Genomic DNA, 56,756 nt, shown 5'->3' with positions numbered 1-56,756 from the left:
CGGCGGTGACGCCCTGCGCATCGTTGTAGGCCGCCTCGATCAACGCCGGGTCCTTGTGCAGGTCGATGCCGACCAGGGCCAGGCCATCATGCCCCATGGTCTGGCGCATCGCGTGCAGCAGCGCGACCGCGTCCTCGCCTTCAAAGTTGCCCAGCGTGGAACCCGGGAAGAACAGCAGCCGTCGCGCGGGTTCGCGTTCGGGCATGGGTACGGCGACGGGACGGGTAAAGTCGGCACAGACCGGCAGCATCTCCACCTCGGGCAGCGCCGGGGCCAGATGGTCGATGCTGGACAGCAGCGCGGCACGTGAGATTTCAATCGGCGTGTAGGCCACCGGGTCGTGCAGGGCGGCCAGCAGCAACGCGGTCTTGCGGCCACTGCCGCTGCCCAGTTCCACCACGTGCAGGTGCGGCCCGACGCTTCGGGCGATGTCCGGCAGTACCCGTGAAAGCAGGGCCAGCTCGGTGCGCGTGGGGTAGTACTCGGGCGTATGCGTGATCTGCTCGAACAGGCGCGAGCCGCGTGCATCGTAGAAGTACTTGGACGGCAGCTGGCGGGGCGTGCGCAACAGCCCGGCCACCACGTCGGCAAGGATCTGCTGGCGGCCGGGAGTGAGATCGGTCAGCGCCTGCAGCGCGTCCTGCACCGTACTCATGCGAAATCCCTGGCCAGGCGCAGCCCGGAGAACTGCCAACGCGCCGGGGGCATGAAGAAGTTGCGGTAGCTGGCACGCACGTGGCCACGCGGCGTGGCGCAGCTGCCACCGCGCAGCACCCATTGCCCGCACATGAACTTGCCGTTGTATTCACCGAGGTTGCCGGCGAAAGGGCGAAAGCCCGGATAGGCGCCATACGCGCTGTGGGTCCATTCCCATACATCGCCGAACAGCTGCCGCAGCCCACTGCCCTGCCCCGCCCGAGGGTGCAGCTGATCGTCGTCGGCAAAATGGCCACGCAGGGGCTGCGACGCAGCGGCGGCTTCCCACTCGAACTCGCTGGGCAGGCGCGCACCAGCCCAGCGCGCGCAGGCATCGGCCTCGTAATAGCTGAGGTGGCAGACCGGCGCATGCGGGTCCAGCTCTCGCCAACCGCCGAGGGTGTACTCGCGCTGCAGGGCATCGTCCCAGTACAGCGGGTGCTGCCAGCCCTCGGTTTCGCGCAACGCCCAGCCTTCGCTGAGCCACCAGCGCGGCTCGCGGTAGCCGCCAGCCTCGATGAAGGCGAGGTACTCGCCATTGCTGACGGGACGCTCTGCCAGTGCGTGTGCGGGGAGCAGCACGCGATGCGCCGGCGATTCGTTGTCGTAGGCAAAGGCGGCGTGCTGCGGCCAGGCAGCGGCGCCAATGGTGACGATGCGTTCGGGTGATTCGGTCCAGCCCTGCGCACTGGCAGCGCTGGTGGCAGGCTGCAGGTCCTCGCGGTAGGCCGGCTGCAACGGATTGCACCAGAACGCATGCTTGATGTCGGTCAACAGCAGTTCCTGGTGCTGCTGTTCGTGCTGCAGGCCCAACTGCAGGTGGTGCAGCGCCTGCGCGTCGAGGTCACCCGCCGCCAGTCGCGATTGCACCTGTGCATCGACCTGCTGGCGGTAGTCGCGCACCTGCTGCAGCGAGGGCCGCGACAACAGGCCGCGTTGCGGCCGCGCGTGCGCTGGACCGATGCTTTTGTAGTAGCTGTTGAAAAGATAGTCCCAGGCTGGATCACGCGCAGGCGCACTGGCGAATCCCGCCAGCACGAAGCGTTCGAAGAACCAGGTGGTATGGGCCAGGTGCCACTTGCTGGGACTGGCGTCGGCCATGCTCTGCAGCATGGCGTCCTCTGCACTGAGCGGTGCGGCCAACTGCAGGCTGCGGGCACGCACATGTGCGAAGTGGTGGGCGAGGTCGTGCTGCGGGGCAGCGACGGCGGTGGGTACGCTGTCCATGCCTACAGCATCGGCGCAGTGCGGTGAGTGCGACGTCATGGCGGCACACTGCCCCATTCACATGGTTGCGGGCATACCTTTTCAAAAAGCGCGTGTTCAAGAAGCGGGTGAGGACGCCGCTAACGGCAGTGTTGCGGCCGCATCGTCACCGCACTGGACTTCCTGCGTGCCCCTGCATCCACTCCGCCAGCCTGCGCATTACCTGTTCGTGCTGCCCGCCGTGCTGGTCGTCCTGGTGCTGTGGATGGCACTGGGCACCGAGGATGTGGCCAGCCCGGCCCAACGCATCCTGCCCTGGCTGCTGGCCTGCCTCGGCGCGGGCCTGGCCCTGCTCTACCACCAGATACGCACGTTGTGCCTGCTGCTGGTCGTGGCGGTGGTGTTCGCCCTGCTGCACCGGGACGTCGGGGGCTACCTGCGCAGCGGCCATGTCGGCGCCTTGACTCCGTTGCGCTTCCACGCAATCTCGGCCTGGGTGCCGCTGCTGTTTGCCGGGCTGGCACTGTGGCCGGAACGCGGACGCCGACGCCAGGACCTGCTGCTGCGCAGCGTGGTCTGCGGCGCGGCCCTGGTGATCTTCCTGCTGCTTGCGGCACAACAGCCGCAGGGCATGCACGATCTGCTGTCGAGCCGTCACTGGGCCTGGATTCCCGCCGACTGGAACGCGCTGGCGCAGCTGCCGGCGCTGCTGTTCCTGCTGGCGACCGCAGCGCTGGGCTGGCAGGCGTGGCGGCATCCGCGGCCACTGCACACGGCGATGCTGCTGGCCCTGCTATGCCTGTGGTGGATGCTGCCGCGGATCTTCCTGCAGCCGGTACTGCTGCCGGCGCTGAGCAGCGCCGCCCTGCTGCTGATGCTGGGCGCGATGCTGCAGGAATCCTTCCACATGGCCTTCCGCGATGAGCTGACCGGCCTGCCCGGGCGACGGGCGTTCAACGAGACCCTGCAGCGGGCGCGCGGCACCTACAGCATCGCGATGGTGGACGTGGACCACTTCAAGTCGTTCAACGACACCCACGGCCACGATACCGGCGACGACGTGCTGCGCCTGGTGGGGTCGCGGCTGGCGCGTGTCGGCGACGGTGGCCGAGCGTTCCGCTATGGCGGCGAGGAATTCGCAGTGGTGTTCCTCGACCGCCCAGCGGCGGCCTGCATTGAGGCCGTCGAAGCACTGCGGCAGAGCATCGAGGACACCCGCATGCAGCTGCGCGACCGCAGCACCCGCAGCCGTGACGACGAAGCCGGCCGTCAGCAGCGCGGACGCGGCGGCACCGGCCAGGTGGTGCAGGTGACGGTGAGTATCGGGCTGGCCGACAGCCGCGTGGATCCGCGACCGACGGCAGTGGTCAAGGCCGCCGACCAGGCGCTGTACATGGCCAAGGACGGAGGTCGCAACCAGGTCCGCGCGCACGGCGGCCAGCGCCTGCTGGCTGCATCCAGTGCGTAGGGCTCAGACCGCGTCGAGGTAATACCAGCGGCCGTCGATGCGCCGGAATCGGCTGTGCTCGGTCATTCTCACCGCGCTGCCGCCGCCGATGCGGTAGCGCGCGGTGAAGCGCACTTCAGCACTGTCTGCGCCGGTGACCGTGTGGTCGTGCACGGTCAGGCCCAGCCAATGGGTGCGCTGGCCTGGCGCGTCGTCCAGCGACAGCTCGGCCGGACGTGTGTCCGGGTGCCAGGTGTGGCGCAGGTAGCCGGCCAGGCCCCTCACATAGGCGCTGTAGCGCGAACGCATCAGGCGCTCGGCATCGGGCGCGGCCCCGCCGGCATGGAAACGGCCACAGCAGGCGGGATAATCGGCGGGAAGGCCACAGGGGCAGGGATCGGCGGATTTTCGGCTCATGCCGGCATTGTCGCCGGGTTGCAGGAATTGATGCACGCGCGGCGGCAGTCGCCCGGATCAGGACAGGCGTATGCTGTCGCGCCCCCACATTGATTGATCGCCGTGCTGGAACTGGTTCCCCCTGAGTTGTGGTGGCTGGTGGTGATCGCCTTCATCGCCGGTCTTGTGGATGCTGCCGTGGGCGGCGGCGGCCTGGTACAGCTGCCCGGCCTGTTCACGGTGCTGCCACAGCAGACACCGGCGATGCTGTTTGGTACCAACAAGTTCAGTTCGATGTTCGGTACCGGTGCGGCTGCCTGGCGCTATGCGCGCAATGTGCGCTTCCCGTGGAAGCCGGTGCTGTTCGCGGCCGGCACCGCTTTCATCTTTTCCTTTGCCGGGGCCACGGCGGTCAGCCTGTTGCCGAAGGATGCTGTACGGCCGCTGGTGCTGGTGCTGCTGGTCGCGATGCTGGCCTACACGCTGTGGAAGAAGGACTTCGGTGCGTTGCACCGGCCGCAGGAGATCGGCCGCCGCGAACTGGTGATCGCGCTGGCGATCGGTGCGGCGATCGGCTTCTACGACGGCTTCTTCGGGCCAGGCACCGGCAGTTTCCTGATCTTCCTGTTCGTGCGCTTCTTCGGGCTGGATTTCCTGCGCGCGTCAGCGGCGTCGAAGGTCGTGAACCTGGCGACCAACGTGGCAGCGATCTCGTTCTTCGTGCCGACCGGCAACATCCTGTGGCTGTTCGCGCTGCCAATGGCCGCAGCCAACATCATCGGTTCGGTGGTGGGCACGCGCCTGGCGCTGAAGGGCGGCACGCCGTTCATCCGCAAGCTGTTCGTGGGGCTGGTGGTGGTGCTGATCGCGCGGATGGCGTGGGATACGTTCCGCGGTTCGTGAGGGACGTTATGAAATGGTAGGTGCCAACCTTGGTTGGCACGCCGTTTCCGGTCGCGAAGAGCAGCCGAGCATGGCTCGGCTCTACAGGTGGATTGCCCGAGGCGCTCAGGCCTCGGCTTCTTCCGGTTCGTTGGCCTGCTGGCGGCTGCGCTCGGGCAGCTTCAGGCGCTTGCCCTCTTCGTCGTACTCGATCAGCAGCACGCCGGAGTCGTGGCGGCCGCTGATTTCGACGAAGCAGGCGCCACCGATGAACGGCTCCAGCGTCATCACCGACTTCAGCGGGGTGGCGACCACCATCTGGAAGCCGAAGTTGTCGAAGATGTTCATCGCCAGCGCGGTGAACTCGTTGTCGGCCTTGTCGAAGGCCTCGTCGAGCACGACCGCCGCGTAGCTGGGCAGCTGGCTGTCAGCGCCGCCAAGCTGGTAGCGCAGCGCGGCCGCCAGGCAGGTGGTGGCCAGCTTCTGGCGCTGGCCACCGGACTTGCCGGCGCCGCTGCGGTAGATCTCGACCTGCTGGCGCGTTTCCGCATCCAGCTCGACGCCGATGAACTCCACGTGCATGCGCACGTCCAGCACCAGCTCGCGCCAGCGCTTGTCCTCGCCTTCCTGCGAGCCGAGGCGGTTGACCAGCTGGCGCAGCACAGTGAACTGCGATTCGGCCAGCTCGCGCTGCTCGGTCTGCTGCTGCGACAGCACCTCGCGCAGCTGCAGGTGGAACTCAGCGACCTCCGGCAGGCGGCGGTCGCTCAGTTCGATGGTCAGCAGCGTGCCACGGTTGAACGGCACCTGCTCCAGGCTGGCGTTCACCTCGTCCAGGCGCTGGCCGATCGACTTGCGGGCCTCTGCGCTGTGGCGCTGCAGGGCCAGCAGGTTGTTCTTGCTCTGGTTCTGCAGCAGGTCGAAGAAGCGCTCTTCGTGCTGTGGCAGGCCGTCGCGTTCCAGCCGTTCGAGGCGTGCGAGGAAGTCCTCGGCCGAGGCCACCGACACGGTGAAGTCGCCCGACTCCTCCGGCCACTGCTGGATGAAGCGACGGAAGCAGCCGATCAGCTGGTTCTCGATGCGGTTGAGGTCCTGCTGCGAGGACGACAACTGCTCGTTCAGCGCGTTGCTGACCTGGCGCATGTGCGCTTCGAGCGTTTCCAGGCTGAGCGGACCCTGTTCCTGCAGGCGCTCGGCGAGGCCGGCTTCCTGCTCCTGGGCCAGGCTCGGCAGCACCAGTGCACGGCTCTGCTGGCGTGCGCGGTCCAGGCGATCACGTTCCTTGACCAGCTGGCCGCGCTCGACGCGGACGTCTTCATAGGTGCGGCGGGACTGCTCGATGTCGGCGCGCACGGCGTCGATCTGCTTGGCCAGCTTGGCGAGATCGGCGTTGCCTTCGCGCAGGTCGCGCAGGGTGGCTTCGATATCGCTCAGGCGCTGCTGCGGAGCGGCGATGTCGATCTCGTTCCAGCTGATGCTGACCAGCTCGTGGCAGGCCAGGCGGCGTTCGTTGTCGCGGTCACGCTGCCCGCGCAGGCGCGCGATGTCGGTCTCGCAGCTGGCGATGCGCTTGGCCAGCTCCTGTGCTTCGCGCTCGAAGGCGCCCACCTTGTCGTGGTTGTTGAAGCCGAGGATCCAGCGACGGCGGTCGCCCACCGCACTGCGGTCGTCCTTCTCGAAACGGTCGCCGGGATGCTTGACCTGGCCTTCGCGGGTGATGCCGCGGTCGACGTTACGCAGCTGCTTGGCATCCACGCATTCGTAGTCGAAGCGCTTGCCCAGCTCGCGGCGCAGCCAGCTTTCGAACACATGCTCGCGCAGTTCAAGCTTGTGCAGCAGCGACTTCGCCGACGGCTCACGGGCGAATGCATCATCGTTGCGGCGCACGCGGTAGTAGGTGAAGCGCATGCCAAGATGGGTACGGTTCACCCATTCGGCGACGTCGTTGTAATGCTTGTCATCGACCAGCAGCGACAGCGCGAAACCACCCAGCACGCGCTCGATGGCACCCTGCCAGCCCTGCTCTTCCGAGCGGACCTGGATCAGTTCGCCGACGAAGGGCAGTGCCGCCTCGGCGATGCCGGTTTCCTCGGCCAGGCGCGCGCGCAGCTTCTGCATCGGCGCCGGGATGTTGGAGGGCGTGCGCTGCATCGCTTCGAGTTCGGCACGGACCTCGCCGAAGCGGCGCTCGTCATCGCGCTTGCCGCCCAGGCGGTCACTGATCGCGTCGTCCAGTGCCGAGGAGGCACGCTGGCGGTCCTGCAGCTCGTTCTGTGCGCGCTCGACCAGTTCGGCGAAGCCATGGGCGTCGTCCGGCAGTTCGGCCCCCAGTTGCTGCGCCGCCTGGCGTGCCTGCTCGCGCTTGGCCTGGCGGCGGTCACGCTCAGCTTCGGCACGGCCCTGCTCGCGTTCCAGTTCCTCGATGCGCTCACCGCCCTGCTGGCGGCGCTGCAGCTCCAGCTCGGCCAGGCGCTCGGTGTGATTGTCCAGTGCGGCACGGCGCTGGGCTTCTTCGCCGAGCAGGCCGCGGTCACGCACGTCCATCTCGCGCAGGCGCGCTTCGATCAGCGCCTGGCGCCGGCTTTCGCGGAAGCTGTCGACACCCAGCTTCAGTGCTTCGTCGTCGCCACGACGGCGGTGCATTTCCTTCAGGTCGTTGTAGTAGGCGCGCGCCGGCAACAGGGTTTCCACCTGGCGGCGGGCAGTGACCACCGCCTGGTGCGCGCCATCAAGCTCGGCGAAATCGCTGACCAGGCGCTCGGCGGCGTCGAAGGTCTTCGGCGTGTCGAGCATGAAGTCGCGCAGGAAGACGTTGAGGTCGCCCAGGTTCTTCGCCGACTGCGTCTTGTGCAGCAGGCGCAGCGCCATCTCGTTGTCGATGCCGAGCAGGTCGCGGAAGCGCTCGGCGTAGCCGGAGAAGGTGTCGAAGTGGTGCAGGTCGGGCAGCTTCTGCTTCAGCTTGCGCAGGTCCAGGTCGAAGCCGCCAAGATCCTTGGCGATGTCGAACGGACGCTCGGCGATCATGTAGTGCTTGCGCACGTCACCGGCCGAGGTTCCGTTGCCGGAGATCCACAGCAGGCGCACCAGGCTGACCACGCGGCCATCGCCGGCGCGGTATTCCAGCACCAGCGCGGTCCAGGTCGCGCCCTTGCGCAGGTACTGGGTGGCGATTTCGCCGGTGCCGCTGTCCTGCTGGTCGGCCCACGCGCCGCGCACGTAGGACACCAGGTTGCGGTCGCGGCCACTGCGCTCGGCTTCACGCGCAGCGGCGTTGAAGTCGACGATGGCCGGTGGCGTCAGCAGCGCGGACATGGCATCGAGCAGGGTCGACTTGCCCGAGCCGGAGCGGCCGACGAACAGGAAGCCGCGCTCGGCGATCGGTACTTCGGTCAGGCCGTTGAAGGTGCCCCAGTTATGCACCTGCAGGCGGCGCATGCGGAACTGCTGCAGGCGCGGGTCCGGCAGGCCTTCGTTGAACAGGGCGGGAGTGTGCTTGGAGATAGCCATGCGATGGTCGGGTCTCTCAGGCCTCGGCGGCCGGGGTTTCACGCAGCTGGCGGTAGACCGCCGAAAGCTGGGACACGTCTTCGGCGGAGAACAGCAGCTTCAGCGCCGGCGAGACTTCGTGGCGGTCTTCCTGGCCGCTGAGGCGGGTCAGGATGTGGTTGTCCTTCATCTTCTGCACCGCCGATGCGACGCGACGGTTGAAGCCGGCGCGGTCGGTGGACAGGTTCTTTTCGTAGATGGCCAGCGCTTCGGCCATCTCGGCGTCGGCGACCACTGCGCGGTTGCCGCGCGCATCGGCCTCGGCCAGCTGCTGGCGCAGGTACAGCAGCAGCACCGAGTCGATGAAGGTCAGCGGCGAGGTGCGCAGCAGCACCGGCGCATCAACGTCTTCGGTATCGGCCTGGCGGGTGAACGCCACGCCGCTGTCGCGGTCGAGCACCAGTTCCAGGAACAGGTCCGCCAGCGACGAGCGGATGGCCGCCTCGCTGCGGATCAGCGCCGGCCACAGCTTGGCGTGGCGCAGCTGGTCGATGCTGGGGCCGATCAGCAGCTGGCACAGCGCACGGCGCGCATCCAGCGGCAGGCGCCCGGTATCGCCGAGGTAGTACACGTCGTTGCCACGGCGGGGCTGCGCCACGGCCGCCACCGGCTCGGCCTCGTAGGCGTCTTCCGCCACGTCGGCCTGCGGTGCGTCGATGGGATCTTCATGCCAGCTCATGGCGTCTCTCCTGGGTGAACCAAACCAGCGGGATGCGGGCGCGACGGATCTGGCCGTCGCCACCACGCCATTGCGCAAGCTCCTGCTCGCCGACGACCACGTTGCCGAAGCGCGTGCCCAGCGACAGGTAGCCGATGACGCTGCCAAGACCCTGCGGCGCTTCGCGCTGCGACAGGGCCTGGGCGATGCTGAGACGCGGCTGTGCATCGAGCAGGTCGTGCAGGTCGCGGCGCAGGGTGCGGAAGTCGATTTCGGACGAAGCGACCAGATCGCCAACGCTTTCCAGGCTGATCGCGGCTGCGTCGTTGTATTCGACGTTGCCATCGACCTGGGCGCTGCGCGGATCGTGCAGTTTCCATTGCGACCACGAGCGCAGGCGGCTGGTGGTCAGCTGCAGGTCGCGGCCGATGCCGCGTTGTGCGGGGAACTCGTCGCGCAGAGCGAGCGCTTCGGACTGCGCCTGCTTGAGCAGCTGGTTGAGGCGACGCTGTTCCAGGTAGCCACGGCTCTGCACGAAGCCGCGCAGGCTGCGCGCGAAGTTCTGCAGCACATCGTGCACCTGGCCACCGCGCTCGAGCATGGTGCTGGTGAAACCGCGCAGGAAGTTGCGTTCGTTGCGGTCCAGGCGGCGGGCGAAGCCACGCGCCAGCACCGCTTCCAGCGCGGCATCGAGCTGGGCGCTCTGCTCGGCGTCGTTGAGCAGGCGCCAGAAGGCCTGGAAGCTGCGCCCGGCATCACTTTCGCCGATCACGTCCACGCCTTCGAACAGCTGCGACAGCACATCGCCGCGCTCGCCCTCGTCGTCGATGATGCGTTCGCGGAACTCGCGGTTGAGCTGCTCGAAGTCGTCGCGCACGCGGCGGAAGTCCTCGGTCAGCTCATCGGCCAGGCCGATGATCTGGCGCGCACGTTCCAGCGCGCGCTTGCCGTCCAGCGCGATCACACGGCCGGCGCCGACACGGGCAATCTCGGCGTCGATCCGGTCGCGCTCGTCGCGCAGCGCCGACAGGCGGGCGTCCGGATCGGATTCGGTCTGCGCGGCCAGCTGCGAGAGCTGTTCGATGACCAGCGCCAGGCGGCTTTCGGTGGCGGCCACACGGGCCTGCTCGAGGCCGTCGGCGAATCGGATCGCCTGCAGTGCCGCGGTCGACAGCTCGTACTGCTCCTGGTCGGCGCCCTCGGGCAGGCGGCGTTCCAGCCAGCCCTGGGCCAGCCAGTGCGCGATGTAGGCCTGCGCGGTACGCGGCAGCTCGCGCGACAGTTCGTCGCCGTTGAGCTGGTCCAGCGCACGCTGCAGGCGCTCGTTGAGCACCGACGAAGGCAGCGTGCGCTCGCCGTCCATCAGCAGCCCCTGCAGCAGGCCGATGATTTCCGGGGCGTGGTCGGCGGCAAGCAGCTTCCACTGGGGCTGTTCGCGCAGATGGCGGTAACGGGAGATGCGTTCGCGGTGCTTCATGCAGCGAAAGGAGTCATGAGGGCTGGCGGGGACGAGCAGCCGCCCGCGGCGGCCGCGCGGGCAGCCGTGGGCATGCCGGCCCGCAGAGGCCGGCGGAGTGCGGTCAAGCGGCTCAGCGCTTGCCGCCCACTTCGATGAAGCGCAGGAACTCGGCGCGGGTACGCGCGTCGTCGCGGAAGCTGCCCAGCATCTTGGAGGTGACCATGCTGACGCCGCGCTTGTGGATGCCGCGGGTGGTCATGCATTCATGGGCGCCCTCGACGACCACGCCGACGCCGATCGGCTGCAGCACATCCTGGATGCACTGGGCGATCTGCGCGGTCATCTTCTCCTGCACCTGGAAACGGCGGGCGTAGGCTTCGACGACGCGGGCCAGCTTGCTGATGCCCACCACCTTGCCGGCCGGCAGGTAGCCGACATGCACGCGGCCGATGATCGGCGCCATGTGGTGTTCGCAGTGGCTTTCATACTCGATGTCGCGCAGGACGATGAGTTCGTCATAGCCGGCCACTTCCTCGAAGGTGCGCTCCATGTAGGCGCGCGGGTCGTCGCGGTAACCGCTGAACCAGTCGCCATAGGCTTCGGCGACACGGCGGGGGGTATCCAGCAGGCCTTCGCGGGACGGGTCCTCACCGGCCCAGCGCAGCAGGGTGCGCACGGCATCCTCGGCCTGGTCCTGGGTCACGTCGCCCTGCGGGGCGGCCTTTTCGTTGTTCTTGCTCATTGCGTACAGCGTCCCGAACGGGGGGCGAGCATCGTACCCGACCGGGGGGTGGGTCGTCCTGTGGGGACGGTTCATCGGGGGGTCTGGCGGCGCCTGCCTGTTACGGGTCTGGATGGGGAAGGGCGGCAGGGCAGGACACGCCGTAAACCCATCCATGGGGCTCGGTCGGCGCATCCATGCGCCTCACGGTCCTGCCCTGCCGCCCTTCCCCATCCCTGACAGTTTCCTGCGGGCGCGGCCGGACCGCCCGAAAGCGGGGGCAAAGGCGGGGGTTCATGGCTTCGGAAGCAGCGCGCCGCTGCTGTGGTGTCTTCTGCTTTGGTGGGTGCGGACCGTTGGTCCGCACTGCTTCTGCTCTTGCTTCCAAGAGCCAACCCACCGCGCTCGCGGGGTGATGGGAAGGCAGCGGGGGCCGGGCGGGGCAGGACCGTCCGCGGCATGGATGCCGCGGCCGAGCCTACAGGGACGTACTTGCGGCGTGTCCTGCCCCGTCCGGCCCCCGCCGCCCCACCCGACACCAGGCAGGCGCAACGCTTTCCTCAACACACCCACCCATTCATAAAAACCCATTGATAGGAATGAAATTAGTAGTATCCTATCTATCTCTTATGGACCGACCCCTCGACGAGCGCACCGTGCTGCAGATGCAGCTCAGCTCCGGCCTGCTTTATGCAGGGCGGCAGTGGCAGCGCCTGGCCGACAGCCGGCTCGGCAGCTATGGCATCTCCACCGCCTGCACCATGCCGTTGCTGATGATCGGCCGGTCCGGCGGTGGCATCCGCCAGGTGGCGCTGGCCCAGCAGCTGGGCATGGAGGGTCCTTCCCTGGTGCGCCTGCTGGACAAGCTGTGCGCCAGCGACCTGGTCCGCCGCGAGAGCGACGCCAGCGACCGCCGCGCCAACCTGCTGTGGCTGACCGACGCGGGCCATGCGCTGGTCAGCGAGCTGGAAGACCAGTTGATCGGCCTGCGCCAGGACGTGTTCGGCGAGCTTTCCATGGATGAACTGCACGCCGTGCTGAAGGCCTGGCGCCTGCTGGCCGAGGCCGCCGACCGCATCACGTAAGAGCGCTGCCCCCGAACGCCGCCGCTGCCGTGCACACGCCAGCGGCTTTTGCCCGTTGCTGTTGTTTCGGTGTCCCTCCCCTCCCCCACCTCGTCCCCGCCCCTACCGATGCCCGGTGAATTCAGTCTCCACGGAGTGTTAGTCCCGACCCTGCTTGGGTTGATGGTGTTGGCCTATCTGGTCAACAGCGGCCTGCACGCGCTGCTGCAGCGTGCCGGCGCCTACCGCCATGTATGGCACCCGGCGCTGTTCAACCTGGCGCTGTACGGGATCGTGCTGGGCCTGCTGTTCCACCTCCTGCGTTGGATGCAATCGTGAACAAGATCGTGAAGAAGACCCTGCCGGTGCTGCTCACCAGCGCAGCCGTGATCATCGCCCTGCTGGTGCTGCGCCAGCTGTGGGTCTATTACATGGATGAGCCGTGGACCCGCGATGCCCACGTCGGCGCCGACGTGGTGCAGGTGGCGCCGGACGTGTCCGGGCTGGTGGAAACGGTGAACGTGGCCGACAACCAGGCGGTGAAGAAGGGCGACCTGCTGTTCGTCGTCGATCGCGCCCGCTACCGCATCGCGCTGGAGCAGGCCAAGGCCAGCCTGGCCGAGCGCCAGGCCTCGGTGGCACAGCTGCGCCGCGAGATCGGCCGCGACCGCAGCCTGCAGGACCTGGTCGCCGCCGAGGACGCCGAAGTACGCCGCGCCAAGCTGCAGGCCGCACAGGCGGCGCTGGCCACCGCACAGGCTGCGGTCGACCTGGCCGAGCTCAACCTCGGCCGTACCGAGGTGCGCGCCCCGGCCGATGGCCGGGTCAGTGACCGCACGATGCGCGTGGGCGACTACGTGGTGGCCGGCAAGCCGGTGCTGGCGCTGCTGGATACCGGCTCGTTCCGCATCGATGGCTACTTCGAGGAGACCCGGCTGCGCGGCGTGGCGCCGGGGCAGACGGTGGACATCCGGCTGATGGGTGAATCGACGCCGCTGCGCGGCCACGTGGAAAGCATTGCCGCCGGTATCGAGGACCGCTACCGCAGCAACGGCAGCACCCTGCTGCCGAACGTGACCCCGGCCTTCGACTGGGTGCGGCTGGCTCAGCGCATCCCGGTGCGCATCGCCATCGACGAAGTGCCCAAGGGCGTGGAACTGATCGCCGGGCGCACCGCCACGGTGACCGTGGACACCGGCCGCCATCCGCACAACGACAAGGCCGGCGCTTCGCCGACACAGGCGGGCCTGTGAACGCCGCCCTGCCCCGTCTCGGCCTGATCGTCGCACTGGCCAGCCTGGCCGCGTGCAGAACCGTCGGCCCGGACTATGCACTGCCGGAAGGCTCGGCGTTCAAGCGCCCGCAGGCCAATGCGGCCTTCATCGATACGCAGAACCCGCAGGTGGCTGCCAACCAGGCGCTGCCCGACCGCTGGTGGTCGCTGTACAACGACCCGGTGCTGGACGGGCTGATCACCCAGGCACTGCGTGACAACGTGGAACTGAAGGCCGCCGATGCGCACCTGCGCCGTGCGGCCGCCGTGTACGAACAGGCGCTGGACGCGGGCGGATTCGAGTACGAGGCCGAGGCCGGCGTCAGCCGCGCGCAGTTGTCGGCCGAATCGTTCCTGCAGGAGCACGAGCTGCCGGTGATCAACCTGGCCGATGGCAAGTTCGCGGTCAGCTACCAGTTCGACCTGTTCGGCAAGCTCAAGCGCGGCGCCGAGGCAGCGCGTGCCGACGAGCAGTCGGTCGCTGCGGCGCGCGACCTGGCCCAGGTCAGCGTGGTCGCGCAGGTCGCCGACAGCTATCTGGAAATCTGCCACGCCAACCACGAACTGCACGTGGCCGAGCATTCGCTGCAGCTGCAGCAGCGCAGCCGCAGTGTCACCGAGCGCCTGATCGCGGCCGGCCGCGGCACGCCGCCGGAACTGGCCCGCGCCAATGCGCAGGTGGCACTGCTGGAGGCGGCACTGCCGCCGCTGCGCGCGCAGCGTTCGGCCGCGGCCTATTCGCTGGCCGCACTGCTGGGCCAGACCCCAGGCCAGTTGCCGGCCGGCGTGATCGACTGCGCGCACGCGCCCGGCTTGGCGCAGCCGCTGCCGGTCGGTGATGGCCGGGCCCTGCTGCAGCGCCGCCCCGACGTGCGCCAGGCCGAACGCAAGCTGGCCTCGGCCACCGCGCGGATCGGCGTGGCCACCGCCGAGCTGTACCCGGACATCCGCCTCGGCGCTTCGGTCGGTGCCGCCGGCCTGCTGGAAGACTTCGGCACGCCGATGACCCAGCAGTGGTCGATCGGCCCGCTGATCTCGTGGACACTGCCCTCCTCGGGCACGCATGCCCGCATCCACGCCGCCGAAGCCGGTGCCGACGCCGCGCTGGCCGAGTTCGACCACACCGTGCTGCAGGCACTGCGCGAGACCCAGACTGCGCTGGACCGCTATGCGCAGGACCTGCGCCGACTGCAGTCGCTGCGCGTGGCGCAGGAGCAGGCCGCGCTGGCCGCCGAGCAGAACCGCCGGCTGTACCAGGGCGGCCGCACACCCTACCTGTCCAGCCTGGATGCCGACCGCAGCCTGGCCACCAGCGACGCCACCCTGGCCGCCGCCGAAGCGCAGGTCTCGCGCGACCAGATCCATCTGTTCCTGGTGCTGGGTGGCGGCTGGCAGGCAACGGTTGCCCCGGCGGCGCCGGCCACCGCACAGGCCTCGGCGAAGTAAGCCATGAACGCGCTGACCGACCGCCAGGCGTGGCTGTTCTCGATCAAGACCTACCTGGCCGCGGTGGCCGCGCTGTACATCGCCATGGCCGGCAACCTGTCGCGCCCCTACTGGGCGATGGGCACGGTGTACATCGTCAGCCAGCCGCTGCTGGGCCCGACCCGCGCCAAGGGCGTGTACCGCATCGTCGGCACACTGGTGGCCGGGCTGGCCACGCTGCTGGTACTGCCGGCGCTGGTGGAAACCCCGTTGGTGCTGAGTGCGGCGATGTCGATCTGGCTGGCCGGTTGCCTGTTCATGGCCCTGCTCAACCGCGGCCCTCGCGGCTACGCGTTCCTGTTGGCCGGCTACACCACCGCCTTCATCGGCTTCCCGGCAGTCACCTCGCCGGAGACCATCTTCGACACCGTGGTGGCGCGCAGCGAGGAGATCATCCTCGGCACGGTGGTGGCCGTGCTGTTTGCCTCGCTGCTGTTCCCGGCGTCGGTACGCCCGATGCTGCGCGCCCGCATCGGCAACTGGATGGAGGACGCCGCGCAGTGGTGCCGGCAGATCCTTGAGCGTGGCCGCGCACACGCGCCGCGCAACCGGCTGGCTGCCGACCTGGTGCAGTTCGAGGCGCTGATCGAATTCCTGCGCCGCGATGATCCACGCCATGCCGGTTCGGCAGTGTCGATGGAGCGCCTGCGCGAGCGCATGCTGTTGCTGTTGCCGGTGTTGTCGTCAATCGCCGATCGCCTGAGTGCGCTGCGCAGCGATGGCCAGGCCCTGCCGGATGGGCTGCCGGCGCTGGTCGACGACATCCGCGATTGGCTGGATGGCCCGACCAACGCCAGCGAGTACGCCCGCCTGCGCGCGCGCATCAGCGCGCTGAAGCCGCAGGTGGACCGCGACCTGCAGCACCTGCAGCTGGCCAGCCTGCTGCTGCGCCTGGAGGAACTGGTGGACCTGTGGCAGGACTGCCGCACCCTGCAGCACGCGATCGATCAGGGCACCGCGCCGTTGGATCGCGCGCACTACCGCATCCGCACCGAACGGGTGGCCGCCGACAGGCACGTCGACTACGGCATGGCACTGTTCTCCGCGCTCAGTGCCGGCGTGGCGCTGATGAGTTACTGCGTGCTGTGGATCGCGCTGGGCTGGGAAGGCGGCGGCAACGGCGCGATGATGGCGGCGGTGACGGCCGCATTTTTTGCCGCACAGGACGATCCGGCTCCCAGCATGGTGCAGTTCCTGGTGTGGGCGATGGTCGCCTCGGTAGTGGCGGGCGTGTACCTGTTCGGCGTGTTCCCGGCCGTGCACGACTTTGGCCTGCTGGCACTGGTGCTGGCGGTGGCGTTCCTGCCCTTGGGGCTGATGCTGCACCACCCCAAGAGCGCGTTGTTCGCGCTGCCGCTGACAGTGAACCTGGCCGCGCTGCTGAGCCTGCAGAACACCTACAGCGCCAACATCCAGACCTTCCTCAACTCGTCCATCGCAATGTTCATCGGCATTGGCTTTGCGGTGGTGATGACCCGCCTGTTCCGTTCGGTAGGTGCCGAGTGGACCGCGCGCCGGCTGGTGCGGCAGGGCTGGACCACGCTGGCCGAAGCCGCCGAAGGACGCGGCCAGCAGGATCGGCAGCGCTTCGCCGCACGCATGCTCGACCTGCTGGGCCTGCTCGCCCCGCGCCTGGCGGCGACGCCCGAGGGCAGTGACATCGCTTCGGTGGACATGCTCAATGAGGCGCGCATCGGCCTGAATATCCTGCAGCTGCGCCGTGCACGGCTGGAACTGCCCGAGCGCAGCCGTGAGGCGGTCGAGCATATTCTTGAAGAGATCGCCGTGCATTACCGCCGTCAGATCGCCGCGCGCAAACCCATTGTGGCGGCCGAGGCGCTGCGTGAGCGGCTGGATACCTCGCTGGGCCGGGTCGGCAGCGTGGGCGCCTGCAAGGCCCGCGACGAGGCGCTGATGGGCCTGATCGGGCTGCGCTTTGCGTTGTTCCCGGAGGCGAAGGCGTTGGCGCCGGGATGGGTAGGCGCCGAATCGCCGTCCGTGTAATGCGATCCGCCAGGCGCGGCCCGGCGCTACCATCGTGGCCCGGTAGCGCCGGGCCGTGCCCGGCGGCCACTCGCGATCCCCACAGGACGGTTCAATGAGTTACGACATGATGGTGTTCGAGGCCAGCGCGGCCCCGCGCGAAGCGGCGGCCTTCATCGCCTGGTTCGAGAAGCAGACGCAGTGGAACGAGCGCCACGAGTACGACGACCCGGCGGTCAGCAGCCTGGCGCTGCAGGCGTGGTTCGCGGAGATGGCGCAGGAGTTCCCGCCCCTGGACGGCCCGTTGAGCAACGACGGTGATGATCGCGCTGAGGTGACCGAGTACAGCATCGGCCGGCAGGTGATCTACGGCGCGTTCGCGCACTCGGTGGCCGAGCGCGCGCACGGGCGGGTGCAGGATCTGGCCGAGAAGCACGGCGTGGGCTTCTTCGACGTGAGTGCGGATGAAGCGGCGATCGTGTTTCCGGATGGGTTGGTGTTGATTGCTGAATGACGGGGGCGGCAGGGCTGCGCCCTGCACCTGCCGGATCAACGTCAACGTCAAAAGCGGGCTATCCGTGGGATGGCGGGGTGGGTCCGGTTGCGGGGGACGCTACAAGTACGTCCCTGTAAGCTCGGTCGCCGCATCCATGCGGCTCACGCCCCCGCAACCGGACCCACCCCGCCTTCGACAGTTTTCCGGTGGCCGGTAGATCCACGCCATGCGTGGATGAGCGTGGAAATGATCGAAGTACGCTTTTGTAGAGTCGAGCGATGCTCGACTGCTTCTGCTAGCGATTCCGGAACAGCTCCATCATCTCATCCACTTCCTCAGGTGCAATCTGACTCAGCATCCGCGCTGCACCGAAGTTTCCATGTTCCAAGGCGAGTATTGTCAACAGGCACGAGCTCATACGTTCATCATGCCTTCCCGTGACAATGCTCGCAGCAAATCGCGCGAGCTTCTGTAAAGCCTCCGAATACTCTGGCTCCACGACATCGAGAAGCGGAATGATGGCTTCCCGCCTCTGCATTTCAATCGAGATTGGCAGTCCAACGAAGTGAAACGTTAGCAACTCTGGCCATGTCAGAAGTGTTCTTACAATATGCGGCACAGCCGCAAACGAAGCGCTGTAGACGTCCCCTTGATGGCACAGGCTGTTCCACAACTCGTGCCAGGTGTCCTCGATCGGATCGTCTTCGGATCTTTCGTTTTTCGGGATACTGAGATTGGCCAGCAGCTCCGGAATGTCATCCGCAGCGCCATAGGCATGCTGCAGTTCGGCCCATCGTGGGTCATCCAGAGCGATAAGGGCCATGTGCCGGTTCCTGTGTCGTGGAATAGCAACGCAGGATAGGTAGCGCCAACGGCGTCATCAAACGGCAAATGCGACATCGGGGCGATGGGGTCAGAGCCCTTTCCCGATGGGAACGGGATCCGACCCCGATTCAGAACAAGGTGCCCTGCACCGTGGGCTGTTCGACACGCGTTGGTGCTTCAACCACGTCTTCCGCACCCAACCGCCAGGCCAGGCCGCCCAAGCGGCTGGCGTGCCGCTTCAGTGCGGCCTGCAGCACGTCGGCGCTGCAGGCCACATGCAGTACCTGGCGGGCGCGGGTCAGGCCGGTGTAGACCAGTTCGCGTGACAGCACGCGGCTGTCCTGGCGTGGCAGCTGCAACCACACTTCATCGAACTCCGAGCCCTGTGCCTTGTGCACGGTCATCGCAAAGGCGCTTTCGTGCGCGGGCAGTGCTGCGGGGTGGAAGGCGCGCGGCTGGTCGACGCTGTCGCCGGGGAACCAGGCCACCATCGCGCCGCTGCCATCGCGCAGGCAGATGCCGATATCGCCGTTGAACAGGCGGTGCCGGTAGCTGTTCTCGGTGACCAGCAGCAGGCGGCCCTGGAAGTAGCCCGGGGTGTTGCCTGCCAGCAGCTGTTCGATACGGCTGTTGAGCCCGCGCGCGCCCTGCGGGCCTTCGCGCAATGCGGTCAGCACGCGCAGGCGCCCGGCCTGCTGCAGGGCACTTACCGGATCAGCGGCCTCGGCCAGCGCGCGCCAGTGGCCGAGCAGATGCTCGCGTTGGCCACGCAATGGATCGGCTTCGCCTTCATGGAAATGCACGCCAGCCAGTGAACCGCCACGCAGCAGCTGCAGCGCGGTGCCGCTGTCGCCTTCACGCACGGCATGCGCCAGCGGTGCCAGGTCCAGCGCATCACTCTGCCGGTAGCCGCGTTGCAGCTGTACGCGACGGCCGGCGAAGGCGCGTGGTGCGGCCTGCGGCTGCAAGGTGGCCGGTGCCAGCAGGCCATGCAGCGCCAGCGCATCGTCGGCGCGGGTGCCGATGCCATCACCGCTGGCGCGCAGGATCGCGCTGAGCACATCACCGGCTTCGACCGACGGCAACTGATCGGGATCGCCGAGCAGGATCAGGCGGGTGCCGCTGGCAATCGCATCGACCAGCTTGGCCATCATCGGCAGATCGATCATCGACGCTTCGTCGACCACCACCACATCCACCGGCAGTGGATTATCAGCGTGGTGGCGGAAGCGCGGTGAATCGGGAATCACGCCGAGCAGGCGATGGAGGGTGGTGCCGGTACTGGGCAATGCCGCGCACAGCGTCGCATCCACTCCTTGTTCCTGCAGACGTTGCACGGCTACGCGAAGGCTCTCGGCCATGCGCTCGGCAGCGCGACCGGTCGGCGCGGCCAACGCCACCTCGGGCAGCGGCTGGCCGGCGTGCCGGGCCTGCGCGGCCAGCAGCAGCAACAGGCGTGCGATGGTGGTGGTCTTGCCTGTGCCGGGGCCGCCGGTGACCAGCGCCAGCGGATGGCGCAGCGTCACGCCGGCTGCGCGTGCCTGGTGATCTTCACCGCGCGATGCGTGCGCGAACAGCTGCGCGAACAACGGCGCCAACGCTGCCATGTCCGGCGCCGGCAGCGGATGCCGGCCGATGCGCTGCAGACCGGTGGCCAACTGGCGCTCGTACTCGCGGTAGCGGCGCAGGTAGAGCAGGCCGTTCTCCAGCACCAAGGGGGCATCCCCGGCGATGGCGTCAGCCTGCTCCGGCGTCGCCACCCAGGGCGATGCGCGCAGCTGCGCCAGCCAGGCCTGCGCGGCGGGCCACTCGGGCACGCCTTCCAGCAACCGCTGCGGTTGTGCCGGATCGAACGCGGCGTGGCCCTGCGACACCGCCAGCGAAGCCAGCGCCGCCGCCAGTGCCACACTGTCGGGCGTGTCGTCGCGCAGCCGCTGCAGGCTGGTCGCCAATGCATGGTCGAGGGTGCGCAGCAGGCCCTTCTGGTGCAGTTCCTTCAGCAGGTTCATGCGCTGGCTCCTCGGGCACGCGCGGCGAGCTGGGCCTGGGCCTGCTCGCCGCCGGCGAACAGCGCGTCGAGTGCATCCACCAGCGCGAACGGGAAACGATCCACGTGCACGCCATTGCCCGTGCCATCCAGGCCGCGGCAGAACAGGTAACGGATGCCGCCCATGTCGCGCTCGTAGTCGTAGGCGGCGCCCAGGCGGAAGCGCAGCCAGCGATGCAGGGCCACGGTGTAGATCAGCGCCTGCAGATCGTATTCGCTGTGGCGCATGGCAATGGCCAGCAGGTCCGGGCTGTAGCCGGGCAGGCGGTTGGACTTGTAGTCGAGCACGTACCACCGGCCATCACGCACGTAGGTCAGGTCGATCATGCCGGTCATCAGCCCCTCCAGGCGGCGGCGCTGGCCGAAGCCGCGGCGGCCACTGGAAACACCGTGCGCATGCAGCACCTGCAGCAGCGCCGGCACGGTGGTCGCCTCGATGGCGAAATGGAAGTCGATTTCGGCGCGGCGCTCGCCTTCACCGAGGCTGTACAGCGCACCGCCTTCGGGCAGCGGTACGGTCAGCGTGTGGCCCACCAGCGGCACCAGCACCGCTACGCCATCGTCCAGATCGACGTCGGCATAGCCCTCATCGTGCAGCGCCTTGCGCAGCACCTCGACCTGGCCCTCGGGAGCTTCCCGGCCTGGTTGCCAGTCAGCCCATGCGGCGAAGTCGACGTTTTCCATTGCCTCGTGCAGCACGTTGCCGAAGCGGCTGCCCATGAAACGCGAGTCGAGCGGCGCGCTGTCCTCGGCCACCGCGGCGGCTTCCGGCAGTGCCGGTTCCAGCGGCAGCTCCGGGCCGGTGGGTTCGTCGGCTGCCGGCGCCGGCAGCGCGGTGGCAGCGGCTTCGATGTCACTGCCCGCGCCGGCATCGGCGTGGGCCAGCTGGGTGAAGCTGTACACCCACCAGTCGTGCGGAACGCGCCGGGTCAGTGCACGCACCGCCGGAAGATCCCCTTCCACTTCGGCCGCCAGCTGCGGCAGCGCAGCCGGTACCTCACTGTCATCGATGCACACATCGGCATGCGCGCGCAGCGCCTGCAGGTCACCCAGCAGCGGTGCCAGCCGCGTCCTGCCGAGCCCGGCCAGATCACCCACGGCGATCCACAGCGCGTGCTCGGCGCGGGTCAGGCCGACATACAGCAGGCGCGCATCCTCGGCACGCTGCTCGCGCTCGCGCTGCGCAGTGGCCGCTTCCCAGGCCTCGTCCTTGCCCAGCTTCCAGTGCAGCTGGCGCTGGCCGCCCACATGCACCGTGCAGTGCGAGGCGGTGTTGGGCGCACCGCCGTCGATGCCCACGAAGGGCAGGAACACCAGCGGGTACTCCAGGCCCTTGCTCTTGTGCAGGGTGATGATCTGCACGCGGCGCGCATCCGATTCCAGGCGCAGCAGCTGCTGCTCGTCATCCTGGTCGGCGCTGGCCATCTGGCCCTGCAGCCAGTCCAGCAGGCCGTGCATGCCCAGCGCCTGCGCCGAGGCCTCCTGCAGCAGTTCGCCCAGCTGCAGGTAGTTGGTCAGGCGGCGCTCGCCATCGATCAGGGCCAGCAGGCGTTCGCCCTGCGCGGCGCAGACGTCGGCGATCACCGCGAACGGGCCGCCGCGCTGCCAGCGCTCGCGCCAATGCAGGAGCTGCGCCTGGAACCCGCGTTGCAGGTCGCCCTCGTGCTCCATCGCCGCGATCGCACTGGCGCGCTGGCCGAGCAGCACCGTGGCCAGCGCCGCGCGCAGGCGGCCCTCGTCAGCCGGCTGCAGCAGCGCCAGCAGCAGTGCACGCAGATCACGCGCTTCGCTGGTGGCGAACAGACTCTGCTTGCCCGCTGCCACGGCAGGAATGCCGACCGCGGCCAGCGCGCGCTGCACCAGCGTGGCCTCACGATGCGAGCGCACCAGCACCGCGATGTCACCCGGCTGTACCGGGCGCCCACGCAGCACCGCATTGCCGGCGCGCGCCGCGACCAGGATCTGGTGGATCGCCGCCACACAGGCCTGGGTCGCTGCTTCGCGCGAGGCATCGGCACTCATCGCCTTGTCACCGCCACTTCGCAGCACGCGCAGGGTGAGTGCCGGGGCGGCATGGCCGTCGCGCTGGTAGTCCGCATCGCTGCGCACGCCACCGGGCCGCACCGGCTCGAACTGGATGTCACGCTCGAGGAAGGCGTCTTCGCCACCGTTGTCGTACAGCGCCTGCAGCGCGCGCAGCACGGCCGGTCGCGAGCGGAAGTTCTGGTCAAGCACCGGCGCCTGTTGCGCCGCCCGCTTGGCCTTCAGGTAAGTGTGGATATCACCGCCACGGAAACCGTAGATCGCCTGCTTGGGATCGCCGATCAGGAACAGCGCCGGTGCCAGGCCGAGCTCGCGCACTTCCGGTGAATCGCCGAACACGGTGTGGAAAATGCCCCACTGACGGTCGTCGGTATCCTGGAACTCATCGACCAGCGCGATGCGGTACTGCGCGCGCAGCTGCTTGACCAATGCCAGCCGCTGCGGGCCTTCCAGGGCCAGTGCCACGCCATCGATCAGATCGTCGTAGGTCTGCACCCGGCGGGTGCGCTTCAGCGCCTGCAGGCGCTGTCTGGCTTCGTCGCGAAGCACGTGCAGGAAGTTCAATGCGGTGGCACGCAGCCAGGCATCGCGTTCGGCCAGAAGCGCGACATAGCGGGCCAACGGCGCCTGCAATGGCGACGATGGCGTGCGCTCGGCGAATTTCTTGTTGGTCTTGGCTGCCAGCGCCTCCGGCAGCAGTGCCGGCAGGCGCTCGCTGGTCAGCAGCTCGCGCGGGTCGGCGCGCTCGGCCCAGCCCAGCAGTTGCCGGCCCAGCGGGTGCAGCCAGCCCAGCTTGTACGACACGCCGTTGATCCATTTGTTGTCGACCGCATCGCAGAGGTCGATGAAGAACTGCTCGCCATGCTCGCGCACGCTTGCGGACAGCTCTTCGGCAACACCCTGCAGGGCGGCCTGCGGATCGGGCAGCGCCACCGCCTGTGGCAACGGGTGCAGCGGCGGCGCGGCCAGCAGCGCGCGCAGATCGGCGGCCAGTGCGTCCGGGGTGGACCACAGCCAGGTCAGCGGTTCCAGCGTGGCCGGGTCATTGGCATGTACCCGCCACAGGTCGGCCGCGAGCGCTTCCAGCAACTCACGGTCGCTGGCCAGCAGCTCCGGCGGATCAAAGGTGTGGCCGCTCTCCAGCGCATGCTCGCGCAGCACGCGGGTGCAGAAGCCATGGATGGTGAAGATGGACGCAAGGTCGATCTCATCGGCGGCGACCTGCAGGCGGCGCTTCAGTGCGGCGGCGCGCTCGGTACCTCCCTGCAGATGGCGCTGCAGCACCTCGCGGGTCAGCCGCACGTCCGGTGCTTCGCCTTCGACCGCTTCCAGATCGACCAGTCGCGCCGCCAGCGCCAGGCGCTCGCGGATGCGCTTGCGCAGTTCCTGGGTAGCCGCATCGGTGAAGGTCACCGCCAGGATCTGTCCGATGCGCAGGCCCTGCTCTACCACCAGGCGGGTAAACAGCGTAGCCAGGGTGAAGGTCTTGCCGGTACCGGCGCTGGCTTCGATCAGGCGGATGCCATCCAGCGGCAGGGCCAGATAGGGATCGACCGCCATGCACTGGGCTCGCTCATCGATGAAGGCGGGGCTCATGCGCTGCCCTCCTGGCGCGTTGCGGCGCCGAGGGTGCGGCCTTCGCGCACCGCGCTGAAGACCACCTGGCTGTTGCGCAGCAGGTCGGCATAACTGGCATCGGAGGCGAACGGGTCGGCACCCCGCAGCAGCAGCTGCCAGGCGTCGCTGCTGGATTCACCCCAGCTGCGGTCGCTGCCGTGCCACTGCTTCCAGCCCTCGCTGCGCTGTTTCTCTGCCGGCGCGTTGTACAGCGCCCAGCCCGTATACGGGGCAAAGCGCAGCGGCTCACGCAGGCCGCGCTGGCGCAACAGCAGCAGCGCGCGCAGCGCCGCGCGTGCAGCAGGCGCGCTCAGTGCCGGCAGTACATGCGGGCCGGGACCGGCGTCGCCGCCATCGTGGAACTGCACAAGGGGCAGTGCGTCGCCGGCGGCGTTGGCCAGCAGCCAGTCCAGGCCCTGGCGGATCACTACATTGCCATTGAGCGTGCCGGCACGCAGCCGCACCAGGCCTTCGGGATGCCGATCGGCCACGCGGCCGTGCAGGCGCACGCCATCGATGTCCACTTCGTAGCGACGGCTTTCCAGCGGCTCGCCCTGCATCCAGCCCAGCAACGCACTGGCATACGGGCGAGTCTTCAACTGCTCCACCTCGAACTGGCGCTGGCCCAATGGACCGGACGGCAGCAGGCCACGCGCGCGCAGCCGCGGGTACAACGGTTCGGTATCGCCACTGAGCGTGGCGCGCACCACCGCCGCCTGCACGCTGCGCTTTTCCGGGCCGCGCGATGACAGCACCAGCGGTTCCAGGTCATCAACTTCCCCGGCATCGTCGGCCAGGCGCAGGCCCATCGACTGTGCGAGGAACTGCCCGGCCGGGTCGCACAGGAAGCGGCGCAGGGTGTCGAGCGCGAGCTCGTCTTCCACGGCATCGTCGGGCGGCGGCGGCAGCGGGGCATCGAACCACGGCTGCAGGCCCCCACGCTGGCCGGTGAGGCGGCCGGCAGCGGGATGCCATTGCCGCCGATAGCTGAAGCGGCGTGGATCCCCCTCTCCGAACGCCGCCGGTGAGAACGGCTGCAGTGCATGGCGCACGGTAAAGTCGCGGACCGCCGCAGGCGGATCGAGGTGATACGCGGCGGCGGCATCGATCAGTTCACTGACCAGCACCGACGGCTCACGCACGCTGCCATCGCGTGGATCGGCGCCGAGGTAGCTGAGGTAGAACACCTCCTGCGCGGCGGCGAACAGCTGCAGGAACAGGAAGCGGTCGTCTTCGCGGGTGGAGCGATCGCCCGGGCGGCGGCGTGGCGTGTCCAGCTCGGCGGTGAGCTGGTTGAGGCCCGCGGCCGGGTCACGACGCGGGAAATCGCCATCATTGAGACCGAGCACGCAGATCACCCGGAACGGCAGCAGGCGCATCGGCACCATGCGGCCGAAACTGATGCCACCGGTCAGCAGCGGCGCGCGCGTATCGGACTCACCCAGTACACCGGCGAAGTGCGAACGCACCACCTCAGGCGGCACGCCGTCTTCGAACCCGGCCTTGGCGGCATCGTCGGCGAACTGATTCAGCAGCTTGCGCAGGCGCTCGAGGGCACGCTGGCTGTTGGGCGAGCTGGGCGCGGTCGGCAGCAGCGCGTCCAGCAGCGACAGCAGCCGTTGCCGCCACTGCGCCGGGGTCAGCAGCTCGCCGAGGCGACGCTGGTAGACCGCCAGCACGCGCAGCAGCCGCAGCAGCCGGTCCAGTGCTTCCAGCGCGCCGCCTTCCAGCTCGATCCACGGCGCCACGCCGGCCAGGTCCGCCTCGCTGCCGGTGGCGTGACCGAGCACCAGGCGGTCCAGTGCGAACTGCCAGGTGTAGGCGTCATCAGCCGGGGCCTGGTGCTGGTTGCGGTGCTTCGCATCCAGGCCCCAGCGTGCGCCGGCCTGCTGCAGCCAGCCATGCAGGCGATCGAAGTCCACTGCTTCCAGCCCGGCCGCTTCGGCCAGCGGCGCGCTGGCGAGCAGGTCCAGCACCTCGTTCAGGCCGAAACGCGAGACCGGCAGGCCCAGCAGGTGCACGAACACATCGGCCAGCGGCTCTCCTGCCAGTGGGCTGCTGTCGGCCAGCGCGTAGGGAATATGCTCCTCCTCGCCGCCGCGGCCGCCGAACACCGCCTCCAGGTACGGCACATAGGGATCGATGTCCGGCGCCAGCACCGCGATCTCGCGCGCCTGCAGCGGCGGGTCGAAGCGCGGGTCCTGCAGCAGGCTGCGCAACTGGTCGTGCAGCACCTGCAGCTCGCGCAGCCGGGTGTGGCAGGCATGCACCTGCAGGCTGGGGTCGTCGCTGCGCAGCCCATCGCGCAGCTCGCCCGAGGGCAGTGCGCGGCGGTGGAACAGATCGCGCTGCAGGCGATGCAGCAGGCTGTCGGACAGGCCGCCTTCGTCAAGGGTCGGCCGGGTGTCTTCTTCCGGATCCGAATACGCGGCAATCTCGCCGGCCGGGTGCACCACCTCGTAGCTGCCCAGCACCGCCATGAAGTCGCGGCCGGCCGCACCCCAGGCTTCCAGCAGGCGGTTCTCACCAGCCGCTTCACCGAAGGGATCGGGTGCGCCGCTGCGCAGGCGCTCGGCCAGCGTCTGCAGGTCACCCCAGTACGACTGCACCGGAGTGGGCATATAGAAGTGCAGCTCGCCCACCCGCGCCTGGGTGGCCATCACCCGCAGCACGTCGGGCGAGATGTTGAGCGTCGCGAACGCGGACATGCGCGGTGGCAGGCCCTGTGGCAGCGGCTGGCCGGCGCCCTCGAAGCGATCCAGGTACGCCTGGATGCGGCGCGCGCGGTAGTCGCGGCCATGGGCGATGGTGCGCCAGAGGATCGCCTGCGGGTCAGCCGGGTCGGCGCCGGCCTCCCAGCGCAGCAACCAGTCGCGGCGCCAGGCCTGGTACTTCTCGAACACCGACGCCAGTTCACCGGCCAGTGCCCACGGCTTCAGGGCGTCGCCGCCGGCAAGATAGGACTGCAGCGCGCGCATCGGTGGCTGCGCCAGCAGCGCCGGGTCGCGCAGTGCCTGGTACAGCTTCCAGTGCAGGCCCGCCGCGTCCAGGTCGTCGCGTTCGCCCGGCACATTGGCATTGAGTGCACGGGCAACGAACTCGCCCGGGGTCAGGAACTCGAGGTTGGCGGCCACGCCATATTCGGCAGCGAGTGTCGCTTGCAGCCAACGCCGCATCGCCACCTGCGGGATCAGCACCACCTCCGGCGCGAGCAACGGCTGGCCCGGAACAGGCTCACGCACGTTGCGCGCCAGCAGCGCAGCCAGCACGTCCAGGGAGTTGGAATGGTAGAGGCGGAAATCGCTGCCCGGGTCACTCATCGTGCACAGTGTGCAGCACGGCAGGCAGTATTCAATGGCCCGCCCATCGCCGGTACGGATTGTTCCGCGCTGCCAGCCGATTGTCCCGGCCTGGCAAGGGTCATGCCGTGCCACAATACTGGACCGTCCAGTCTGCTTATGTTCAGCCGATGGGCCCGATCCTTCGATGTCTAAAAAACGTTAATGGTGCCCATGTCGGCTTCCACCTCCAGTCTGGTGCAGTTATCCAACGTCCGCATCGACCGGAGCGGGCGCACGATCCTGCGCGACGTGTCGCTGCAGGTGCCCAAGGGCAGCATCACGGCCGTGCTGGGCCCGTCCGGCAGTGGCAAGTCCACCCTGCTGGCGGCACTGACCGGCGAACTGCGTCCGGTCGCCGGCGAGGTCACCCTGTTCGGCAAGCCGATCCCGCATGACAGCGGCGCGCTGCTGGAAATGCGCAAGAGCGTGGGTGTTCTGCTGCAGGGCAACGGCCTGCTGACCGATCTGACCGTCGCCGAAAACGTCGCGCTGCCGCTGCGCACGCATACCCGCCTGCCGACCGCCGTGCTGCGCCGCCTGGTGGAAATGAAGCTGCATGCCGTGGGTCTGCTGGCCGCTGCCGATGCCTGGCCGCGCGAACTGTCCGGCGGCATGGCGCGCCGCGTCGCGCTGGCCCGCGCGCTGGCACTGGATCCGCCACTGATGATCTACGACGAGCCGCTGACCGGGCTGGACCCGATCGCCTCCGGCGTGATCATGAGCCTGATCCAGCGCCTCAACCACAGCCTGGGCCTGACCAGCATCATCGTCAGTCACCACGTGCACGAGACCCTGCCGATCTGCGACCAGGTGATCGCCATCGCCAATGGCGGCATCGTGTTCCAGGGCACGCCCGAGGCGCTGCAGTCCAGCCAGGACCCGCTGCTGCGGCAGTTCCTGCACGGCCAGCCCGATGGCCCCATTCCGTTCGATGCCGCGCCGCGCGCGAGGGTCGCCTGATGCCGTTCGTCCAAGCCACCCGCTCGCTGGGTCGCGCCGGCCTGTTCTCGCTGACCGTGCTGCGTGGTTCGCTGCCGACCCGTGATTTCCTGGCCGAGCTGACCCGCGAGATCTACAAGATCGGCGCACGCTCGCTGCCGATCATCGCCGTCGGTGGTGCCTTCGTCGGCCTGGTGCTGACCCTGCAGGGCTACCGCACGCTGACCACCTTCGGTGCGGCCGACGCGCTGTCGACCCTGCTCGGCCTGTCGCTGTACCGGGAACTGGCGCCGGTGCTGACCGCGCTGCTGTTCATCGGCCGCGCCGGCAGCTCGATCGCCGCCGAACTGGGCCTGATGCGCGCCACCGACCAGATCAAGGCACTGGAGCTGATGGCGATCGACCCGGTGGCCAAAGCCGTCGCACCGCGCTTCTGGGCGGCGGTGCTGACCGTGCCACTGCTGACCGGCATCTTCTGCTCGCTGGCGATCAGCGCCAGCTACTTCGAAGCGGTGCATGTGCTGGGCCTGGACAATGGCGTGTTCTGGTCGGCACTGCGCAACAGCGTCGATTTCTGGGATGACTTCGGCGTGGCGATGCTGAAGTCGGCGATCTTCGGCGGCACCGCAGCGCTGGTCGCCGCCTATGTTGGTTTCCACGCCGAGCCGACCATCGAGGGCACCTCGGTGGCGACCACCCGTGCGGTGGTCAATGCCTCGCTGCTGGTGCTGATGTTCAACTTCGTGCTGTCGGCAATGTTGTTCACCTAACCCCTCCACCGGCGGTGCGCAGGCGCGCGCGGCCACCACGACTCGATCAGGTAATCCACATGGCCATCCGCGGTCCCAGACTCGAATTCTCTGTTGGCGCATTCCTGCTGCTGGCCCTGGCCTCGCTGATGGTGCTGGCCGTGGCCTCGACCAACCAGCGCTGGAGCTGGGGCAGCCAGGGCTACGAGCTGAAGGCGCGCTTCTCCCAGGTCGGCCAGCTGCGCAAGCAGGCGCCGGTGAAGATCGGCGGCGTCACCGTCGGCCAGGTCGCCTCGATCGACCTGGATCCGGTGAAGTTCGAATCCATCGTGACCCTGCGCATGGACAGCAAGGTCAAGGACCTGCCGGCGGACACCTCGGCGGGCATCTTCACCAGTGGTTTGCTCGGCGAGAGCTATATCGGTCTGCAGCCGGGCGGTGACCCGGACGTGCTGAAGGCCGGTGACGAGATCGTCTTCACCCAGCCGGCGGTGGACCTGATCCAGCTGGTCGGCAAGTACATGTTCAGTGGCGGCGCCGGTGGCGGCGCTGCTCAGAAGCCCAACGATGGCGCGCAGGCGCCTGCAACGGAACCGCAACCATGAAAATGAAACTGATCCCCGCCCTGCTCGCCTCGGCGCTGCTGATGGCCACCCCGTTCCTTGCCCAGGCCCAGGCCGCCGCCCCCGCCGCTGCCGCAGCGCAGGGCCAGGCCGGCAAGGTGGTGATCGATGCCAGCACGCGCATTCTCACCACGCTGCAGCAGCGCCGCAGCGAGTTCAGCAGCAACCCGGCCAGCCTGCGCAGCTACATCGACAGCGAACTGAACCGCACCTTTGACCGCGACTATGCGGCACGCCTGGTGCTGGGCCCGCACGCCCGCGGCGCCTCCGACGCCGACATCAAGCTGTTCGCCGATGCGATGGCCGACAGCCTGATGCAGCGCTACGGTTCGACCCTGCTCAACATCCAGGGCAAGCCGAGCTTCCGCCTGAAGGGTGAAAGCCCGCTGCCGGGCAACCGTGGCGTGCGCGTCAGCACCGAACTGGTGCGCGCCGGCAACGAACCGACCCCGGTCGAGTACTGGATGCGCAACGTGAACGGCCAGTGGAAGATCTTCGACGTCAACATCGAAGGCATTTCCTACGTGCAGACCTTCCGCAACCAGTTCGATACGCCCTTGCGCCAGAAGGGCATCAAGCAGGTGGCCAGCGAGCTGCACAGCGGCAGCATGCAGGCCGGGCCGGCGGGCAATGGCAAGTAACGCACTGGCGCTGCTGGAAGGCGACACCCTGCGCCTGCGCGGGGTGCTCGACCGTGCCGCGGTGATTGCACTGTGGCCGCAACTGCAGGCCCTGCCAGCCAAGCTGGCGCGGCTGGAGCTGGGCGAGGTCGAGCGCGTGGACAGCGCCGGCCTGGCCCTGCTGGCCGAACTGGCCTCCCGGGCACGCAAGGCGGGCCATGCGCTGGCCATTTCCGGCGCGCCGGCCGGCTTCAACGAGCTGAGCGCGGCCTACCGGCTGTCGCCCGACCTGGACTTCAACGCTACTTCTGCTGCGAGCTGACATGAACGTCGTACGCACTTTCCCCCTGATCCTCCTGGCCATCGCCCTGACCGCCTGTGCCGGCAAGCCCGCGCGCAGCGACGCACCGGTCGCCAGCACCGTGGTCGCGGCCGGCGCTCCCGCCGAAGCGGCGCCCGCCGACACCGGCGTGACCGAGGTGGCCCCGGTGGACAGCCCGCCGATCGCCACCGCTGCGGCGCCGACCCCGCCCGCAACCAGTGCCGATGCCGATGCGGCCAAGACCGCCGCGGCCACTGCACCGGGCGGTGATGATGATTTCGATGCCCTGTACGGTGGTGCCAGCAACACCGGCAGTGCGGCCGCCTATGACCCGTGGGAACCGTTCAACCGCAAGGTGCACAAGTTCAACAACGCGGTCGACCGTGGCATCGCCCGCCCGCTGGCCACGGCCTACACCCACGTGGTGCCGCGCTTCGCGCGTACCGGCGTCAGCAACTTCTTCAGCAACCTGCGCGCACCGGTGACCATCACCAACCAGCTGCTGCAGGGCCGCGGTGCCGATGCGTGGGACAGCCTCGGCCGCTTCCTGATGAACAGCACGCTGGGCATCGGTGGCCTGTTCGATCCGGCCAGCAAGGCGATGGTGCCGCGTCGCAATGAAGATTTTGGCCAGACCCTGGGTGCCTGGGGCTGGCGTCGTTCGCGCTACGTGGAACTGCCGTTCTTCGGCCCGCGTACCGTGCGCGATGTGTTCGGCCTGGCCGGTGACATCCCGTTGTCGCCGATCCGCCGCATCGAGGAAGACAAGGTCCGCATCGGCCTGCAGGGCCTGCAGCTGGTCGACACCCGCGCACAGCTGCTGGCGATCGATGATCTGCGCGACACCGCCGTGGACGAGTACTCGCTGGTGCGCGATGCGTGGATGCAGCGCCGCAACTACCAGATCGAGAACGACCTGCGCAGCAAGCGCGACCGCGGCCATGACGATGCCAATTCGCCGATCCCCGTGGATGCGATGCCGATGCCGAACTGGAGCAACTGATCGCTGCAACCCGTGCATGAAAAAACCCCGCCTCGGCGGGGTTTTTCTTTTCCGGCAGGTGCCAACCCGGATTGGCACGCTTTGCTCAGGCCACCAGCGCGGCCTCGATGGCGTCGCGCAGGCGCACGTCATCGGCCGCCACGTCCGGGGCAAAGCGTGCAATCACCTTGCCATCACGGCCGACCAGGAACTTCTCGAAGTTCCACAGCACCGCCGGTGCCGGATGGATCGGGATCTCCTTGCTGGCCAGGCGCTCGCGCAGCGGGCCTTCGCCGATCGACTGCGGCTGCGCGGCGGTCAGCTGCTGGTACAGCGGGTGGGTGTCCTCGCCAGCCACGCTGATCTTGGAGAACATCGGGAAACTGACATCGTAGGTGAGCTGGCAGAACTGCTGGATCTCGGCCTCGCTGCCCGGCTCCTGGCCAAGGAAGTTGTTGGCGGGGAAGCCCAGCACTTCCAGGCCCTGCGCATGCTTTTCCGCATACAGCGCCTGCAGGCCTTCGTACTGCGGGGTCAGGCCGCACTTGGAGGCGACGTTGACCAGCAGCAGCACCTTGCCCTGGTAGTCGGCAAGCGAGGACGGCTGGCCGTCGATGGTGGTGAGGGGAATGTCCTGGATCGGGGTGCTCACGCGGGGCTCCGGCTACGGCGGGAATGGCCCACCAGCATAGCGCCGCGCGCGCAGTTGTAGAGCCGAGCCTACGCTCGGCTGCTGTGGCATCAGCCGAGCGTGGGCTCGGCTCTACAGGCAGGATTCAATCCACGCAGATCATGCCCTGCGCCTTGCCGTCCTCGATACGCTGGCGGCAACCGAAGTTCTGGCTGGCATCACGCTGGCAGGTACCGGACGCCGCATCGCCGGCCAGTGCCTCGCCTGCGGCCAGGCACTGGCCCGTGCAGTCGCTTTTGCGGCTGCAGGCCTTGCCGGCGTCGGCATAGGGAATCACGCATTGCTCGCGCTGCAGCCGGCCGAGCCGCTGCAGGGTGCCACCGGCGGCCTGGCAGTCGACGTCGCGTGCTTCGCGGTAGGCCTCGACCGCTTCGGGGGTGCTGGAGGCGGCCTGCGTGGTCGTGCCCACGGTCGTTGGCGCGCTGCCGCAGGCGGCGAGCAGCGCGGTCAGGACAAGGCTGGTGAAGCGGGGCAGGCGCATGGCGGTACCTGGTCGAAGCGGACAGGCCGCCAGCATACCCATCGGCGATGCAGGCGGCGTGTCAGCGTGGCTCAGGCCTCATCGCCCTCGCCGTCACTGCCTTCCTCCTCGGCCACCGCATCACCCTCGGCCAGGTCGCCGAGCAGCGACTGCGCCTGTTCGGACGCCAGCGACTCCACGCCACGCAGGCGGCGTTCGATGGTGCGGGTCTTGCGGCTGGCCTCGCCGATGCTGCGGCCAACGGTAGTGATCTGCTTCTCGGCCTTTTCCAGGATGCCGGCGAACTTCCCGAACTCGCTCTTGACCGCACCCAGCAGGCTCCACACTTCGCTGGATCGCTTTTCAATGGCCAGCGTGCGAAAGCCCATCTGCAGGCTGTTGAGCAACGCAGTGACCGTGGTCGGTCCGGCCACCACCACACGGTGCTCGCGCTGCAGCAGGTCAACCAGGCCCGGGCGCCGGATCACCTCGGCATACAGGCCTTCGGTGGGCAGGAACATCACCGCGAAGTCCGTAGTGTGCGGTGGCACGATGTACTTGTCGCAGATCGACTTGGCCTGCACGCGCACCGCGCGCTCCAGCTGGATGCCCTGCAGGCGCACGCCTTCGGCATCGCCCTGTTCCTGTGCGTCCAGCAGGCGCTCGTAGTCCTCGCGCGGGAACTTGGAGTCGATCGGCAGCCACACCGGCGTGTCGTCGCTGCTGCGGCCCGGCAGGCGCACCGCGATATCGACCATCTCGCCACTCTCCGGGCGCACCTTCACCGCACGCGCATACTGCTCCTGGGTGAGCGTCTGCTCGAGGATGTTCTCCAGTTGCACTTCACCCCAGCTGCCGCGGTTCTTGACGTTGGTCAGCACGCGCTTGAGGTCGCCGACGCCGGTGGCCAGCTGCTGCATCTCGCCGAGGCCACGCTGCACCTGTTCCAGGCGCTCGGAGACGAGCTTGAAGGAATTGCCCAGCCGCGTTTCCAGCGTCGACTGCAGCTTCTCGTCCACGGTGTGGCGCATCTGCTCCAGCTTCTGCGCGTTGTCGTTCTGCAGCGCGCGCAGCTGTTCCTCCAGCGTGGCGCGCATCTCGGCGATGCGCTGCTCGTTGCGCTGTGTCAGTTCCTGCAGGCGCAGGCCCAGACTGTCGGTCAGGCGCTGCTGCGACAGCGCGCCCTCCTCGCGGCCCTTGCGTGCATCGTCCACCAGGGTCTGGCGCAGCGCCCCGAGCTGGGTATCGGTGCGCGCAGTGAGCTCCTGCAGCTGCTGGCCAAACGCATGGATGCGTGCCTCCTGCTGCTGGCCGAAGGTCTCCAGCTGGCCGCGCAGTTCCTGCAGCCGCTGCCCCATCAATGCTGCGCCGCGCTGCTGGCTGTCGGCCACTTCGGCGCGCGCTTTGCGGGCATCTTCGCCCAGCGCTTCGCGCAGCAGGTCCAGGCGCTGATCGGTGCGGGTGGACAGATCGGTCAGCGCGCGGGCGAAGCCATCGAGCTGTTCGCGCAGTTCGCTGCGCCCGGCGCGCGCCTCCTCGCGCACGGCCTGTTCCAGGCGGTCATGCGGCGGGCGGCGCAGCAGGGCGACCAGCTGCAGGATGAGCACGGCCAATAGAAGGCCGGCAATGAGCAGGTATTCGGTTTGCATGGGGCAAGTGTAGGCTGGCCGAGTCTCAGCTGCTGCGTCAGGACCATGCTCGCTCTGTACGGAAAGCCGACCTCCATCAACGTGCGCAAGGTGCTGTGGCTGTGCGCCGGCCTCGACCTGCCACTCCAGCACGAGCCAGAACCACCGGCGGACCTGCTGGCCACGTTGAATCCGAACCGGCAGGTGCCGGTCCTGCGCGATGGCGGCTTCGTGCTGTGGGAATCGAACAGCATCTGCCGCTACCTGGCCGCACGTGCTGGCCGTGATGACCTGCTGCCCGGTACGGCGCAGGGCCGCGCCCAGGTCGAGCAGTGGATGGACTGGCAGGCCAGCGACCTCAACAACGCCTGGCGGCACGTGTTCATGGCGCGCGTGCGCCAGCATCCGGACTACCCGGACGATGCCCGCGCCGAGGCCAGCCTGGCGCAGTGGAACCGGCTGATGGCTGTGCTTGATGCACAGCTGGCCGCCACCAACGGCTACGTGGCGGGCAACGCCTTCACCCTGGCCGACATCGTGCTCGGGCTGTCGGCCCAGCGCTGGCGCAGCACACCCGGCAACAAGCCCGTGCTGCCACACCTCTCGGCGTGGTTCGAACGGCTGCGCGAGCAACCGGGCTTCACCGCCCACGTCGACAACGGCGTGGCCTGAGGGGAGGTGCCGGCCGCTGTTAGCAGGTGTCGACCTGGGTCGACACGGTGGATCCATGCCATTCGTGGATGAATCTCTGTAGAGCCGAGCCCATGCTCGGCTGAGCGGCGTGCGCTGACGGCAGCCGAGCGTGGGCTCGGCTCTACAGGAAAAACCGGGTGTTACCAGCCTTCCAGCACGATCTTGCCCTTGGCGCGCTGGCTTTCCAGCAGCGCGTGGGCACGCCGCAGGTTGGCCGCGTCGATGCGCCCGAAGTGCTCGCCCAGGGTGGTGTGCAGCACGCCCGTATCGATCAGCTCGGCCACACGGTTCAACAGGTCGTGCTGGCGCTGCATGTCGGCGGTGCGGTACAGCGGCCGGGTGAACATCGACTCCCAGTGCAGTGACAGTGCCTTGCGCTTGAGCGCCATCACGTCCATCTGGCCCGGGTCATCGATCAGCCCCAGTTGGCCCTGCGGTGCCAGCAGTTCGACGATCTGCGCGTAGTACTGGTCGGAGTGGGTCAGGCTGGCGACATGCTGCACCTCGCTGATGCCGAGCCGCGCCAGTCCCTCGGCCAGCGGCAGGCTGTGGTCGATCACGTGGTGTGCCCCCATTGCGTACGCCCAGTCCTGGGTATCCGGGCGCGAGGCGGTGCCGATCACGGTCAGCCTGGTCAGCTTCCGTGCCAGCTGCACCAGGATCGAACCAACACCACCGGCAGCACCGATCACCAGCAGGGTCTGGCCTTCGCCACCACCCTCCGGGATGCGCAGGCGGTCGAACAGCAGCTCCCAGGCGGTGATTGCAGTCAGTGGCAACGCTGCGGCGGCGGCATCGTCGAGACTGGCCGGCTTGCGCCCGACGCTGCGCTCGTCCACCAGCTGGTACTGCGCATTGCTGCCCGGGCGGTCGATGACGCCGGCATAGTAGACCGCGTCGCCGGGCTGGAACAGGGTCACCTCGCTGCCCACCGCATCAACAATGCCGACCGCATCCCAGCCCAGCACGCGCGGGCCGTCGGTGGCCACGCCACGGCGGACCTTGGTGTCGACCGGGTTCACCGCCACCGCGCGTACCGCCACCCGCAGGTCACGCGGGCCGGGCTGCGGCAGTTCCAGTTCAATGTCGATCAGGGCCTGGGCGTCATCGATCGGCAGGCCGGCTTGGGTGTAGGCAATGGCGCGCATGGCAGCGGTCCAGTGGGGAAGGAGGCGACAGGTTGCGCCGCACGCGGTCCCTCGGAAAGGCGCAGAATCGGGCAGCACTTTCACTCTGGCGATGAAGATGATCCGCTTCGACGATCTGCAGCTGTTCGTCCGTACTGCCGCACTGGGCAGCTTCTCGCAGGCGGCCCGCGAAGCCGACCTGCTGCCGGGGCAGGTTGCTGCGGCGGTGGCGCGGCTGGAACGCGAGCTGGACCTGCGCCTGTTCGTGCGCACCACGCGCAGCCTGCGCCTGACCGGCGAGGGGGCGCTGTACCTGCCGTATGCGCAGGAGGTGCTGGCCACCCTGCGCGAGGGCCAGGCGCGCGTGCAGGGCGAAGACACCGAACTGCACGGCACCCTGCAGCTGTCGGCGCCGTCGGACTTCGGTCGAAATCTGCTGCTGCCCTGGCTGAGCGCCTTTCGCGCCGCGCACCCCCGGCTGCGCCTGCACCTGCGCCTGTCCGACGAAGTGGCCGACGTGTTCCGCGACCCGGTCGACGTGGCCATCCGCATCGGCCACTTCGACGACGCCAACTACGTGGCCCTGCCCCTGCTGGAAGGCAATCGGCGCGTACTCGCGGCGTCACCCGGCTATCTGCAGCGGCGCGGCACGCCCACGCGCCTGGAGGATCTGCGCGAGCATGATTGCCTGGTCTACCAGCTCAGTGGCCGCGCCTATGATCGCTGGTCGTTCGAGGTCGACGGGCGCCGCAGCGTGATTCCGGTGCGCGGCCCGCTGGTCTGCGATGACGCCGATGTGGTGCGGCGCTGGGCGGTGGCCGGCGAAGGCATCACCTACAAATCCTGGCTGGACCTGCGCGAGGATGTGCTCGCAGGACGCCTGCAGCTGCTGCTCGACGGCATCGGCAGCCACATACCGTTGCAGCTGGTCTGCCCGCACCGCAAACAGTTCTCGCCGGCGGTGCGGCAGCTGCACGCGCAGCTGCGCCAGCACCTGCAACCTCTGCTGTCTGGCATGCCCGAGGGTCCTGCCGGCCCCCTGTCGCCAGTCCCGGCGCTGGCCGACAATGGCGGCCCCCCGTAAGAGAGAACGCCGCCATGCCGTGGATGGGCATCCAGGACCTGTGGACGTTTCTGGTCGCCGTGCTGGTGTTTCTCGCCCTGCCCGGCCCCGGTACCTTCACCCTGCTGACCGCCACCGGCCGTGGTGGCGTGCGCGGCGGTTACACCGCACTGGCCGGCCTGCTGGTCGGCGACCAGATCCTGATGTGGCTCGCGCTGGCCGGCGTGGCCGCGCTGCTCAAGGCCAACCCGCTGGTGTTCCACGCCGTGCAGTACCTGGGTGCGGCCTACCTGGTGTGGGTCGGCATCGGCCTGCTGCGCACACCGAAACACGAGGGCGGTGATGCCGGCCCGATCCGCATGCAGCCGGGCCGCTACTTCCAGCAGGCGATCCTGGTCAGCCTGCTCAACCCGAAGGCAATCCTGTTCTACATGGCCTTCCTGCCGTTGTTCATCGATCCCAAGGCACATCAGGGCATCGCCACCTTCGCGGCGCTGGCCGGCATCATCCTGGTGGTCAGCATCGCCTACTGCTCGATGCTGATCGGCGTGGGCAACCTGGCCCGTCGCCGGCTGATCCAGCACCCGCGGATCAGCGACGCGCTGCGCCGCGTGGCCGGCCTGTTCCTGGTGGGGTTCGGCATCCGGTTGGGGCTGAACGGATGAACGGGCGGCTGCCGCTGCTCGGCCTGGCCCTGCTGTTCGCCGGCACCGCCTCTGGCGCCACCGTACAGGACCATCGCTGCCTGACCGGCGGTCGCAACGGCAGCATCCACCTGGAATGGCGCTGGCTGGAGGACGGGCAGTCCGACGTGCGCTACGCCGGACATCGCGAACGCCTGCGGTTGCGCCGGGTTTCGCTGGAAACCACGGTGCTGGCCGAGGATCGCCCCTACCAGTTCGACAGAGTCTGGGAAGAGCGCATCGACGGACGGGTCAACGGCCGCTACCGGCTGAGCACCCAGGGCGCGCTGGTGCTGGACCTGAGCTACGAACGCGCCCGCGACGGCCGCACCACCGCCTTCCACGATGACCCCGAGGCCTGGCAGGAAGACGGCTGCCACTGGCCCAGCACTCCCTGAGGCGGCACCGGGCCGACGGCCCTTTATGCCGATTCCGGCAGCCTGGCCGGGGCGCAGCGCGCGCCCCGCCATGCATGACCCCCGTCAGTGGTAATGCTGCGCTGCGTTCGGTCACACTCGGGAACTTGTCGTTCTTAGTCACCCCTTCCGAGGCCTGCATGTCCCTGTTCCGGCGCAAGTCCCTAGATTCCGTCACCGTCCACGAAGCCGGCAGGCGTCTGATCCCGACGCTCAGCTGGCCGCACCTGATCGCGCTGGGCATCGGTGCCATCGTCGGTACCGGCATCTATACGCTGATCGGCGTGGGTGCCAATCTGGCCGGCCCGGCCGTGCTGATCTCCTTCGCCATCGCCGGTGCGGTCTGCGCCTGTGCGGCGCTGTCCTACGCCGAGCTGTCGACGATGATGCCGGCCGCCGGCAGTGCCTACACCTACAGCTACAGCGCGCTGGGCGAGGTGTTTGCCTGGGTGGTGGGCTGGAGCCTGATCCTGGAGTACTCGCTGGTGGTGAGTACGGTGGCGGTGGGCTGGTCCGGCTACTTCGTCGGCTTCCTCGAATGGGTCCATACCCAGTTCGGCTGGAACGTGCACCTGCCGGCCTGGCTGGCGGCCGGCCCGCATGTGGAAGGCGGCATGATCAATCTGCCGGCGATCATCATCACCTGGCTGGTGGCCGGCATGCTGATGGCCGGCACCAAGGAGAGCGCGACGCTCAACGCCATCCTGGTGGTGTTCAAGCTGATCGCGCTGGCCATCTTCGTGGCCGTGGCCCTGCCCGCCTTCGACAGCGCCAACCTGCAGCCGTTCATGCCGTACGGCTTTGCCAAGTCGATGGGCCCCGATGGCGTCGAGCACGGCGTGATGGCGGCGGCAGCGATCATCTTCTTCGCCTTCTACGGCTTCGATGCGATCTCCACCGCCGCCGAGGAGACCAAGAACCCGGGCCGCGACCTGTCGATCGGCATCATCGGTTCGATGATCGGCTGCACCATCGTCTACGTGCTGGTGGCGCTGGCTGCGGTGGGTGCGATGAGCTACGCGGTGTTCGGCCACAGCGCCGAGCCGCTGGCGCTGATCATGCGCCAGCTGGGCCATCCGACCGCAGCGATGGTGATCGGCGTGATCGCGATCATCGCGCTGCCGACCGTGCTGCTGGCCTTCCTGTACGGCCAGAGCCGCATCTTCTTCGTGATGAGCCGCGATGGCCTGCTGCCGCGTGGCCTGTCCAAGGTCAACGCACGCACCGGCACGCCAGTGGCGACCACGCTGTTCACCGCGGTGGTGGTGTCGGCGCTGGCCGGCGTGGCGCGCCTGGACGAGATCGCGGCGCTGGCCAATGCCGGCACCCTGGCCGCGTTCACTGCAGTGGGTGTCTGCCTGGTGGTGCTGCGCCTGCGCGAGCCGAACCGCGAGCGCACCTTCCGCACGCCGGTGGCTTTCGTGGTCGGCCCGCTGGCCGCACTGGGCTGCGTCTACCTGTTCATCAGCCTGCCGCACACCACTCAGCTGTACTTCCTGCTGTGGAACGTGGCCGGCCTGGTGTTGTACTTCCTGTACAGCCGCCGCCACGCACTGATCGCGAAGTAGACGGATCACCGGTAGTACCGGCCGCTGGCCGGCAACCCGCATCCTGTTGACAGGGGCAATGCCAGCCAGCGGCCGGCACTACCGCAGGGCGTTTCAACCGCCCTGCTTTGCGGCGTAATCCTGCACCTGGCGCATCACCCGCAGCAGGTTGCCGCCCCAGATGCCGGCAATCTGCTTCTCGGTATAGCCCTTGCGCAGCAGCCACGCGGTGATCTTCGGCAGCTGGCTGACATCGGGCAGGTCACTCAGGCCACCGCCGCCATCCCAGTCCAGGCCAATGCCCACGTGCTCGGGCCCGACCACCTTGAGGATGTGCTCGAAGTGGGCGAAGAAATCGTCCAGGCTGGCATGGCGCACTGGATGCTCGTGGTCCAGCGCCTGCTCGGCCTTCAGCAGGGCAACGCCCTGTTCGATGCCCATGCCTTCCCAGCCACCCAGCTGTTTGCTCAGCGCTTCCTCGGCCTGCTTGCGCTCGGGCGTCTTTGCGGTGTCGATCAGGTAACCGCCATAGGCATTCACCTGGATCACGCCGCCGGCCTTGGCCAGCTTGCGCAGGCGCGCGTCGTCGAGATTGCGTGGGTGGTCGTAGACCGCCTTGGCCGAGCTGTGCGACAGCACGAACGGTACCGGCATCATTGCCAGCAGATCGTCGAACACCGCATCCGATGCATGTGACTGGTCGATCACGATGCCCAGCTTCACCGCCTGCCGCACCAGCTCCTTGCCGGCCGGGCTCAGGCCCTTCCACTCGGCCCCCTTGGGATCGGTGGCCGAATCGGCGAACTCGTTGTTGGCGAAGTGCACGGTGCTGAGCAGGCGCAGGCCGGCGCGGTGGTAGAACGAAAGCAGGCTGGGGTCGGCCACCAGCGGGCTGGCATTTTCCATGCTGATGTAGACCACGCGCTTGCCGGCGGCCTTGATCCGCGCGGCATCATCGGCGGTCAGCGCCAGTGCGAAGCGCTCGGGATTGGCCGCCAGCATCTCGCGGATCTGCATCAACCGCTGCAACCCGTGGTCGCGTTCGGCCAGATGCGCTGCGGCGCTGCGGTCGCCCTGATCGGTGTAGATCGCCCAGAAGCCGCCATCCAGCGCGCCTTCGACCATGCGTGGATAATCCACCTGCGAAAGGGCGTTGCGGTCGTGGCGCTGCTCGATGTCAAAACCGGCTCGGCCGAAATTGGCCGGTGTATCGAGGTGGCTGTCGAGCGTGACCAGGCGCTGCTGCAGCGCCTTGGCACGGGCCAGCTCCTGCGCGCTGAACTCGATGGCGTGGGCCGACAGCGGCGCGCACAGCGCCAGGGCGAGCACGACGGACAGGTGGCGCAACGAAGGCATGGGCTCTCACCGGCAATGGGAAGAGCCCGACCATAGCGCTGCGCCGGGCCTTTTTGTAGGGCCGGGCATGAGCCCGGCACTGACAGACGGGTGCCAGGCGTCGATCAACCCGGCAGGAAGTGCTGCATCAGCTGCAGCTCATCGATGGCGGCCATGTACGGTGCAAAGCGCGCATCACCACCGGCGAACGCCTGTGCCGCCGCCTGCGCGCTGGCCAGGTCCTGCCAGTGCGCGATGTCGACGAAGCGGTCGTCGCCGTCCATCGGCGAGAACGGCTGGTAGTCGATCAGACCGGGAAACTGCGCGATGGCCGCGCGCAGCCGCTCACGCAGCATCGGCATGTCGGCACGGGCGTGCGGTTTGACGGTGAACACGGCCAGTTCGAGGACGGAAGAAGCAGGGTGCATGGAGATGCCCTTTGTGGGAGGAGCGCGCAGTCTGCGCAGCCCCTGCTGCCAGCGGGGTGTCAGTGGCCGCGCAGCGCCCAGGCCCGCTGTTGGTGGCGCAGATAGGCTTCCAGACCGACCTGCGCCGGCAGGTCCAGCCCCTCTGCTTCAGCGAGGGCTTCGATCTGGTCCAGGCGGAAATCGCGGTAGTCCTGGCGCAGCGCGCACCAGCTGCCCAGTGTCCAGTGCTGGCCCCAGTGGAACAGGCCAAGCGGGTGCACGGTCCGCTCGCTCGATGCGCCCTGCAACGTGCGATATCGTAGCTGCACACTGCGGCCGTCGGCGATAGCCGTATGCAGTGGCTGCCAGCACGGCAGCGAAACGGGTATGGCACGCAGCGCGCGGGCAGTGCGTGGGCTGGTCGCACGCGTGGGCATGGCCGCCTGCAGTTTGTGCAGCAGCGAACGCGCCGCAGGTTGCAGGTCGCCCGCGCCACTGCAGGCCAGCATCTCCACGGCCAGCTGCAGTGCCTCGGCTTCTGCCGCATCCAGGCTCAGGGGCGGCAGTTCGAAACCGGGATCAAGGCGATAGCCGATACCGGCCTCGCCATAGAGCGGGATGCCGGCCACGGACAGATCATCGACGTAGCGGTAGATGCTGCGCACCGACAGGCCCAGTTCCGCCGCCAGCACGGCGGCGGTCACCGGCTGGCGCACGCGGATCAGGTTGACCAGCTGGAACAGGCGGTCGGCTTTGCGCATGGTCGGTCTTGGTTGTGTAGAGCCGAGCCCATGCTCGGCTGCCAGGCCGATCAGCCGAGCGTGGGCTCGGCTCTACAGAGATCGGCGGTCCCGCGGTCAATCCACCACGCGGCAGAACACGGCCTTGAGGTAACGCGATTCCTGCACGTGGGCCATGAACGGATGGTCCGGACCAGCGCCGGCCACCTTCAGGATCTGGATCGTGCGGCCGGAGAAGTACGCCGCCCGGCGCAGCATGTCGAGGAACTGGTCCTCGGCCACCAGGCCGGTGCAGGAGAAGGTGGCGAACAGGCCGCCCGGCTTGACCACGCCCAGCGCCAGCTTGTTCATGTCCAGGTACTTCTTCAGCGCGGTGATGACCTGGTCGCGGTCGCGGGTCATCTTCGCCGGGTCCAGGATCACCACGTCGTACTGCTCACCGCGGTTGGCGGCGTCGCGCAGCCACGGGAAGATATCGGACTGGATGAACTTCGGGCGCACGTTGTTCAGGCGCGAATTGCCCTTGGCGATCTGGATCACGTCCTCGTCGATGTCGATCCCGATCACTTCCGAAGCACCACGCGCCGCCGCGTATACGGCAAAACCGCCGGTGTTGCAGCACAGGTCGAGCACACTCTTGCCTTCCACCTGCTGGCTCAGCCATTCGCGGTTCTCGCGCTGGTCGGCGAAGAAGCCGGTCTTGTGCGCACCGGCCGGGTCGGCGCGGAACTTGATGCCGTACTCGGTGATCACCGACGCTTCGGTGGTGGTGTTGCCGTGGAAATCGAAGCTTTCCTGCTTCTGCACGTGCTCGTCGGCGAAGCTGTGGAAGCGGCAGCCCGGGAACTGTTCGCGCAGGGCGTCGTAGATCCACTCGCGGTGGCGGAACATGCCGGCGGCGAAGAACTCGACCACCACCAGATCGCCGTAGCGGTCGACCACCAGGCCGGACAGGCCATCGCCTTCGCTGTGCACGACACGCCAGGCGTCGGACACCGCATCGAGCTTGAGCACCTCACGGCGCAGCGACACCGCCTGGGCGATCTTGCGCGAGAACCAGCCGGCATCCACCGGCACGTTCTGATCGGTTTCAAGGATGCGCACGGCAATGCGCGAGTGTCCGTTGTAGAACCCGCGGCCAATGAACTCGCCATCGATGCCGACCACGTCGACGATGGAACCGGGCTTGGGCCGGACGGTCGGCTTCTCGACCAGTTTCTGGAAGATCCACGGGTGGCTGGAGCGCCACGCATTCTTGAGGCGGACAATCGGAAGGGGGGTATTCATCCACCCATTGTAAACCGGGCGCCGGGGTCGGATCCCCGCAGGGGCTCTGACCCCAGTGTGGCGACGGCCCAGGGTCGGAGCCCCGTTGGGGATCCGACCCCGGCAAACCGGCATTTGACGGCGGCGGGGCCAGACGGCAGAATCGGCGCCAGAAGGGGAGTAGCTCCCAGACGTTGTCGCCGTCATTTCGAGCCCGCAGGCTCCGGTGCAACGGCAGTTCCAGCCGACTGGAACTGCGAGCGAGACCTTCGCCGTACCGGCGAAGCTCTGTCCCTGGATCCCCTCCCGATCCTCCGTTGCAGATCCTCGCCGTCCGGCCTGGCATTCATCTTTCCAACGGACATTCCCAATGCAGACGATCGGTAACGTGTGGTTGTGGGGCGGCTTCGCAGCGGTGGTGGTCATCGCCCTGCTGGTCGACCTCGTGTTGATGCGCCATGGTGGACCGCACAAGGTCACCTTCAAGGAGGCCCTGTGGTGGTCCATCGGCTGGGTCGCGCTGGCCCTGCTGTTCAACGCCGGCCTCTGGTACTACCTGAATGAGACCGCCGGCCAGGTCGTGGCCAACAAGGTCGGCCTCGAGTTCCTGACCGGCTACCTGGTCGAGAAGGCGCTGGCGGTCGACAACATCTTTGTCTTCCTGATGATCATGAGCTACTTCGCGGTGCCGGAGGAGCAACGCCAGAAGGTGCTGATCATCGGCATTCTGGGTGCGATCGTACTGCGTACGATCATGATCTTCGCCGGCAGCGTGCTGATCAGCCAGTTCCATTGGCTGCTCTACGTGTTCGGTGCCTTCCTGCTGTTCACCGGCTGGAAGATGTGGTTCGCCGCCGGCCAGGAGCCGGACCTGGAGACCAATCCGGCCCTGCGCTGGATGCGCAAGCACCTGCGCCTGCTGCCGGACTACGCCGGCAACGCGCTGAGCGTGAAGCGTGATGGCCTGCGCTGGTTCACCCCGCTGTTCGCGGTGCTGATCCTGATTGCGGTCACCGACGTGATCTTCGCCGTGGACAGCATCCCGGCGATCTTCGCGATCACCACCGACCCGTTCATTGTGCTCACCTCCAACGTGTTCGCGGTGCTGGGCCTGCGCGCGATGTTCTTCCTGCTGGCCGGCATGGCCGACCGCTTCCACCTGCTGCCGTACGGCCTGGCACTGGTGTTGGGCTTCATCGGCATCAAGATGATGATCATCGACCTGTTCAAGATCCCGACCCCGGTCTCGCTGGGCGTGGTGGCGGTGATCATCGCCGCGACCGTGGTGCTGAGCCTGAAGTACCCGCCGAAGGAAGGCGAAGGCCAGGCCTGAGCCTGACCCGTTGAACGGCGCGGCCGGTGGGATTGTCCCGCCGGCCGCCTCCACTCTCCCGTTACGGTGGCCTTGGTTTCGCGCCAGTCACCGCCATTGCTGAGGTATGGACAACAACGCGCCCCTGCCCGCCGGCGACGTGCCGGCCCCCCGCAATGATCGCTCACGCATCCTGCGGGCGTTCAATGTCAGCCTGGCCGCCGTGCTGGTGCTGGTGGCCGTGTTCGCCCTGCAGGGCACGTTCGACTGGCGACCGTGGGCGGTCGCACCGCTGGAAGCCAAGGGCCTGCTCGGCCTGATCGGCGGCCCGATGCTGCATGCCTCGGTCGAGCACATCGCCGCCAACAGCATCGCGATCCTGATCCTCGGCACCCTCGCCGGCAGCGTGTATCCGAAGGCCACCGTACGCGCGCTGCCCCTGCTGTGGCTGGGTTCGGGCCTCGGCGCGTGGATGCTGGGCAATCCCGGCAGCGTGCACCTGGGCGCCAGTGGCGTGACCCACGGCCTGATGTTCCTGCTGGCCAGCCTCGGCCTGCTGCGCCGCGACCGTGCGGCGATCGCCACCGGTCTGATCGGCATGCTGTTCTACGGCGGCATGCTGATGACCATCCTGCCGCACGCCGATGGTGTGTCCTGGCAGTCGCACATGGGCGGCGCCTTCGCCGGCATCATCGCCGCGCTGCTGTTCCGCAACGCCGACCCACTGCCACCGCGCCAGCGCTACAGCTGGGAAGACGAAGAAGACGAGGCTGAGCCGCTGTCCGACGACGAACTGGAGCCGCCGTCACCGCAGCGCGTGCCGGTACTGTGGCAGCCGCGCGAGGGCCAGGACTACGTGGTGATCCCGTTCCGCCGCCCGGACGAACCGCGCGGATGAGGTGAGGGTAGTGCCGGCCGCTGGCCGGCAATCTCATGAACCTTCGTTGGCAGTCCTTGCGTTGCCGGCCAGCGGCCGGCACTACCAGGAGAATCAGTTCCCCGCCGCGCCCATCCCATCCACCGCCTGCCGGCCGAGCGCCGGGTCATCGGTGAAGAACGCATCGATGCCCGTCGCCAGGTAAGCCCGCATCTCGGCAATCGATCCCTCGGCATTGCGCGCGCTGTCGGCACCCTTGCGCAGGTTGCTGGGCTGGAAGTGGTTTTCCGGGCGGAAGGTATACGGAATCACCATCAGGCCAGCGGCGTGCGCATCACGTACCAGCGAGGTCGGCGTGCCCAGCGCCCCCTTGGCATCCAGTGGAATGATCGAACGCAGCTCGGGGCCGATACCATCGGCGTAGCCGGCAATGTCCTTCAGGCCGGCCGGGGTCATCATCTGCGCATAGGTCAGCGCGCCGCCGGCCTTGACGATGTCGGCCGGCTGGGTATCGCCCTTCCACAGCAGCTGCAGCAGCCGGATGTTGCTGCCCTGGCCGATCCTGCCGCGCAGGTAGCGCAGGTTGGCGGTCTCGAACGACTGGATGGTGACCGGCCCGACATTGGTGTACGCGTTGCCACGCAGCGCAGCCAGCAACTTGTCCTCCATCGGCAGGCCGATGGACTGGAAGTAGGTCGGGTGCTTGATCTCCGGCACCAGGCCGATGCCGCGGTTGGCACGCCCGGCCTGCTGCACCAGGAAGGCCAGGATCTCGTCCAGGCTGGCAATGCGGAACTGGCCATCGTAGGCGGTGCTGCGCAGTTCCGGCAGGCGCTCACGTGCGTACAGCGTCTTCAGCTCGGCCAGGGTGAAGTCTTCGGTGAACCAACCATCGACCTTCTGACCGTCGATCACCTTGCTCGTGCGGCGGCTGGCGAACTCCGGATGCGAGGCGACGTCGGTGGTGCCACCGATTTCGTTCTCGTGGCGGGCCACCATCACCCCGTCCCTGGTCATCACCAGGTCCGGTTCGATGTAGTCGGCGCCATCGGCGATCGCCTGCGCATACGAGGCCAAGGTGTGCTCGGGCAGCAGTGCGCTTGCCCCGCGATGGCCGTAGACCGACACCTTGGGTGCGGCCGGGGTGGAGGATTCAGCACTCATGGCCACCGATGGTGCCACGGCCAGCGACAACAGCAACGCACAACCCCACGACTTCACTGCGACTTCCCCAAGCGGTATGTGATGGCCGTCAGTATGCGGCGGCAATGTGACAGGTGGGGGAAGCCTGCACCTGTAGAGCCGAGCCCATGCTCGGCTGACCGGTAGAACAGCCGAGCACGGGCTCGGCTCTACAGTTACTTGCCGATGCAGAAACTGGAGAAGATCCTTCCCAGCAGATCATCGGCACTCATCTGCCCGGTGATCTCGCCCAGTGCGTCATGGGCCAGCCGCAATTCCTCGGCGGCCAGTTCCAGGTGCTCATTCGCCAGCTCGCCATCGGCGCGCTGCGCGTGTTCCTGCGCTCGCTCGATGGCATGCACATGGCGCGTGCGCGCGGAGAACTCACCGTCCACCTGCTCCCCTGCCCCGGCCGAAGCAATCGAGCGCAAACGCGCGTGCAGATTTTCGAGCCCGGCGCCGGTCGCAGCCGAAACGAAGACGCGGCCCGGATCATCCAGCGTCGGCAGCGCCGCCAGCAGGTCCGACTTGTTGTGGATATAGACCTTGTGCGGCACCGCTGCCACGGCCTCACCCAGTGCGGCTTCTCCCGCAGCCGGATCGCGCGCATCCAGCACGATCAGCGCCAGGTCGGTGCGCTCGATTTCCACGTGCGCGCGGCGCATGCCTTCGCGTTCGATGGCGTCGCCGCCGTCGCGCAGGCCAGCAGTGTCGACCAGGGTCAGCTCCAGGCCGTCCAGGCGGATGGTCTCGCGCAGCGTGTCGCGGGTGGTGCCGGCGATGTCGGTGACGATGGCGCGCTCGCTGCCGGCCAGCGCGTTCAGCAATGAACTCTTGCCCGCGTTCGGCGGACCGATCAGCACCGCATGCAGGCCGTCGCGCAGGCGACGGCCGCGTTCGGCGTCGCGGCGCAGCAGGGCCAGATCACTGCGCGCCTGTTCCAGCCCACGCCGCACCTGCGCGCCACCGAGGGTATCCAGCGGTTCGTCGGCGAAGTCGATGGCCGCTTCCACGTGGATGCGCAGCAGCACCAGTTGCTCGACCACGGCGTCGATGCGCCGCGAGAACACACCATCCAGCGAACGTCGCGCGGCGCGCGCGGCGCGATTGTCGCCGGCCGCGATCAGGTCGGCGATGGCTTCGGCCTGGGCCAGGTCGAGCTTGCCGTTGAGGAAAGCGCGTTCGCTGAACTCACCCGGCCGCGCCTGGCGTGCACCGAGCGCGATGCAGCGCGCAACCAGTTGCTGCAGCAGCACGGGGCTGCCATGGCCCTGCAGTTCCACCACTTCTTCGCCGGTGAAGCTGTTCGGTGCCGGGAACCACAGCACGATGCCATCGTCGATGACCTCGCCGTCAGCATCACGCAGGCGCGCGTAGTGCGCGTGGCGCGGACGCAATGCAGGTGCGCCCAGCGCATTGGCAATCGCTGCAGCGCGCGGGCCGGACAGGCGCAGCAGGCCGACACCGCCGGCGCCCGGAGCGCTGGCGATGGCCACGATGGTGTCGGTGCGGATCGCGTCGTTCATGGTTCAGAGTTTCTCCAGCTGCGCGCGTGCCTGCGCGGCACCACTGCCCTGCGGCTGCAGCGCCAGGTAGGTCGTGTAGGCCTGCTTCGCCTTGGCCTTGTCGCCGGCGTTGAAGTAGGCATCGCCCAGGTTGAGATAGGCCACCGCACGCGACGGATCGATCTTCAGCGTGTTCTCCAGCCAGCGTGCGGCTTCGGCGTAGCGCTGCTGACGGTAGTAGACGAAGCCGAGGTTGTTGGCGGCCTGGGCGAAGTCCGGGCGCAGCTTCAGTGCCTCGGTGAACTGCGCAGCCGCCTCGTCGTACTGTTTCTCGCGATACAACTGCAGGCCGCGGTCATTGGCCTGCTGTGCGCGCTGGCGGTCTGAAGCCGGACCGGCGCTGGGCACCACCAGCTTGGCCTTGCCGCCCTGCAGGTCGGCCACGGTCACCGGTGCCTGGCTGCCCTTGGCCTCGCTGGCGGCATCGACCCTGTTGTTCAGCGCGATCGCATCGGCAGTCAGCTGGCGCGTATCGGCGTTGAGGAATTCCTGGCTGTCGGGCACCTGGAACACGAACTCGCCGCCCTGCGAACCCGGCAGGCTGCCGAAGGCCGGGGTCTGGTGCGAAACGGCTGAGACGGCCGGCGCCACGTAGGCGGCCAGCTCGGTACCGGTGATCAGGCCATCGCCGTTGAGATCGCCCTTGCCAGCCAGCGCCTGCAGCAGCACCCAGGTGAACACCGAGTGGCCATTCGGGCCGGCATCGGCCACCTGCTGGTCGGCGCCGCCGGCGGTCAGCATCTGCCGCGCGCTGCGACGCGCGTTCTCGCGCAGGAACGACGACGACGACGGGCCGCCACGGGTCAGGCCCAGGCCGCTGTAGCAGGCATCCATCACGAACATCACATGCTTGGCCTGCATGCTTTCGGCGATGTTCTGGATGTCGGTCATCGCAATCGCGTCGGTGGCGAATTCCTTCGGATCCGAATCGACCGGGATGATGTAGCCGAGATCGCGCCCGGAGGCGAGCTGGCGGGTCGCGCCGTGGCCAGCGAAGAATACGAACACGCGGTCGTTCTTCCCGGTGCGGTCATCGGCCAGGCGGTCGTGGAACGCGGCCAGGATGTTGTTGCGCGTGGCCTGCTCGTTTTTCAGCACGATCACCTGCGAAGACGGGAAGCCGAACTGCCCGGTCAGGGTATCGGCCACCGCCTGCGCATCGTGGCTGGCGTATTCCAGCTTTGGCCACTTGGCGTAGTTGTCGATGCCGACCACGATCGCCCACGACTTCTCGTAGCCGGTGGTGACGGTGGCGGGGCTGGTGTCACCCTTGCGCGCGCGGGCGACGGTGAAGTCGCGGCCATTCCACCCGGCGAACTGGTAGCCATCAGCGATCAGCCGGTCGAGGATCTGCGGCAACGCCTTCACCGCACGGTCGTGGATGTCATGGAACAGGATGATGCCGCGCTGTTCCTTGTTCACCTGGTCGAGCACGCGCTGCACGATCGATTCCGGCACCGGGTCGGCCCAGTCCATCGAATCGATGTTCCACATGATCGACTTCAACCCGGCTTCGTTGAGCAGCTGCAGGCCTTCGGCATTACGCGCGCCATAGGGGAAGCGGAACAGCGGCGCGCGCTTGCTGTCGACATCCTTCAGCAGCGTGTCGGTGTCCAGCACCTGCTGGCGCAGCGCATCGCCGGTGGTACGCGACAGCTGCGCATGGGTCAGGCTGTGGTTGCCCACCGCATAGCCTTCTTCCATCAGGTTGCGGCTGATCTTCGCCATCGGGCCGAGGCTGACCTTGCCATCGGCCTCGACCTTGCCCAGGTTGCGGCCCACCTCGAAGAACACGCCCGGCACGTCGTAGCGCTTGAGGATGGCCACCACTTCATCGGTGTAGGCCTTGTGCGGGCCATCGTCGAAGGTCAGCACCACCGTCTTGGCCGGCAGGTCGCGGCCGAAGATCTCGCGGTCGCTGTCCTTCATCGACATCGGATACGGCTCGATCACCCCGTAGTCGCGCAGGATCGCTTCACGGCTGTAGTCCTTGTGCAGGTGGGCGATGTAGTCGTCCCACTTCTCGCGCTTCAGTTCGATGGCGCGGGTGCGCTCGAAGCGGCTGAAGATGCGGGTCAGTTCCTGGTTGTAGTTGCGCTCGATCTCATCGAGCGCTTCCAGATCCTCACCGATGCGCTGGTGCAGCTTCACCGCCGGCAGCGAGGAATCGGTGCCGGCCCGCTCATGCAGGTCACGCAGCACTTCACGGAAGGCCAGGCGATCGGCGTCGAACAGTTCGGGCGCAGACTCGATGTAGTCCAGCACCGTGCCGAGGGTGGCAAAGCGCTGCGGGCTGGAATCGCGCAGCAGGGTGTCGAACTGCGCGGCGATGGTCGTGCGCTGTTCCAGGCCATCGTGGAACAGCTGCTGGCCCACACGCGTGGAGGTGCCACGGTCGGCGGTCGACTGCTGCTCCTCGTCGGCCAGCAGCACGATGATCCGGCGGTAGCCATCGAGTTGCTTCTGCAGCGCGGCCAGCAACGGCGCGGCGGCCGGATCGGCAGCGGCGGCGGCCTGCGCGCTGGGCTGGGTGACCGTGCTCGCCGGCACCTTCGCGTCCTTGTCGCCACAGCCCGCTACGGCCAGGGTCAACAGCAGCGAGGGCAGGAACAGGCGGAACGACGACGCACGCATGGCGGACTCGAAGATGGGAGGAACGGTGTGCAGGCGATTCTAACGCCGCATGCGAAAAGCCCGCCTTGCGGCGGGCTTCTGCTGGGGTCGGCCGGCCAGTGGCCGGCTCTGCCGATTACTTCTTCTTGACCGGAGCCGGAGCGGTGGTGGCCGGGACCGGCTCGCCGCCATGGCGCTTGGTCATCCACCACTGCTGCAGCAGGCCCAGGCCGCCGTTGACCACCCAGTACAGGACCAGGCCGGACGGCATGAAGGCCATCATGACGCCGAACACCAGCGGCATGAACTGCATCATCTTCTGCTGCATCGGGTCCATGCCCGGTGCCGGGGTCAGCTTCTGGGTGAACCACATCACCGCCACGTTGATCACCGGCAGGATGAAGTACGGGTCGCGTGCAGTGAGGTCCTGGATCCAGCCGAACCAGGGCGCTTGGCGCAGTTCGACCGATTCCACCAGCACCCAGTACAGGGCGAAGAAGATCGGCATCTGGATGAGGATCGGCAGGCAGCCGCCCATCGGATTGATCTTTTCCTTCTTGTACAGCTCCATCATCGCGGTCTGGAACTTCTGGCGGTCGTCGCCATAGCGTTCCTTCAGCTGCGCGATGCGCGGCTGGAAGCGACGCATCTTGGCACCGCTCTTGTACTGGGTCGCCGACAGCGGGTACAGCACCAGCTTCAGCAGCACCACCAGGCCGACGATCGCCCAGCCCCAGTTGCCGACCAGCTTGTGCACCTGGTTCAGCACCCAGAACAGGCCCTGGCCGATCACCGCCATCATCGAGAAGCGGCTGTAGTCGACCACGCGGTCCAGGCCCGGCACGTCTTCCTTGGCAATCAGGTTGACCAGCTTCGGGCCGACCCACAGGCGGGCTTCGGTGCTGGTGGACTGGCCCGGCGCCACGGTGAAGGCCGGGCCACGCGCTTCGATCAGGTCACGACCGGCCACCTGCGACAGCACGTAGTGTGCGGTCTGGTCCTTCTGCGGGATCCAGGCGGTGAAGAAGTGGTGCTGCAGCATCGCCAGCCAGCCGCCGGTGATGTTCTGGTTGAGCGTGCCGTCTTCCAGGTAGTCCTTGAACGCACGACGCTGGTACTTCTTGTCGTTGTCGTACCAGGTGGCACCGTTGAAGCTGAAGGAGTCCGGGTTGGTCATGCTCCGCGACAGGATGGTCGGGGTGCGGTCCAGGGTGCGGTAGACGTAGCCGTTCCACGGCGCGGCGCCGGTATTGCTGACTTCGTCCTTGAAGCGCACGGCATACTCGTTGCGCGAGACGGTCAGGGTGCGCTTGATGGTCACGCCGTTGTCGGCCGTCCACACGAACGGGATCTGCAGCTCGTTCTGGCCCTTGGCCAGCACGAAGTCCTTGGTGTCACCGACCAGCTTGAAGCCGTCGGCGCCGGGAACCGGGGTGTTCTTGTCTTCGCTGGCCCAGCCACTGATCGCGCTGTACGGATGCGCGGGGTCTTCGGTCAGCAGGCGAACCGGCGGGCTGCCTTCGTCCTTGGTCTGCGGGAACTGCAGCAGCTCGGCGTCGAGCACGCGGCCACCATCAAGCACCAGGCGCAGCACGTCGGTGGTGACGGTCACGCGCTGGCTGGCCGGGGTGGCACTGGCCTGCGCCTGCACAGCGGCCTGGCCCGGGGCGCCCGGGACCTGTGCACTGGGAATGCCGCCCGAGGCAGCGCCCGGAACACTCTGTGCGGCAGCCGGGGCGGACGTGGTAGTCGGTGCCGGGGTCGGAGCAGCCTTTTCACGGCTCCACTCCATCCACAGCAGCACGGCCACCATCAGCCAGGCAAAAATGAGGAATACGCGGGTCTGGTTCATCAGCGGACAGGCTCGGCGGGGCCGGGACGCGATGCCGGCTCGGTCAAAGAAGGAGTTGCGATGCCATCAGGCGGCGGCATTGTGCCGTCCACGCCCGGCGCGGGCAATGCACGCAGGCGACGCAGCAGGCGCAGGAAGGCCTGGCGGATCTCGTCGTTGCTGGCGGAACGCGCAGCACTACGGGCCACGACGACGAAGTCGCCTGGCTGGATATCGGTACGTGTCTGACGCAGGATGTCGCGCAGGACGCGCTTGATCCGGTTACGCCCAACGGCGTTCGGATCGACCTTGCGGGAAACCGCCAGACCCAGCCTGGCCGGCCGGTCAGCCGGCAGCCAGTGCAGGGTCATCAGCGGATCGGACACACGGCGGGCGCCGTTGAAGACCGTTGAGTATTCGGCACGCGTGCGAACCCGCGCAGAGCGAGGGAATCGCTTGCGCGGGTCTGCAGTATTCACTGTCGAAGGGATTGCGTCTGCCGCAGGGTGCGGCATGGCAATCAGGCGCTCAGGACTTTGCGGCCCTTGGCGCGGCGACGCGACAGGATCTTGCGGCCGTCAGCGGTCTTCATACGGGCACGGAAGCCGTGGTCGCGCTTACGCTTGAGGTTGCTGGGCTGGTAGGTGCGCTTCGTGGCCATTGGGGGCCTCTCGTATGAATGGGACGGAAAGAACCGGAAATTCTAGAGAGGTCTCCCCCCTCACGTCAACCCCTGGGGACTACGCGAATTCACCGGGCTGTGCAATAGCTGTGGATGTTTTTGTGAATAAGTAGGGGACAAGCATTCCGAAGGCGGGCGCTCGGTGGTAGTCTGAGCCATCCATTTCCCCCCTTTCCGGCCTGTGTTTGGGCGCCTTGTCGCGTCCATGCCCCGGCCACCGGACGATTATTGCTGATGGATGCCTGGTCCCGTAGTCTCGAGCGCCTCGAAGCGGAGTTCCCGCCGGAAGACGTTCATACCTGGTTGAAGCCGCTGCAGGCCGATCTGCGCGTGGACAGCCTGGTGCTGTATGCACCGAATGCCTTCATCGTCGACCAGGTCCGCGAGTTGTACCTGGCCCGGATCCGCGAACTGCTGGCTCACTTCGCCGGTTTCAGCGACGTTTTTCTTGAAATCGGCTCGCGCCCGCGCCCCGTGGAGGCGCAGAACGCGCCGGTTTCCACGTCGTCGGCGCCTGTGTCCAGCGAACCGCAGGTGCCGTTTGCCGGCAATCTGGACAATCACTACACCTTCGCCAACTTCGTCGAAGGGCGCAGTAACCAGCTGGGCCTGGCCGCTGCCTTCCAGGCAGCGCAGAAGCCGGGCGACCGGGCCCACAACCCGCTGCTGCTGTACGGAGGCACCGGCCTGGGCAAGACCCACCTGATGTTCGCCGCCGGCAACGCGATGCGCCAGGCCAATCCAGTCGCGAAGGTGCTGTACCTGCGTTCGGAACAGTTCTTCAGCGCCATGATCCGGGCCCTGCAGGAAAAGACCATGGATCAGTTCAAGCGCCAGTTCCAGCAGGTGGACGCGCTGTTGATCGATGACATCCAGTTCTTCGCCGGCAAGGACCGCACGCAGGAAGAGTTCTTCCACACCTTCAACGCGTTGTTCGATGGCAAGCAGCAGATCATCCTGACCTGTGACCGCTATCCGCGGGAGGTCGAAGGCCTGGAAGCGCGCCTGAAGTCGCGGCTTGCCTGGGGCCTGTCGGTCGCGATCGAACCGCCGGACTTCGAGACCCGCGCCGCGATCGTGCTGGCCAAGGCGCGCGAACGCGGTGCCGAGATTCCCGATGATGTTGCGTTCCTGATCGCCAAGAAGATGCGCTCCAACGTGCGCGACCTCGAGGGCGCGCTCAATACCCTGACCGCCCGCGCCAACTTCACCGGCCGCGCGATCACCACCGAATTCGCTCAGGAAACCCTGCGCGACCTGCTGCGCGCCCAGCAGCAGGCGATCAGCATTCCCAACATCCAGAAAACCGTTGCCGACTACTACGGCCTGCAGATCAAGGATCTGCTGTCGAAGCGTCGGACCCGCTCGCTCGCTCGCCCCCGCCAGGTCGCCATGGCCCTGACCAAGGAACTGACCGAGCACAGCCTGCCCGAGATCGGCGACGCCTTTGCCGGTCGCGATCACACCACGGTGCTGCATGCCTGCCGCCAGATCCGGACCCTGATGGAAACCGACGGCAAGCTCCGCGAAGACTGGGACAAGCTGATCCGGAAGCTGAGCGAATGATGCACGGATGCCGATGAGGCGTCATCGCACAAAACGGTGCAGAATCCGGTAGCAAGCGCGGGACACGTTGTGGATAAAAATGGCGTCTGAAATCCCGTCGAATTTATCCACAGCTTTCCCCACCCCTTGGGGGTCGGTAATACAGAGGGTTTCGATGCCTGAAACTCCTTTATTTACAAAGACTTAGCATTGTTTTCCAGCGATTCTGTCTCTACCAGCACCACCAAGCTTTTGATTTATTCCACATTTTTTAAAGCATAGGGGCACGGAACCACATGCGTTTCACACTGCAGCGCGAAGCCTTTCTCAAGCCGTTGGCACAGGTCGTCAACGTGGTCGAACGCCGCCAGACCCTTCCGGTTCTGGCCAATTTCCTGGTCCAGGTGCAGAACGGCCAGCTGTCGCTGACCGGTACCGACCTGGAAGTGGAGATGGTGTCGCGGATCGCGGTTGAAGATGCCCAGGACGGCGAAACCACCATCCCCGCCCGCAAGCTGTTCGAGATCATCCGCGCCCTGCCCGATGGCAGCCGGATCACCGTGTCGCAGACCGGAGACAAGATCACCGTGCAGGCCGGTCGTAGCCGCTTCACCCTGGCAACCCTGCCCTCCAATGACTTCCCGTCGGTTGACGAAGTGGAAGCCACTGAGCGCGTGGCCATCGGCGAAGCGACCCTGAAGGAGCTCATCGAGCGCACCGCGTTCGCGATGGCGCAGCAGGACGTGCGCTATTACCTCAATGGCCTGCTGTTCGATCTGCGCGGCGACGCCCTGCGTACCGTTGCCACCGACGGCCACCGTCTGGCGCTGTGTGAAACCGACCTGGCCAAGCCGAGCGGTTCCAAGCGCCAGATCATCGTGCCGCGCAAGGGCGTGACCGAACTGCAGCGCCTGCTGGAAAGCGGTGATCGCGAGATCGAGCTGGAAGTCGGCCGCAGCCACGTCCGCGTCAAGCGCGACGATGTCACCTTTACCTCCAAGCTGATCGACGGCCGTTTCCCGGATTACGAAGCGGTGATTCCGATCGGTGCCGACCGTGAGGTGAAGGTTGATCGTGAAGCGCTGCGCGCCTCGCTGCAGCGCGCTGCGATCCTGTCCAACGAGAAGTACCGCGGCATCCGCGTGGAAGTGTCGCCGGGCAACCTGAAGATCAGCGCGCACAACCCGGAGCAGGAGGAAGCCCAGGAAGAGATCGAAGCCGATACCACGGTCAGCGATCTCGCCATCGGCTTCAACGTGAACTACTTGCTGGATGCCCTCTCCGCCCTGCGCGATGAGGAAGTCATCATCCAGCTGCGCGACTCCAACTCCTCGGCGCTGGTGCGTGAGTCCAGCAGCGAGAAGTCGCGCCACGTGGTCATGCCGCTGCGTCTCTGACATCAGCCCGGTTCCACGTGGAACATAACGACGCCCGGGAAGCTCCCGGGCGTTTTTTTTTGCACGTTCCACGTGGATCATCGGGCCGACCCTTTCCAGCGTGTATTTCGGACGGAACGCATCTTCCTTGATGCACCCGGTTGCGTGCGCTTTGCTTCCCAACTACCGACGGGACTTTGAGTCGATGCCAGGGACTGCTTCCGAATCAAGTTTGATCGGGGCCGGTACCTGGAGTCTCAACGCAGTTGCTATGGACCTGGCCTGGTCGGATGCCGA

General features: G+C 67.6%; 48 protein-coding genes (1 of these 48 only partly in view). 23 read left to right on the top strand and 25 right to left on the bottom strand.

What is annotated here, in order from left to right; translation table 11 throughout:
- Window positions 1–655 carry the 5' portion of an L-histidine N(alpha)-methyltransferase gene (gene egtD / locus AC5P5V_RS06205; RefSeq protein WP_134968867.1) on the bottom strand. It extends 320 nt beyond the left edge of the window, so only the first 655 of its 975 coding nucleotides appear in the window; its start codon is at window positions 653–655; its stop codon lies off the left edge, out of view.
- The gene (gene egtB, locus AC5P5V_RS06200) at window positions 652–1,923 is read right to left on the bottom strand and encodes an ergothioneine biosynthesis protein EgtB (protein WP_134968866.1); all 1,272 of its coding nucleotides are present in this window, start codon (window positions 1,921–1,923) and stop codon (window positions 652–654) included. The genes egtD and egtB overlap by 4 nt, the downstream gene beginning before the upstream one ends.
- A gap of 166 nt (window positions 1,924–2,089) precedes the next feature.
- Here egtB and AC5P5V_RS06195 point away from each other — a divergent pair, with 166 nt between their 5' ends.
- Window positions 2,090–3,370 (top strand): GGDEF domain-containing protein, encoded by a 1,281-nt coding sequence (locus tag AC5P5V_RS06195; protein WP_134968865.1) that lies wholly within the window; start codon window positions 2,090–2,092, stop codon window positions 3,368–3,370.
- Between the two features lie 3 nt (window positions 3,371–3,373).
- Here AC5P5V_RS06195 and AC5P5V_RS06190 read toward each other — a convergent pair whose 3' ends face one another.
- Window positions 3,374–3,766 (bottom strand): YchJ family metal-binding protein, encoded by a 393-nt coding sequence (locus tag AC5P5V_RS06190; RefSeq protein ID WP_134968864.1) that lies wholly within the window; start codon window positions 3,764–3,766, stop codon window positions 3,374–3,376.
- A 102-nt stretch (window positions 3,767–3,868) separates the two neighbouring features.
- Between AC5P5V_RS06190 and AC5P5V_RS06185 the strand changes: the two genes are divergently transcribed.
- Entirely contained in the window at window positions 3,869–4,648 is a 780-nt protein-coding gene (locus tag AC5P5V_RS06185) for a sulfite exporter TauE/SafE family protein (protein ID WP_061480655.1), read from the top strand.
- A 105-nt stretch (window positions 4,649–4,753) separates the two neighbouring features.
- Here the strand turns inward: AC5P5V_RS06185 and AC5P5V_RS06180 are convergent, their stop codons facing one another.
- The 4 genes from AC5P5V_RS06180 to folE all read right to left on the bottom strand — a co-directional run bounded on the left by AC5P5V_RS06180 (window position 4,754) and on the right by folE (window position 11,032).
- Window positions 4,754–8,134: an ATP-binding protein gene (locus AC5P5V_RS06180; protein ID WP_053496750.1), complete on the bottom strand. Its 3,381-nt coding sequence runs from the start codon at window positions 8,132–8,134 to the stop codon at window positions 4,754–4,756.
- A gap of 16 nt (window positions 8,135–8,150) precedes the next feature.
- Window positions 8,151–8,852: a DUF4194 domain-containing protein gene (locus AC5P5V_RS06175; RefSeq protein WP_005421303.1), complete on the bottom strand. Its 702-nt coding sequence runs from the start codon at window positions 8,850–8,852 to the stop codon at window positions 8,151–8,153.
- The gene (locus tag AC5P5V_RS06170) at window positions 8,839–10,308 is read right to left on the bottom strand and encodes a DUF3375 domain-containing protein (RefSeq protein ID WP_134968863.1); all 1,470 of its coding nucleotides are present in this window, start codon (window positions 10,306–10,308) and stop codon (window positions 8,839–8,841) included. Before AC5P5V_RS06170 ends, AC5P5V_RS06175 begins: the two co-directional genes overlap by 14 nt.
- Window positions 10,309–10,420: 112 nt before the next feature.
- Window positions 10,421–11,032 carry a GTP cyclohydrolase I FolE gene (folE, locus tag AC5P5V_RS06165; protein ID WP_004141296.1) on the bottom strand — a complete coding sequence of 204 codons (612 nt, stop codon included), beginning with the start codon at window positions 11,030–11,032 and terminating at the stop codon, window positions 10,421–10,423.
- 608 nt (window positions 11,033–11,640) lie between these two features.
- Here folE and AC5P5V_RS06160 point away from each other — a divergent pair.
- The 6 genes from AC5P5V_RS06160 to AC5P5V_RS06135 all read left to right on the top strand — a co-directional run bounded on the left by AC5P5V_RS06160 (window position 11,641) and on the right by AC5P5V_RS06135 (window position 17,330).
- Window positions 11,641–12,096: a MarR family winged helix-turn-helix transcriptional regulator gene (locus tag AC5P5V_RS06160; protein ID WP_012481667.1), complete on the top strand. Its 456-nt coding sequence runs from the start codon at window positions 11,641–11,643 to the stop codon at window positions 12,094–12,096.
- 108 nt (window positions 12,097–12,204) lie between these two features.
- A complete protein-coding gene (locus tag AC5P5V_RS06155) occupies window positions 12,205–12,414 on the top strand; it encodes a DUF1656 domain-containing protein (protein ID WP_134969452.1) in 210 nt (69 codons plus the stop codon).
- Entirely contained in the window at window positions 12,411–13,328 is a 918-nt protein-coding gene (locus tag AC5P5V_RS06150) for an efflux RND transporter periplasmic adaptor subunit (protein WP_061480710.1), read from the top strand. The genes AC5P5V_RS06155 and AC5P5V_RS06150 overlap by 4 nt, the downstream gene beginning before the upstream one ends.
- Window positions 13,325–14,794: an efflux transporter outer membrane subunit gene (locus AC5P5V_RS06145; protein ID WP_231352411.1), complete on the top strand. Its 1,470-nt coding sequence runs from the start codon at window positions 13,325–13,327 to the stop codon at window positions 14,792–14,794. Before AC5P5V_RS06150 ends, AC5P5V_RS06145 begins: the two co-directional genes overlap by 4 nt.
- Window positions 14,795–14,797: 3 nt before the next feature.
- Window positions 14,798–16,837, top strand: coding sequence for an FUSC family protein (locus AC5P5V_RS06140; protein ID WP_134969385.1), 2,040 nt, complete (start codon window positions 14,798–14,800; stop codon window positions 16,835–16,837).
- 94 nt (window positions 16,838–16,931) lie between these two features.
- On the top strand, window positions 16,932–17,330 hold the full coding sequence (locus AC5P5V_RS06135; RefSeq protein ID WP_134969384.1) for a hypothetical protein: 399 nt from the start codon (window positions 16,932–16,934) through the stop codon (window positions 17,328–17,330).
- Window positions 17,331–17,607: 277 nt separating this feature from the next.
- Here AC5P5V_RS06135 and AC5P5V_RS06130 read toward each other — a convergent pair whose 3' ends face one another.
- The 4 genes from AC5P5V_RS06130 to recC all read right to left on the bottom strand — a co-directional run bounded on the left by AC5P5V_RS06130 (window position 17,608) and on the right by recC (window position 27,164).
- The gene (locus AC5P5V_RS06130; protein ID WP_134969383.1) at window positions 17,608–18,135 is read right to left on the bottom strand and encodes a hypothetical protein; all 528 of its coding nucleotides are present in this window, start codon (window positions 18,133–18,135) and stop codon (window positions 17,608–17,610) included.
- Between the two features lie 130 nt (window positions 18,136–18,265).
- Entirely contained in the window at window positions 18,266–20,146 is a 1,881-nt protein-coding gene (gene recD, locus AC5P5V_RS06125; protein WP_231352413.1) for an exodeoxyribonuclease V subunit alpha, read from the bottom strand.
- A complete protein-coding gene (recB, locus tag AC5P5V_RS06120) occupies window positions 20,143–23,823 on the bottom strand; it encodes an exodeoxyribonuclease V subunit beta (protein WP_231352415.1) in 3,681 nt (1,226 codons plus the stop codon). Before recB ends, recD begins: the two co-directional genes overlap by 4 nt.
- Entirely contained in the window at window positions 23,820–27,164 is a 3,345-nt protein-coding gene (gene recC / locus AC5P5V_RS06115; RefSeq protein WP_231352416.1) for an exodeoxyribonuclease V subunit gamma, read from the bottom strand. Before recC ends, recB begins: the two co-directional genes overlap by 4 nt.
- 192 nt (window positions 27,165–27,356) lie before the next feature.
- On the opposite strand from recC, the gene AC5P5V_RS06110 reads away from it, so the two are divergent.
- Genes AC5P5V_RS06110 through AC5P5V_RS06085 form a run of 6 tightly spaced genes read left to right on the top strand, consistent with a single transcriptional unit; the run spans window position 27,357 to window position 31,441 of the window.
- Window positions 27,357–28,145 carry an ABC transporter ATP-binding protein gene (locus AC5P5V_RS06110; RefSeq protein WP_014039019.1) on the top strand — a complete coding sequence of 263 codons (789 nt, stop codon included), beginning with the start codon at window positions 27,357–27,359 and terminating at the stop codon, window positions 28,143–28,145.
- Window positions 28,145–28,894, top strand: coding sequence for an MlaE family lipid ABC transporter permease subunit (locus AC5P5V_RS06105; protein WP_005414955.1), 750 nt, complete (start codon window positions 28,145–28,147; stop codon window positions 28,892–28,894). Before AC5P5V_RS06110 ends, AC5P5V_RS06105 begins: the two co-directional genes overlap by 1 nt.
- A 59-nt stretch (window positions 28,895–28,953) precedes the next feature.
- Window positions 28,954–29,478 (top strand): outer membrane lipid asymmetry maintenance protein MlaD, encoded by a 525-nt coding sequence (mlaD, locus tag AC5P5V_RS06100; RefSeq protein ID WP_005411706.1) that lies wholly within the window; start codon window positions 28,954–28,956, stop codon window positions 29,476–29,478.
- On the top strand, window positions 29,475–30,137 hold the full coding sequence (locus tag AC5P5V_RS06095; protein WP_061480753.1) for an MlaC/ttg2D family ABC transporter substrate-binding protein: 663 nt from the start codon (window positions 29,475–29,477) through the stop codon (window positions 30,135–30,137). Before mlaD ends, AC5P5V_RS06095 begins: the two co-directional genes overlap by 4 nt.
- Entirely contained in the window at window positions 30,127–30,438 is a 312-nt protein-coding gene (locus tag AC5P5V_RS06090) for an STAS domain-containing protein (RefSeq protein WP_049417176.1), read from the top strand. The genes AC5P5V_RS06095 and AC5P5V_RS06090 overlap by 11 nt, the downstream gene beginning before the upstream one ends.
- Window position 30,439: 1 nt before the next feature.
- On the top strand, window positions 30,440–31,441 hold the full coding sequence (locus tag AC5P5V_RS06085; protein ID WP_154351674.1) for an MlaA family lipoprotein: 1,002 nt from the start codon (window positions 30,440–30,442) through the stop codon (window positions 31,439–31,441).
- Between the two features lie 85 nt (window positions 31,442–31,526).
- Here the strand turns inward: AC5P5V_RS06085 and AC5P5V_RS06080 are convergent, their stop codons facing one another.
- The 3 genes from AC5P5V_RS06080 to AC5P5V_RS06070 form a co-directional block, all read right to left on the bottom strand.
- Entirely contained in the window at window positions 31,527–32,072 is a 546-nt protein-coding gene (locus AC5P5V_RS06080; protein ID WP_061480417.1) for a glutathione peroxidase, read from the bottom strand.
- A 124-nt stretch (window positions 32,073–32,196) separates the two neighbouring features.
- Window positions 32,197–32,592, bottom strand: coding sequence for a hypothetical protein (locus tag AC5P5V_RS06075; RefSeq protein ID WP_061480418.1), 396 nt, complete (start codon window positions 32,590–32,592; stop codon window positions 32,197–32,199).
- A 71-nt stretch (window positions 32,593–32,663) separates the two neighbouring features.
- Window positions 32,664–34,220, bottom strand: a complete 1,557-nt coding sequence (locus AC5P5V_RS06070; RefSeq protein ID WP_134968182.1) for a DNA recombination protein RmuC — start codon at window positions 34,218–34,220, stop codon at window positions 32,664–32,666.
- A gap of 45 nt (window positions 34,221–34,265) precedes the next feature.
- Between AC5P5V_RS06070 and AC5P5V_RS06065 the strand changes: the two genes are divergently transcribed.
- Entirely contained in the window at window positions 34,266–34,871 is a 606-nt protein-coding gene (locus AC5P5V_RS06065) for a glutathione S-transferase family protein (RefSeq protein ID WP_134968181.1), read from the top strand.
- A gap of 161 nt (window positions 34,872–35,032) precedes the next feature.
- On the opposite strand, the gene AC5P5V_RS06060 is transcribed toward AC5P5V_RS06065, so the two are convergent.
- Complete coding sequence (locus tag AC5P5V_RS06060) at window positions 35,033–36,040, bottom strand: zinc-binding alcohol dehydrogenase family protein (protein ID WP_134968180.1); 1,008 nt, start codon at window positions 36,038–36,040, stop codon at window positions 35,033–35,035.
- A 91-nt stretch (window positions 36,041–36,131) separates the two neighbouring features.
- Here AC5P5V_RS06060 and AC5P5V_RS06055 point away from each other — a divergent pair, with 91 nt between their 5' ends.
- The 4 genes from AC5P5V_RS06055 (at window position 36,132) to AC5P5V_RS06040 (ending at window position 39,749) form a co-directional block, all read left to right on the top strand.
- Window positions 36,132–37,103, top strand: coding sequence for a LysR family transcriptional regulator (locus AC5P5V_RS06055; protein WP_134968179.1), 972 nt, complete (start codon window positions 36,132–36,134; stop codon window positions 37,101–37,103).
- Window positions 37,104–37,117: 14 nt separating this feature from the next.
- Window positions 37,118–37,747 (top strand): leucine efflux protein LeuE, encoded by a 630-nt coding sequence (leuE, locus tag AC5P5V_RS06050; protein ID WP_049417162.1) that lies wholly within the window; start codon window positions 37,118–37,120, stop codon window positions 37,745–37,747.
- Window positions 37,744–38,163, top strand: coding sequence for a hypothetical protein (locus AC5P5V_RS06045; RefSeq protein ID WP_134968178.1), 420 nt, complete (start codon window positions 37,744–37,746; stop codon window positions 38,161–38,163). Before leuE ends, AC5P5V_RS06045 begins: the two co-directional genes overlap by 4 nt.
- Before the next feature lie 158 nt (window positions 38,164–38,321).
- Complete coding sequence (locus AC5P5V_RS06040) at window positions 38,322–39,749, top strand: amino acid permease (protein WP_134968177.1); 1,428 nt, start codon at window positions 38,322–38,324, stop codon at window positions 39,747–39,749.
- Between the two features lie 93 nt (window positions 39,750–39,842).
- On the opposite strand, the gene AC5P5V_RS06035 is transcribed toward AC5P5V_RS06040, so the two are convergent.
- From AC5P5V_RS06035 to AC5P5V_RS06020, 4 genes are all read right to left on the bottom strand, one after another.
- A complete protein-coding gene (locus AC5P5V_RS06035) occupies window positions 39,843–41,084 on the bottom strand; it encodes a dipeptidase (protein ID WP_134968176.1) in 1,242 nt (413 codons plus the stop codon).
- A 104-nt stretch (window positions 41,085–41,188) separates the two neighbouring features.
- Window positions 41,189–41,491, bottom strand: a complete 303-nt coding sequence (locus AC5P5V_RS06030; protein WP_061480425.1) for an antibiotic biosynthesis monooxygenase — start codon at window positions 41,489–41,491, stop codon at window positions 41,189–41,191.
- A 59-nt stretch (window positions 41,492–41,550) separates the two neighbouring features.
- On the bottom strand, window positions 41,551–42,231 hold the full coding sequence (locus AC5P5V_RS06025) for a helix-turn-helix transcriptional regulator (protein ID WP_061480426.1): 681 nt from the start codon (window positions 42,229–42,231) through the stop codon (window positions 41,551–41,553).
- Window positions 42,232–42,327: 96 nt separating this feature from the next.
- Window positions 42,328–43,497 carry a class I SAM-dependent rRNA methyltransferase gene (locus AC5P5V_RS06020; protein WP_049417152.1) on the bottom strand — a complete coding sequence of 390 codons (1,170 nt, stop codon included), beginning with the start codon at window positions 43,495–43,497 and terminating at the stop codon, window positions 42,328–42,330.
- Window positions 43,498–43,846: 349 nt separating this feature from the next.
- Here AC5P5V_RS06020 and AC5P5V_RS06015 point away from each other — a divergent pair, with 349 nt between their 5' ends.
- Together AC5P5V_RS06015 and AC5P5V_RS06010 are read left to right on the top strand one after the other, a co-directional pair.
- Window positions 43,847–44,809, top strand: a complete 963-nt coding sequence (locus AC5P5V_RS06015; protein WP_134968175.1) for a TerC family protein — start codon at window positions 43,847–43,849, stop codon at window positions 44,807–44,809.
- Window positions 44,810–44,915: 106 nt separating this feature from the next.
- Entirely contained in the window at window positions 44,916–45,686 is a 771-nt protein-coding gene (locus AC5P5V_RS06010; RefSeq protein WP_134955687.1) for a rhomboid family intramembrane serine protease, read from the top strand.
- A gap of 93 nt (window positions 45,687–45,779) precedes the next feature.
- On the opposite strand, the gene AC5P5V_RS06005 is transcribed toward AC5P5V_RS06010, so the two are convergent.
- From AC5P5V_RS06005 to rpmH, 6 genes are all read right to left on the bottom strand, one after another.
- Window positions 45,780–46,886 (bottom strand): glycerophosphodiester phosphodiesterase, encoded by a 1,107-nt coding sequence (locus tag AC5P5V_RS06005; protein ID WP_111201476.1) that lies wholly within the window; start codon window positions 46,884–46,886, stop codon window positions 45,780–45,782.
- A gap of 137 nt (window positions 46,887–47,023) precedes the next feature.
- Window positions 47,024–48,373 carry a tRNA uridine-5-carboxymethylaminomethyl(34) synthesis GTPase MnmE gene (gene mnmE / locus AC5P5V_RS06000; RefSeq protein WP_231352418.1) on the bottom strand — a complete coding sequence of 450 codons (1,350 nt, stop codon included), beginning with the start codon at window positions 48,371–48,373 and terminating at the stop codon, window positions 47,024–47,026.
- A 3-nt stretch (window positions 48,374–48,376) separates the two neighbouring features.
- A complete protein-coding gene (locus AC5P5V_RS05995; protein WP_231352419.1) occupies window positions 48,377–51,046 on the bottom strand; it encodes a polysaccharide deacetylase family protein in 2,670 nt (889 codons plus the stop codon).
- A gap of 115 nt (window positions 51,047–51,161) precedes the next feature.
- Entirely contained in the window at window positions 51,162–52,877 is a 1,716-nt protein-coding gene (gene yidC / locus AC5P5V_RS05990) for a membrane protein insertase YidC (protein ID WP_061480431.1), read from the bottom strand.
- Window positions 52,877–53,371, bottom strand: coding sequence for a ribonuclease P protein component (rnpA, locus tag AC5P5V_RS05985; RefSeq protein WP_072168770.1), 495 nt, complete (start codon window positions 53,369–53,371; stop codon window positions 52,877–52,879). Before rnpA ends, yidC begins: the two co-directional genes overlap by 1 nt.
- Before the next feature lie 5 nt (window positions 53,372–53,376).
- Entirely contained in the window at window positions 53,377–53,517 is a 141-nt protein-coding gene (gene rpmH, locus AC5P5V_RS05980) for a 50S ribosomal protein L34 (RefSeq protein WP_005411729.1), read from the bottom strand.
- A 255-nt stretch (window positions 53,518–53,772) separates the two neighbouring features.
- Between rpmH and dnaA the strand changes: the two genes are divergently transcribed.
- Together dnaA and dnaN are read left to right on the top strand one after the other, a co-directional pair.
- Window positions 53,773–55,104: a chromosomal replication initiator protein DnaA gene (gene dnaA / locus AC5P5V_RS05975; RefSeq protein WP_061480432.1), complete on the top strand. Its 1,332-nt coding sequence runs from the start codon at window positions 53,773–53,775 to the stop codon at window positions 55,102–55,104.
- Between the two features lie 275 nt (window positions 55,105–55,379).
- Window positions 55,380–56,480 (top strand): DNA polymerase III subunit beta, encoded by a 1,101-nt coding sequence (dnaN, locus tag AC5P5V_RS05970; RefSeq protein ID WP_005411731.1) that lies wholly within the window; start codon window positions 55,380–55,382, stop codon window positions 56,478–56,480.
- Window positions 56,481–56,756: the final 276 nt, after the last annotated feature.

The sequence above is a fragment of the Stenotrophomonas sp. YJH_SMC_130 genome, assembly GCF_059369035.1.
The sequence above is the reverse complement of the archived record's forward strand: the minus strand, read 5'-3'. Positions and strand labels throughout refer to the sequence as shown.

What these genes read in the sequence shown, in the direction of transcription:
- AC5P5V_RS06025 (WP_061480426.1), bottom strand. Translation starts at nt 42,231, where the DNA reads ATGCGCAAAGCCGACCGCCTGTTCCAGCTGGTCAACCTGATCCGCGTG.
- AC5P5V_RS06105 (WP_005414955.1), top strand. Translation starts at nt 28,145, where the DNA reads ATGCCGTTCGTCCAAGCCACCCGCTCGCTGGGTCGCGCCGGCCTGTTC.
- AC5P5V_RS06060 (WP_134968180.1), bottom strand. Translation starts at nt 36,040, where the DNA reads ATGCGCGCCATTGCCTACACCCAAGCCGGCCTGCCGATCGATGACGCC.
- AC5P5V_RS06140 (WP_134969385.1), top strand. Translation starts at nt 14,798, where the DNA reads ATGAACGCGCTGACCGACCGCCAGGCGTGGCTGTTCTCGATCAAGACC.
- AC5P5V_RS06040 (WP_134968177.1), top strand. Translation starts at nt 38,322, where the DNA reads ATGTCCCTGTTCCGGCGCAAGTCCCTAGATTCCGTCACCGTCCACGAA.
- recB (WP_231352415.1), bottom strand. Translation starts at nt 23,823, where the DNA reads ATGAGCCCCGCCTTCATCGATGAGCGAGCCCAGTGCATGGCGGTCGAT.
- AC5P5V_RS06030 (WP_061480425.1), bottom strand. Translation starts at nt 41,491, where the DNA reads ATGCACCCTGCTTCTTCCGTCCTCGAACTGGCCGTGTTCACCGTCAAA.
- recC (WP_231352416.1), bottom strand. Translation starts at nt 27,164, where the DNA reads ATGAGTGACCCGGGCAGCGATTTCCGCCTCTACCATTCCAACTCCCTG.
- yidC (WP_061480431.1), bottom strand. Translation starts at nt 52,877, where the DNA reads ATGAACCAGACCCGCGTATTCCTCATTTTTGCCTGGCTGATGGTGGCC.
- AC5P5V_RS06065 (WP_134968181.1), top strand. Translation starts at nt 34,266, where the DNA reads ATGCTCGCTCTGTACGGAAAGCCGACCTCCATCAACGTGCGCAAGGTG.
- AC5P5V_RS06055 (WP_134968179.1), top strand. Translation starts at nt 36,132, where the DNA reads ATGAAGATGATCCGCTTCGACGATCTGCAGCTGTTCGTCCGTACTGCC.
- folE (WP_004141296.1), bottom strand. Translation starts at nt 11,032, where the DNA reads ATGAGCAAGAACAACGAAAAGGCCGCCCCGCAGGGCGACGTGACCCAG.
- AC5P5V_RS06175 (WP_005421303.1), bottom strand. Translation starts at nt 8,852, where the DNA reads ATGAGCTGGCATGAAGATCCCATCGACGCACCGCAGGCCGACGTGGCG.
- AC5P5V_RS06070 (WP_134968182.1), bottom strand. Translation starts at nt 34,220, where the DNA reads ATGCAAACCGAATACCTGCTCATTGCCGGCCTTCTATTGGCCGTGCTC.
- mnmE (WP_231352418.1), bottom strand. Translation starts at nt 48,373, where the DNA reads ATGAACGACGCGATCCGCACCGACACCATCGTGGCCATCGCCAGCGCT.
- AC5P5V_RS05995 (WP_231352419.1), bottom strand. Translation starts at nt 51,046, where the DNA reads ATGCGTGCGTCGTCGTTCCGCCTGTTCCTGCCCTCGCTGCTGTTGACC.
- AC5P5V_RS06130 (WP_134969383.1), bottom strand. Translation starts at nt 18,135, where the DNA reads ATGGCCCTTATCGCTCTGGATGACCCACGATGGGCCGAACTGCAGCAT.
- AC5P5V_RS06155 (WP_134969452.1), top strand. Translation starts at nt 12,205, where the DNA reads ATGCCCGGTGAATTCAGTCTCCACGGAGTGTTAGTCCCGACCCTGCTT.
- rpmH (WP_005411729.1), bottom strand. Translation starts at nt 53,517, where the DNA reads ATGGCCACGAAGCGCACCTACCAGCCCAGCAACCTCAAGCGTAAGCGC.
- AC5P5V_RS06110 (WP_014039019.1), top strand. Translation starts at nt 27,357, where the DNA reads ATGTCGGCTTCCACCTCCAGTCTGGTGCAGTTATCCAACGTCCGCATC.
- rnpA (WP_072168770.1), bottom strand. Translation starts at nt 53,371, where the DNA reads ATGCCGCACCCTGCGGCAGACGCAATCCCTTCGACAGTGAATACTGCA.
- AC5P5V_RS06085 (WP_154351674.1), top strand. Translation starts at nt 30,440, where the DNA reads ATGAACGTCGTACGCACTTTCCCCCTGATCCTCCTGGCCATCGCCCTG.
- AC5P5V_RS06090 (WP_049417176.1), top strand. Translation starts at nt 30,127, where the DNA reads ATGGCAAGTAACGCACTGGCGCTGCTGGAAGGCGACACCCTGCGCCTG.
- AC5P5V_RS06020 (WP_049417152.1), bottom strand. Translation starts at nt 43,497, where the DNA reads ATGAATACCCCCCTTCCGATTGTCCGCCTCAAGAATGCGTGGCGCTCC.
- AC5P5V_RS06190 (WP_134968864.1), bottom strand. Translation starts at nt 3,766, where the DNA reads ATGAGCCGAAAATCCGCCGATCCCTGCCCCTGTGGCCTTCCCGCCGAT.
- leuE (WP_049417162.1), top strand. Translation starts at nt 37,118, where the DNA reads ATGCCGTGGATGGGCATCCAGGACCTGTGGACGTTTCTGGTCGCCGTG.
- AC5P5V_RS06170 (WP_134968863.1), bottom strand. Translation starts at nt 10,308, where the DNA reads ATGAAGCACCGCGAACGCATCTCCCGTTACCGCCATCTGCGCGAACAG.
- egtB (WP_134968866.1), bottom strand. Translation starts at nt 1,923, where the DNA reads ATGGACAGCGTACCCACCGCCGTCGCTGCCCCGCAGCACGACCTCGCC.
- AC5P5V_RS06015 (WP_134968175.1), top strand. Translation starts at nt 43,847, where the DNA reads ATGCAGACGATCGGTAACGTGTGGTTGTGGGGCGGCTTCGCAGCGGTG.
- AC5P5V_RS06010 (WP_134955687.1), top strand. Translation starts at nt 44,916, where the DNA reads ATGGACAACAACGCGCCCCTGCCCGCCGGCGACGTGCCGGCCCCCCGC.
- AC5P5V_RS06075 (WP_061480418.1), bottom strand. Translation starts at nt 32,592, where the DNA reads ATGCGCCTGCCCCGCTTCACCAGCCTTGTCCTGACCGCGCTGCTCGCC.
- AC5P5V_RS06135 (WP_134969384.1), top strand. Translation starts at nt 16,932, where the DNA reads ATGAGTTACGACATGATGGTGTTCGAGGCCAGCGCGGCCCCGCGCGAA.
- AC5P5V_RS06160 (WP_012481667.1), top strand. Translation starts at nt 11,641, where the DNA reads ATGGACCGACCCCTCGACGAGCGCACCGTGCTGCAGATGCAGCTCAGC.
- AC5P5V_RS06035 (WP_134968176.1), bottom strand. Translation starts at nt 41,084, where the DNA reads ATGCCTTCGTTGCGCCACCTGTCCGTCGTGCTCGCCCTGGCGCTGTGC.
- AC5P5V_RS06095 (WP_061480753.1), top strand. Translation starts at nt 29,475, where the DNA reads ATGAAAATGAAACTGATCCCCGCCCTGCTCGCCTCGGCGCTGCTGATG.
- mlaD (WP_005411706.1), top strand. Translation starts at nt 28,954, where the DNA reads ATGGCCATCCGCGGTCCCAGACTCGAATTCTCTGTTGGCGCATTCCTG.
- AC5P5V_RS06045 (WP_134968178.1), top strand. Translation starts at nt 37,744, where the DNA reads ATGAACGGGCGGCTGCCGCTGCTCGGCCTGGCCCTGCTGTTCGCCGGC.
- dnaA (WP_061480432.1), top strand. Translation starts at nt 53,773, where the DNA reads ATGGATGCCTGGTCCCGTAGTCTCGAGCGCCTCGAAGCGGAGTTCCCG.
- dnaN (WP_005411731.1), top strand. Translation starts at nt 55,380, where the DNA reads ATGCGTTTCACACTGCAGCGCGAAGCCTTTCTCAAGCCGTTGGCACAG.
- recD (WP_231352413.1), bottom strand. Translation starts at nt 20,146, where the DNA reads ATGAACCTGCTGAAGGAACTGCACCAGAAGGGCCTGCTGCGCACCCTC.
- AC5P5V_RS06180 (WP_053496750.1), bottom strand. Translation starts at nt 8,134, where the DNA reads ATGGCTATCTCCAAGCACACTCCCGCCCTGTTCAACGAAGGCCTGCCG.